Annotated in this window: 50 protein-coding genes (1 of these 50 running past the window's edge); 30 read left to right on the forward strand and 20 right to left on the reverse strand. The window is 72.9% G+C overall.

The window, feature by feature from the left end:
* Positions 1 to 22 precede the first annotated feature (22 nt).
* The gene (locus tag H958_RS0117530) at positions 23 to 1,489 is read left to right on the forward strand and encodes an aminotransferase class I/II-fold pyridoxal phosphate-dependent enzyme (protein WP_051324439.1); all 1,467 of its coding nucleotides are present in this window, start codon (positions 23 to 25) and stop codon (positions 1,487 to 1,489) included.
* Positions 1,490 to 2,062: 573 nt separating this feature from the next.
* Here H958_RS0117530 and speB read toward each other — a convergent pair.
* Entirely contained in the window at positions 2,063 to 3,037 is a 975-nt protein-coding gene (gene speB / locus H958_RS0117535) for an agmatinase (RefSeq protein ID WP_051324440.1), read from the reverse strand.
* Between the two features lie 43 nt (positions 3,038 to 3,080).
* On the opposite strand from speB, the gene H958_RS0117540 reads away from it, so the two are divergent.
* Together H958_RS0117540 and H958_RS43580 are read left to right on the forward strand one after the other, a co-directional pair.
* Positions 3,081 to 4,190 (forward strand): hypothetical protein, encoded by a 1,110-nt coding sequence (locus tag H958_RS0117540; protein WP_028059624.1) that lies wholly within the window; start codon positions 3,081 to 3,083, stop codon positions 4,188 to 4,190.
* Between the two features lie 246 nt (positions 4,191 to 4,436).
* Entirely contained in the window at positions 4,437 to 5,480 is a 1,044-nt protein-coding gene (locus H958_RS43580; protein WP_156028041.1) for a L,D-transpeptidase family protein, read from the forward strand.
* Here H958_RS43580 and H958_RS0117550 read toward each other — a convergent pair.
* Complete coding sequence (locus H958_RS0117550; RefSeq protein WP_028059625.1) at positions 5,477 to 6,451, reverse strand: magnesium and cobalt transport protein CorA; 975 nt, start codon at positions 6,449 to 6,451, stop codon at positions 5,477 to 5,479. The genes H958_RS43580 and H958_RS0117550 overlap by 4 nt on opposite strands.
* Before the next feature lie 64 nt (positions 6,452 to 6,515).
* Here H958_RS0117550 and H958_RS38200 point away from each other — a divergent pair, with 64 nt between their 5' ends.
* A complete protein-coding gene (locus H958_RS38200) occupies positions 6,516 to 8,378 on the forward strand; it encodes an acyl-CoA dehydrogenase family protein (RefSeq protein WP_051324442.1) in 1,863 nt (620 codons plus the stop codon).
* Here the strand turns inward: H958_RS38200 and H958_RS38205 are convergent.
* The 7 genes from H958_RS38205 to H958_RS0117590 all read right to left on the reverse strand — a co-directional run bounded on the left by H958_RS38205 (position 8,365) and on the right by H958_RS0117590 (position 17,254).
* Entirely contained in the window at positions 8,365 to 9,921 is a 1,557-nt protein-coding gene (locus tag H958_RS38205; protein WP_051324443.1) for a S8 family serine peptidase, read from the reverse strand. The genes H958_RS38200 and H958_RS38205 overlap by 14 nt on opposite strands.
* Positions 9,922 to 9,963: 42 nt before the next feature.
* A complete protein-coding gene (locus tag H958_RS47625) occupies positions 9,964 to 11,184 on the reverse strand; it encodes an ArgE/DapE family deacylase (RefSeq protein ID WP_051324444.1) in 1,221 nt (406 codons plus the stop codon).
* Positions 11,185 to 11,186: 2 nt separating this feature from the next.
* The gene (locus tag H958_RS47630) at positions 11,187 to 12,425 is read right to left on the reverse strand and encodes a hypothetical protein (RefSeq protein ID WP_028059627.1); all 1,239 of its coding nucleotides are present in this window, start codon (positions 12,423 to 12,425) and stop codon (positions 11,187 to 11,189) included.
* An 80-nt stretch (positions 12,426 to 12,505) separates the two neighbouring features.
* On the reverse strand, positions 12,506 to 13,873 hold the full coding sequence (locus H958_RS0117575) for an aldehyde dehydrogenase family protein (RefSeq protein ID WP_028059628.1): 1,368 nt from the start codon (positions 13,871 to 13,873) through the stop codon (positions 12,506 to 12,508).
* Positions 13,873 to 14,607, reverse strand: a complete 735-nt coding sequence (locus tag H958_RS0117580) for an SDR family NAD(P)-dependent oxidoreductase (RefSeq protein WP_028059629.1) — start codon at positions 14,605 to 14,607, stop codon at positions 13,873 to 13,875. The genes H958_RS0117575 and H958_RS0117580 overlap by 1 nt, the downstream gene beginning before the upstream one ends.
* The gene (locus tag H958_RS38210; protein WP_081685997.1) at positions 14,604 to 16,589 is read right to left on the reverse strand and encodes a hydantoinase B/oxoprolinase family protein; all 1,986 of its coding nucleotides are present in this window, start codon (positions 16,587 to 16,589) and stop codon (positions 14,604 to 14,606) included. Before H958_RS38210 ends, H958_RS0117580 begins: the two co-directional genes overlap by 4 nt.
* Positions 16,586 to 17,254: a GntR family transcriptional regulator gene (locus tag H958_RS0117590; protein ID WP_028059630.1), complete on the reverse strand. Its 669-nt coding sequence runs from the start codon at positions 17,252 to 17,254 to the stop codon at positions 16,586 to 16,588. Before H958_RS0117590 ends, H958_RS38210 begins: the two co-directional genes overlap by 4 nt.
* A 43-nt stretch (positions 17,255 to 17,297) precedes the next feature.
* On the opposite strand from H958_RS0117590, the gene H958_RS0117595 reads away from it, so the two are divergent.
* From H958_RS0117595 to H958_RS38220, 3 genes are read left to right on the forward strand one after another with little or no spacing between them, the layout of a single operon-like run.
* Positions 17,298 to 18,626, forward strand: coding sequence for a cytochrome ubiquinol oxidase subunit I (locus tag H958_RS0117595; RefSeq protein ID WP_028059631.1), 1,329 nt, complete (start codon positions 17,298 to 17,300; stop codon positions 18,624 to 18,626).
* Entirely contained in the window at positions 18,626 to 19,819 is a 1,194-nt protein-coding gene (locus H958_RS38215; protein ID WP_231379283.1) for a cytochrome d ubiquinol oxidase subunit II, read from the forward strand. Before H958_RS0117595 ends, H958_RS38215 begins: the two co-directional genes overlap by 1 nt.
* A gap of 12 nt (positions 19,820 to 19,831) precedes the next feature.
* Positions 19,832 to 20,899 (forward strand): proline racemase family protein, encoded by a 1,068-nt coding sequence (locus H958_RS38220; RefSeq protein WP_051324445.1) that lies wholly within the window; start codon positions 19,832 to 19,834, stop codon positions 20,897 to 20,899.
* Between the two features lie 15 nt (positions 20,900 to 20,914).
* Here the strand turns inward: H958_RS38220 and H958_RS0117610 are convergent, their stop codons facing one another.
* Entirely contained in the window at positions 20,915 to 21,529 is a 615-nt protein-coding gene (locus H958_RS0117610; RefSeq protein WP_028059632.1) for a cytidylate kinase-like family protein, read from the reverse strand.
* Between the two features lie 27 nt (positions 21,530 to 21,556).
* Between H958_RS0117610 and H958_RS38225 the strand changes: the two genes are divergently transcribed.
* Positions 21,557 to 21,919 (forward strand): MarR family winged helix-turn-helix transcriptional regulator, encoded by a 363-nt coding sequence (locus H958_RS38225; protein ID WP_081686000.1) that lies wholly within the window; start codon positions 21,557 to 21,559, stop codon positions 21,917 to 21,919.
* Between the two features lie 1,199 nt (positions 21,920 to 23,118).
* Here H958_RS38225 and H958_RS38230 read toward each other — a convergent pair.
* Positions 23,119 to 24,414 (reverse strand): SAM-dependent methyltransferase, encoded by a 1,296-nt coding sequence (locus H958_RS38230; RefSeq protein ID WP_196807411.1) that lies wholly within the window; start codon positions 24,412 to 24,414, stop codon positions 23,119 to 23,121.
* Between the two features lie 190 nt (positions 24,415 to 24,604).
* On the opposite strand from H958_RS38230, the gene H958_RS38235 reads away from it, so the two are divergent.
* From H958_RS38235 to H958_RS0117645, 5 genes are all read left to right on the forward strand, one after another.
* Complete coding sequence (locus H958_RS38235; RefSeq protein ID WP_037410528.1) at positions 24,605 to 26,071, forward strand: WS/DGAT/MGAT family O-acyltransferase; 1,467 nt, start codon at positions 24,605 to 24,607, stop codon at positions 26,069 to 26,071.
* 93 nt (positions 26,072 to 26,164) lie between these two features.
* Positions 26,165 to 27,307: a sugar ABC transporter substrate-binding protein gene (locus H958_RS38240; protein ID WP_081686002.1), complete on the forward strand. Its 1,143-nt coding sequence runs from the start codon at positions 26,165 to 26,167 to the stop codon at positions 27,305 to 27,307.
* A gap of 4 nt (positions 27,308 to 27,311) precedes the next feature.
* Complete coding sequence (locus H958_RS0117635) at positions 27,312 to 28,424, forward strand: ABC transporter permease (RefSeq protein ID WP_028059633.1); 1,113 nt, start codon at positions 27,312 to 27,314, stop codon at positions 28,422 to 28,424.
* Positions 28,417 to 29,187 (forward strand): ATP-binding cassette domain-containing protein, encoded by a 771-nt coding sequence (locus H958_RS0117640; protein ID WP_028059634.1) that lies wholly within the window; start codon positions 28,417 to 28,419, stop codon positions 29,185 to 29,187. The genes H958_RS0117635 and H958_RS0117640 overlap by 8 nt, the downstream gene beginning before the upstream one ends.
* A gap of 14 nt (positions 29,188 to 29,201) precedes the next feature.
* A complete protein-coding gene (locus H958_RS0117645) occupies positions 29,202 to 30,410 on the forward strand; it encodes an aldose epimerase family protein (protein ID WP_028059635.1) in 1,209 nt (402 codons plus the stop codon).
* A gap of 78 nt (positions 30,411 to 30,488) precedes the next feature.
* On the opposite strand, the gene H958_RS0117650 is transcribed toward H958_RS0117645, so the two are convergent.
* The gene (locus tag H958_RS0117650; protein ID WP_028059636.1) at positions 30,489 to 32,768 is read right to left on the reverse strand and encodes a xanthine dehydrogenase family protein molybdopterin-binding subunit; all 2,280 of its coding nucleotides are present in this window, start codon (positions 32,766 to 32,768) and stop codon (positions 30,489 to 30,491) included.
* Positions 32,740 to 33,099 carry a hypothetical protein gene (locus tag H958_RS47635; protein ID WP_028059637.1) on the reverse strand — a complete coding sequence of 120 codons (360 nt, stop codon included), beginning with the start codon at positions 33,097 to 33,099 and terminating at the stop codon, positions 32,740 to 32,742. Before H958_RS47635 ends, H958_RS0117650 begins: the two co-directional genes overlap by 29 nt.
* Positions 33,100 to 33,231: 132 nt before the next feature.
* On the opposite strand from H958_RS47635, the gene H958_RS38250 reads away from it, so the two are divergent.
* Positions 33,232 to 34,314 carry an FUSC family protein gene (locus H958_RS38250; protein WP_051324448.1) on the forward strand — a complete coding sequence of 361 codons (1,083 nt, stop codon included), beginning with the start codon at positions 33,232 to 33,234 and terminating at the stop codon, positions 34,312 to 34,314.
* Between the two features lie 42 nt (positions 34,315 to 34,356).
* Here the strand turns inward: H958_RS38250 and H958_RS38255 are convergent, their stop codons facing one another.
* Positions 34,357 to 36,348, reverse strand: a complete 1,992-nt coding sequence (locus H958_RS38255; protein ID WP_051324449.1) for an LVIVD repeat-containing protein — start codon at positions 36,346 to 36,348, stop codon at positions 34,357 to 34,359.
* 101 nt (positions 36,349 to 36,449) lie between these two features.
* On the opposite strand from H958_RS38255, the gene H958_RS0117670 reads away from it, so the two are divergent.
* Positions 36,450 to 37,097 (forward strand): DUF305 domain-containing protein, encoded by a 648-nt coding sequence (locus H958_RS0117670; protein WP_196807412.1) that lies wholly within the window; start codon positions 36,450 to 36,452, stop codon positions 37,095 to 37,097.
* Between the two features lie 326 nt (positions 37,098 to 37,423).
* Entirely contained in the window at positions 37,424 to 37,732 is a 309-nt protein-coding gene (locus tag H958_RS48740) for a M24 family metallopeptidase (protein ID WP_196807413.1), read from the forward strand.
* Here the strand turns inward: H958_RS48740 and H958_RS0117680 are convergent.
* Positions 37,716 to 38,741, reverse strand: a complete 1,026-nt coding sequence (locus H958_RS0117680; RefSeq protein ID WP_028059639.1) for a histidine kinase — start codon at positions 38,739 to 38,741, stop codon at positions 37,716 to 37,718. The two genes, H958_RS48740 and H958_RS0117680, sit on opposite strands and share 17 nt — an antisense overlap.
* Before the next feature lie 59 nt (positions 38,742 to 38,800).
* Between H958_RS0117680 and H958_RS0117685 the strand changes: the two genes are divergently transcribed.
* Complete coding sequence (locus tag H958_RS0117685; protein ID WP_028059640.1) at positions 38,801 to 39,469, forward strand: response regulator transcription factor; 669 nt, start codon at positions 38,801 to 38,803, stop codon at positions 39,467 to 39,469.
* On the opposite strand, the gene H958_RS0117690 is transcribed toward H958_RS0117685, so the two are convergent.
* From H958_RS0117690 to H958_RS0117700, 3 genes are read right to left on the reverse strand one after another with little or no spacing between them, the layout of a single operon-like run.
* Positions 39,466 to 40,473: an LLM class flavin-dependent oxidoreductase gene (locus H958_RS0117690; protein WP_028059641.1), complete on the reverse strand. Its 1,008-nt coding sequence runs from the start codon at positions 40,471 to 40,473 to the stop codon at positions 39,466 to 39,468. The genes H958_RS0117685 and H958_RS0117690 overlap by 4 nt on opposite strands.
* Positions 40,473 to 41,048 carry an NADPH-dependent FMN reductase gene (locus tag H958_RS0117695; RefSeq protein ID WP_028059642.1) on the reverse strand — a complete coding sequence of 192 codons (576 nt, stop codon included), beginning with the start codon at positions 41,046 to 41,048 and terminating at the stop codon, positions 40,473 to 40,475. The genes H958_RS0117690 and H958_RS0117695 overlap by 1 nt, the downstream gene beginning before the upstream one ends.
* The gene (locus H958_RS0117700) at positions 41,000 to 41,380 is read right to left on the reverse strand and encodes a winged helix-turn-helix transcriptional regulator (protein ID WP_028059643.1); all 381 of its coding nucleotides are present in this window, start codon (positions 41,378 to 41,380) and stop codon (positions 41,000 to 41,002) included. The genes H958_RS0117695 and H958_RS0117700 overlap by 49 nt, the downstream gene beginning before the upstream one ends.
* A 173-nt stretch (positions 41,381 to 41,553) precedes the next feature.
* Between H958_RS0117700 and kdpF the strand changes: the two genes are divergently transcribed.
* Genes kdpF through H958_RS38270 form a run of 12 tightly spaced genes read left to right on the forward strand, consistent with a single transcriptional unit; the run spans position 41,554 to position 53,627 of the window.
* Positions 41,554 to 41,643 (forward strand): K(+)-transporting ATPase subunit F, encoded by a 90-nt coding sequence (gene kdpF, locus H958_RS45195; RefSeq protein WP_081686004.1) that lies wholly within the window; start codon positions 41,554 to 41,556, stop codon positions 41,641 to 41,643.
* A 4-nt stretch (positions 41,644 to 41,647) separates the two neighbouring features.
* Complete coding sequence (gene kdpA, locus H958_RS0117715; RefSeq protein ID WP_028059644.1) at positions 41,648 to 43,333, forward strand: potassium-transporting ATPase subunit KdpA; 1,686 nt, start codon at positions 41,648 to 41,650, stop codon at positions 43,331 to 43,333.
* Positions 43,333 to 43,980 (forward strand): potassium-transporting ATPase subunit C, encoded by a 648-nt coding sequence (locus H958_RS0117720; RefSeq protein ID WP_028059645.1) that lies wholly within the window; start codon positions 43,333 to 43,335, stop codon positions 43,978 to 43,980. Before kdpA ends, H958_RS0117720 begins: the two co-directional genes overlap by 1 nt.
* Complete coding sequence (kdpB, locus tag H958_RS0117725; RefSeq protein WP_028059646.1) at positions 43,977 to 46,049, forward strand: potassium-transporting ATPase subunit KdpB; 2,073 nt, start codon at positions 43,977 to 43,979, stop codon at positions 46,047 to 46,049. The genes H958_RS0117720 and kdpB overlap by 4 nt, the downstream gene beginning before the upstream one ends.
* A 1-nt stretch (position 46,050) precedes the next feature.
* Positions 46,051 to 46,494, forward strand: a complete 444-nt coding sequence (locus H958_RS0117730) for a hypothetical protein (protein WP_028059647.1) — start codon at positions 46,051 to 46,053, stop codon at positions 46,492 to 46,494.
* Positions 46,494 to 47,564: a histidine kinase gene (locus H958_RS38260; RefSeq protein WP_037410534.1), complete on the forward strand. Its 1,071-nt coding sequence runs from the start codon at positions 46,494 to 46,496 to the stop codon at positions 47,562 to 47,564. Before H958_RS0117730 ends, H958_RS38260 begins: the two co-directional genes overlap by 1 nt.
* A complete protein-coding gene (locus H958_RS0117740; protein WP_028059648.1) occupies positions 47,561 to 48,124 on the forward strand; it encodes a hypothetical protein in 564 nt (187 codons plus the stop codon). Before H958_RS38260 ends, H958_RS0117740 begins: the two co-directional genes overlap by 4 nt.
* A gap of 49 nt (positions 48,125 to 48,173) precedes the next feature.
* Positions 48,174 to 48,656, forward strand: a complete 483-nt coding sequence (locus H958_RS0117745; RefSeq protein ID WP_028059649.1) for a GbsR/MarR family transcriptional regulator — start codon at positions 48,174 to 48,176, stop codon at positions 48,654 to 48,656.
* Positions 48,653 to 49,630, forward strand: a complete 978-nt coding sequence (locus H958_RS0117750) for a daunorubicin resistance protein DrrA family ABC transporter ATP-binding protein (RefSeq protein ID WP_028059650.1) — start codon at positions 48,653 to 48,655, stop codon at positions 49,628 to 49,630. The genes H958_RS0117745 and H958_RS0117750 overlap by 4 nt, the downstream gene beginning before the upstream one ends.
* Positions 49,627 to 50,427: an ABC transporter permease gene (locus tag H958_RS0117755; protein WP_028059651.1), complete on the forward strand. Its 801-nt coding sequence runs from the start codon at positions 49,627 to 49,629 to the stop codon at positions 50,425 to 50,427. Before H958_RS0117750 ends, H958_RS0117755 begins: the two co-directional genes overlap by 4 nt.
* A 53-nt stretch (positions 50,428 to 50,480) precedes the next feature.
* On the forward strand, positions 50,481 to 53,078 hold the full coding sequence (locus tag H958_RS38265) for an ATP-binding protein (RefSeq protein WP_037410536.1): 2,598 nt from the start codon (positions 50,481 to 50,483) through the stop codon (positions 53,076 to 53,078).
* Between the two features lie 45 nt (positions 53,079 to 53,123).
* Complete coding sequence (locus H958_RS38270; protein WP_051324450.1) at positions 53,124 to 53,627, forward strand: RNA polymerase sigma factor; 504 nt, start codon at positions 53,124 to 53,126, stop codon at positions 53,625 to 53,627.
* Here the strand turns inward: H958_RS38270 and H958_RS0117770 are convergent.
* The gene (locus H958_RS0117770) at positions 53,563 to 54,996 is read right to left on the reverse strand and encodes a sensor histidine kinase (protein WP_196807414.1); all 1,434 of its coding nucleotides are present in this window, start codon (positions 54,994 to 54,996) and stop codon (positions 53,563 to 53,565) included. The genes H958_RS38270 and H958_RS0117770 overlap by 65 nt on opposite strands.
* A 37-nt stretch (positions 54,997 to 55,033) precedes the next feature.
* On the opposite strand from H958_RS0117770, the gene H958_RS0117775 reads away from it, so the two are divergent.
* Positions 55,034 to 55,939 (forward strand): cytochrome c oxidase assembly protein, encoded by a 906-nt coding sequence (locus tag H958_RS0117775; RefSeq protein WP_028059653.1) that lies wholly within the window; start codon positions 55,034 to 55,036, stop codon positions 55,937 to 55,939.
* Here H958_RS0117775 and H958_RS0117780 read toward each other — a convergent pair.
* Positions 55,899 to 56,362: the 3' portion of an alpha/beta fold hydrolase gene (locus tag H958_RS0117780; protein ID WP_028059654.1), read on the reverse strand. It continues 211 nt past the right edge of the window; 464 of the gene's 675 nt are visible here — the last part of the coding sequence; the start codon falls outside the window, past its right edge — the gene reads right to left on this strand; the stop codon is at positions 55,899 to 55,901. The two genes, H958_RS0117775 and H958_RS0117780, sit on opposite strands and share 41 nt — an antisense overlap.

The raw sequence follows: 56,362 nt of genomic DNA on the forward strand, positions 1-56,362 counted from the left end.
GCAGCGTACCCTAATCGCCCGCATGGCCTCGCCCGATCAGCCCACCGCCCCGTATCTCGACGCCGTCGTGGCGTACGGCTTCCGCGGCTCCACCCGTTTCCACGTCCCCGGCCACAAGGCCGGGACGGGGGCCGACCTCGGCGTCCGCACCGCCATCGGCTGGCAGACGCTCAAGCTCGACATCCCGCAGGACATCCACGGCGTCGACCTCGGCCCCGAGCCGACGCCGTTCCAGCGCGCCGAGCAGCTCGCCGCCGAGGCGTACGGCGCGGCGCGCAGCTGGTTCCTCACCAACGGCGCCTCCCAGGGCAACCACGCGCTCTGCCTCGCGCTCGCCCCGCTCGGCACCCCGGTGGTCGCCCAGCGCAACGCGCACGCGTCGGTGGTCGACGGCCTCGTGCTCTCCGGCGGGCTGCCGACCTGGGTCGCGCCCGAATACGAGCCGGAGCTGGGCATGGCGCACGGAATCACGCCGGAGTCGCTGGACCGGGCGCTGGGGAAGACGCCCGGGGCGCGCGCCGCGTTCATGGTCTCCCCCACCTACTACGGCATGGCCGCCGACGTGGCGGGCTGCGCCGAGGTCGCGCACGCGCACGGCGTCGCGCTCGTGGTCGACCAGGCCTGGGGCCCGCACTTCGGCTTCCACGACGCGCTGCCGCCGGACGGGCTCTCGCAGGGCGCCGACGCGGTGCTCACCTCGACGCACAAGATCGCCGGCTCGCTGACGCAGTCCGCCCTGCTGCACGTGAGCGGCTCCGGGCGCGTCGATCCCGACGCGGTCGCGCGCACGCTGCGGCTGATGCGCACCACCTCCCCCTCGAGCCTGCTGATGCTCTCGCTCGACGGCGCCCGCCGCCAGCTCGTCCTGCACGGCGAGGCGCTGCTCGAGAACACGATCAAGGTCTCGCGCAGGACCGCCGAGGCGATCGAAGCGATCCCCGGCTGCCGCATCGTCGGCGACGAGGAGATGGGCCGCGCGGGCGTCGCCCACCGCGATCCGCTGCGGCTGGTGATCGACGTGCGCGGCACCGGCGCGACCGGCTACGAGGTCGCCGCCGCGCTGCGCTCGAACTTCGACACGCAGGTCGAGCTCGCGACGCAGGCGACGATCGTGCTCGTCCTGGGCATCGACGAGCTCCCGCGCGAGCTCGAGCGCTTCGTCCACGACCTCACGAGCATCGTGCGCCGGATGGAGCGCCCGGGCAAGACCGAGGAGGTCACGCTCTCGACCGGCACGTTCGAGAACGAGGTCGTCTGCCCGCCGCGCGACGCGTTCCTCGGCGAGAACGAGAAGGTCGCCGTCGACGACGCGTCCGGGCGCGTGAGCGCCGAGGCGATCGCCGGCTACCCGCCCGGCATTCCCGTCCTGCTGCCGGGCGAGCGCATCACGGACGAGGTCATCGCCTACCTGCGCGAGCTCAAGAGCGTGGGCGCCCGGCTCCACGGAGCAAGCGACCCGGCGTTCCGAACCATCTGCGTGATGCGGTAGCGCGCGGAAGCGCGTCGGCCGGCGGGCCGCCGTCCTTCTCGTTCATGTCGTCCGGGCCGCGTTCGGGCGACAGGGGCGCCTCGGGCTCGGCCCGCGGTCCGACCCTGGCGCGCGGATTCAGTCGCCGGGGTCGCGCCGGGTCCGGAACCGCGCATTCGAAGGGCGAGCCCGCGGCTGACGCACCGGGTTCACGTGTCCTCATATGCCGAGCGAGCGCCTCGGTCACCTAGACGGTCACGCTCGATCAAGGGGCGAGGCGGCTTCTCGCGCGAGACCGATCATCGCTGCGCCCCCCGCGCAGTTCGCCGATCCCGGCACGCGCGCCGCGACATGGCGCGCGCGCCGCGACATGGCGGACGCGCCGCGACACGGCGGACGCGCCGCGACATGGACAGCTGAGACGCCGCAGGGCCGGCAACGAAATCCGGCACCCCGCCACGGCGTGCCGCGCCGCGGCCACGCGCCCCGCCAGGGCGTGCCGCGCCGCGGCCGCGCGACCCGTCACGGCGTGCCGCGCCGCGGGCCGCCGGGCGGGCATCCGGCGTGGCAGCCCGCCCGCCCGACCTTCACCCTCTACGCCCCCACCGCGGCGCGCCGGCGCACCGCGACGCCGGTGAGCGCCTCGCGCACGACGCGGTCGGCGACGAGCGACGTGATGTCGGCGCTCCCCACGAGCGTCGGCAGCACCTCGACGACGTCGGCGCCCACGAGCTCCACGCGCGAGGCCAGCGTGCGCACCGCCCACAGCAGCTCGCGCGAGGTGAGGCCGCCCGGCTCGGGCGTCCCCGTGCCGGGTGCGAACGCGGGATCGAGCACGTCGACGTCGACGCTCATGTACACCGGGCCGTCGCCGACCGCCGCGAGCGCCTCCTCGACCACCGCGCCGATCCCGCGATGCATCACGTCGTGCGCGAACAGGCTGGTGATCCCCTGCTCGGCCTGCCAGCCGAACTCCTTCTCCCCGGGCCAATATCCGCGCAGCCCGATCTGGACGTAGCGGCGCGGGGCGACGTTGCCGGCCTCCACGACCCGCCGCATCAGCGTGCCGTGCGAGAGCGTCGCGCCGAACACCTCCTCGCCGGTGTCGGTGTGGGTGTCGAAGTGCAGCAGCCCGACCGGGCCGTGGACGGCGGAGACGGCGCGCAGGCACGGCTCGGTGATCGAGTGGTCGCCACCGAGGATCACCGGCAGCGCGCCGGCGCGCAGGACCTCGCCGACCGTCGCCTCGATCGCCGCGTGCGCGACCTCTGGTTGCGCGGGGACGACCGGCGCGTCGCCGTAGTCGACCACGCGCAGGTCGGCGAACGCGTCGACGCCGGCCTCGAGGTGCGGGCCGGGCGGGCAGCTGGCGGCGCGGATCGAGCGCGGGGCGAAGCGGGTGCCCGGGCGGTCGGAGACGAGGTCGTCGAACGGCGCGCCCACGATCGCCGCGTCCGCCCCCGCGAGCTCGGCGGGATCCTGCGTGTACGGGACGCCGGAGAACGTCAGCAGTCCCAGGTAGTCCGGCTTCTCGCCGTACGCGCGCCAGCGCTCCTGCGGATCGATCATGCCCGCAGCTTCCCACGGCGCGCCGATCGCATCCGGCTCTCACGTGCTGCACAGCGATAACCCGTTCCTGACCGGGCGGCCGGCGACGGCCGTCCCCGGCGCTCCCGGGACCGCGGGCGCCCCCGCGGTCTACGACGTCTTCGCCCCGAACGCGACCAACACCGGCGCGGGCGCCGCCCCCGTCACCGACAAGCCGGCCGACACGGTGCCGCCGCCCAGCTCCGTGGCGGGCGCGACGACGTCGGCGATCGAGGACTCTACGGGCAACTCAGGCTCCCCGGCTTCGACGGGATGGAGGCCAACAACGCGCTCGGCTACACGGCCGCGATGCAGGAGGCGGCGTCCCGGTCACCTACACGTACCTGTCCGACGTCCACGACGACCACTACAAGACCAACCACGGCAACGCGTTCGGGTCCGGCGAGGCCGGCATGCAGGCGCAGCTGCGCCAGTACGACGCCGCCTTCCAGGCGTTCTTCACATCACCACCGCCGGCGCGCCCGCCGGCGTCACGGCGCTCGCCGCCGCCTACAAGCAGATCGACGCGCCGTTCGGGCGCTTCGGCGTCGCCACGCTGCACTACGACACGCGGGCGATCGCGACCGACACGTCCGGCGACGCCGCCTACCAGGGCGCCGTCGACAAGCTGGCGGCCCTGCTCGCGCGCCGCGACGCGCTGCTCCCGCAGATCCAGGCCGCGCTGGACGCCGGCCACGGCGACCCGGCGCTGCTGGCGCAGACGAACCAGCTCGCGGCCGACGCCGAGACGCTGGCGGACTCGACGCCGCCGATGCCTGGCGACGTCAGCGGGACCGTCCCGGCGACACTGTCGCTGACGCTCGGCGCGCCCGCCGCCTTCGGCGCCTTCGCGCCGGGCCTCGCGCACGACTACACAGCTTCGACGACGGCCGACGTGGTCTCGACGGCGGGCGACGCGACGCTGTCGGCGTCGGATCCGGGGCACCTGACCAACGGGTCGTTCTCGCTGCCCGACCCGCTGCAGGTGACGCTGACGCCGTCCTCCTGGAGCGCGCCGGTCTCGCACGGGGCGGTCGCGATCGGCTTCACCCAGCACATCGGGGCCACCGACGCCCTGCGGACCGGCAGCTACTCCAAGACGCTGACGTTCACGCTGTCGACGACTGCGCCGTAGCGCATCGGCGGGGGCGGGACGTCAGTCCTCTGTACGGGTCGAACCTATCCGCCCCCGCCATCGCATCGTCGGCGGCGCCGCCGCGCAACTCGGCCCGCGGCGGATGCTCGCCCGGTGCCGTGGTTCGAGCTTCGAGGCAAACCTCGCGGTCAAGCCTCGCAAAGCGCTCGCAAGATTTCGCCCGAGATGGCGCGCGAAGACCGGTTCTCAGGCGATCTTCGCGTTCGAGCGGGCAGAATGTTCCCCGTGCGGAGGGCAATCTGGATTCCCGCGGCCGCGATCGTGGTGCTGGCCGCCGCTGCTTTTGCGGCGATCAACGTCTATGACCACAAGCAGCGCGACAAGATCGCGCCGGGCATCTCGATCGGCAGCGTACCGGTCGGCAAGCTGACGGCCGCCGAGGCGCAGGCCAAGGTCCAGGCCTCGCTCACCGAGCACCTCAACCAGGACGTCCACGTCCGCGCCGGAGACCACTCCTTCAAGCTGGAGGGGGCGAAGCTCGAGCGCCACGTCGACGTGAGGGCGCTCGTGGACCGGGCCGTCGGGATGAGCCACCGCGGCGGGATCCTCACCCGCACGCTGCACAGCCTCAAGGACAAGCCCGTGCACGCCGCCCTTCCCATCACGGTCGACTTCTCGAAGGCCGCCGTGAAGTCGTTCGCCGCCCACGTCGGGGCGAAGGTCGACGAGGATCCGGTCGACGCGAGCGTCACGCCGCGCCCGTCCGGCCTCGAGCAGAAGCCGAGCCGCGACGGCGTCAAGGTCGCCCAGGGCACGCTGCGCTCCCGCCTCTACAAGGCGCTCGCCACGCCGGCGGGCATCACGAGCCTGCGCGCGCACCTCCAGACCGTCAAGCCGAAGGTCTCCACCACCGACCTCGCCAAGAAGTACCCGAGCTACATCATCGTCGACCGCTCGCACTTCAAGCTGCGCCTGTACGAAGGCCTCAAGCTCGAGCACACCTACGACGTGGCGATCGGGCAGCAGGGGCTGGAGACGCCCGCCGGCCTCTACGACGTCCAGTGGCGCGAGACCAACCCCTCATGGCACGTGCCGAACTCCGACTGGGCGGGCGACCTCGCCGGCAAGACGATCCCGCCGGGCCCCGACGACCCGATCAAGGCGCGCTGGATGGCGTTCGACGGCGCCGCGGGCATCCACGGCGTGGACCCCTCCGAGTACGGCAGCATCGGCCACCAGGCGTCTCACGGCTGCGTGCGCATGCGCATCCCCGACGTGATCGACGTCTACGACAAGACCCAGGTCGGCACGCCCGTCTACATCGCCTAGAGCCAGCGGGCGCGTTTGAAGGACGCGAACAGCACGACCGCGGAGAGCAGCATCAGCACGACGACCGCCGGATACCCCCAGCCCTGGCGCAACTCGGGCATCTGGTGGAAGTTCATCCCGTAGAAGGACGCGATGAACGTCGGGACGGTGATGATCGCCGCCCAAGCCGAGATCTTGCGCACGACGTCGTTCTGCGCGACCGACAGGACCGCCATGTTGGCCTGCAGGATCGTGCTGAGCAGGTCGCGCTGCGCCATCACCTCCTCGTTGACGAGCTTGAGGTGGTCGTCGACGTCGCGGAAGTAGTTGCGCAGGCCGTCGCCGATCGGCAGGACGCCGCCCTGCGTGATCGCCGCCGCCGGGCCGAGCAGCGGGTGCACGGCGCGGTAGAAGTCGCTCACCTCGCGGCGCAGCAGGTAGATCCGCCGCGTCGGCGCGTGGGCGCCCGAGAAGACGAGCTGCTCGACCTCCTCGATGTCGCGCTCCAGTCCCTCCACCACCGGCGCGTAGTCGTCGACGATCTGGTCGGCGATCGCCCACAGCACCGAGGCCGGGCCCTCCTCGAGCAGCTCGGGGCGCTTCTCCAGCCGCAGGCGCGCCGGGTGCAGCTCCGAGCCGGCGCCCTGGCGCACGGTGATGACGAAGCCGGGCCCGACGAAGATCGAGATCTCGCCGAACTCGACCTCCTCGGTAGCGTCCACGTAGCGCGCCGTGCGCAGCACGACGAACGTGACGCCGCCCTCGTACTGCTCGACCTTCGGGCGCAGGTGGAAGCTCTGGGCGTCCTCGACCGCCAGCTCGTGCAGCCCGAAGATCGTCTGAACGCCGGCCAGCTCCTCCGGCGTCGGCTCGACCATCCCGAGCCACACGAAGCCCGGGTCGTCATGGCAGATCGCCGCGGCCTCGCGCGGATCCATCCTGCCCTCATGCTGGCGGCGACCGTCGCGGTAATGCGCGCAGTCCACGATCATGCGCGCATTCTCCCGCGGCCGTGAAGCGGTGGGTACCGGTGGCCATCTCAGGTAGAACCTGTGGATGGCCACCGTCACCGAACGTGAAGCTCGCCAGGTCGCGGAAGCCGCCCGCGAGCAGGAATGGACGCTTCCGAGCTTCGGCAAGGAGCTCTTCCTCGGGAACTTCCGCCTCGACCTGATCCACCCGCAGCCGCGGCTCGACGCCGAGGCCATCCGGAAAGGCGAGCGTTTTCTCGCCACGTTGCGGGAGTTCCTCGTCAGCGAGGTCGACCCGCTGCGGATCGAGCGCGAGGCGAAGATCCCCGATGAGGTGGTCGAAGGCCTCAAGCGCATCGGCGCCATGGGGATGAAGGTGAGCGAGGAGTACGGCGGCCTCGGCCTCTCGCAGGTCTACTACAACCGCGCGCTGGCGATGGCCGGCGTCTGGCACGCCTCGATCTCGACGCTGCTGTCGGCCCACCAGTCGATCGGCGTCGCCGAGCCGCTGCGGATGTTCGGCACCGAGGAGCAGAAGCGCGAATGGCTGCCGCGCGTGGCGCGCACCGACATCTCGGCGTTCCTGCTGACCGAGCCGGACGTCGGCTCAGACCCCGCGCGCGTCGCCACCATCGCCGAGCCGGTCGAGGGCGGCTACCGCCTCACCGGCACCAAGCTGTGGGCGACCAACGGCGCAGTCGCCGACGTCGTCGTGGTGATGGCCAAGGTGCCGAAGTCCGAGGACCACCGGGGCGGCATCAGCGCGTTCATCCTCCCCTACCGGACCGAGGGCGTGACCGTCCTGCACCGCAACGCGTTCATGGGCCTGAGGGGCATCGAGAACTCGGTCACCAGACTGGAGAACGTCTTCGTGCCGCAGGAGAACCTGATCGGGCGCGAGGGCATGGGGCTCAAGATCGCGCTCTCGACGCTCAACACCGGCCGGCTCGCGCTGCCGGCGATCTGCGTCGGGCAGTCCAAGTGGGCGACCAAGGTCGCGCGCGAGTGGTCGTGCGAGCGCGTCCAGTGGGGCCGGCCGGTCGGCAAGCACGACGCCGTCGCGCAGAAGGTCGCGTTCATCGCCGGGAGCGCGTTCGGGCTGGAGGCGATGCTCGACGTCGCGAGCCGGCTGGCCGACGACAAGTCCAACGACATCCGGATCGAGGCGGCGATCGCGAAGCTCTACGGCTCAGAGCTCGGCTGGCAGGTGCTGGACGAGCTCGTGCAGGTGCGCGGCGGGCGCGGCTACGAGACGGCCGAGTCGCTGAAGGCGCGCGGCGAGAAGCCCGTGCCGGCCGAGCAGGCGCTGCGCGACATGCGCATCAACCGCATCTTCGAGGGCTCCACGGAGATCATGCACCTGCTGATCGCGCGCGAGGCGGTCGACCAGCACCTACAGGTCGCCGGCGACGTGCTGGAGGCCGACACGCCGCTGCAGGCCAAGGCCAAGGGCGCGGTCGGCGCCGGGGCGTTCTACGCGAAGTGGCTGCCCAAGCTCGCCGTCGGCGAGGGCCACAAGCCCGGCTCGTTCGCCGAGTTCGGCGAGCTCGCGGGCCAACTGCGCTACGTCGAGCGCAGCTCGCGCCGGCTCGCGCGCTCGACGTTCTACGCGATGGCGCGCTGGCAGGCCAAGCTCGAGCAGCGCCAGGCGTTCCTGGGCCGCATCGTGGACATCGGCGCCGAGCTGTTCGCGATCTCGGCAGCGGTCGTCTACGCGCAGACGGTCGCCGCCGAGGAGCCGTCGCGGGCGGGCTCCGCGCGCGAGCTGGCGCAGCTCTTCTGCCACCAGGCGCGGCGCCGCGCGGACCGGCTGTTCCACGAGCTGTGGGCCAACGACGACACCGAGGGCTACGAGGCCGCGCAGGCCGTGCTCGCGGGCAGCCACCGCTGGATCGAGGAGGGCGTGGCGGACCCGGCCGGCGACGGCCCGATGCTCAGCGAACGCTGAAGGGGGCGGACTTGGCGCTGCCCGGCGCCGCGACCGTGAGCGTGTGGCGGCCGCGCTTGAGCGTGCGGCCGCGCACACGGCGCGCGATCCGCAGCGTGTTCGCGCCCGCGCGGGCGGTCAGCGACCACGTCGGACCGCCCGCGATGGTGATCCGCACCGGCGCCCCGCGCGTGACGGTGAAGGTCGCCTGCAGGCGCCCCGAGCCGCCGCGCAGGCGGCCCGAGAGCTTGAGGGCGCTGACCTGGGCGGCCGCGACCGGCGTGGGCGTGGGCGCGGGCGGATCGGTCCGCGGTACAGGCGTCGGGGTGGGCGCCGGGGGCTCGGGCGTCGGGGTCGGTGTGGGCGTGGCCTGCGGCGTGGGCGTCGGGGTGGGCTCCGGCACGCGGCCGATCTCCTCGACCGCGGCCGCCGCGTTCACGCGCCCGCCGGTGACCGCGAGGCCAGTGAGCCCGGGGCGGGCGTCGGCCGACGCGAGCACCGCCGCCTTCAGCTCCCCCGTGGTCGCCGCGGGATCGGCGGCCAGCGCCAGCGCCGCGATCCCGGCGACCTGCGGGCTCGCCATCGACGTGCCGTCCAGGAACCCGTACCCGCCGCCCATGAGGGTCGAGTCGATCAGCGTGCCGGGCGCGAACACGTCCACCGTCGTCGCGCCGTAGTTGGAGAACCAGGCGCGCGCGTCGCGGTTGTCGGAGGCGCCGACGCACAGCACGTTCGCCAGCGCCGACGTGCACGGGAAGACCGGCGCGGCGTCGTCGTCGGCATGGCTGTTGCCGGCGGCGACGACGTAGAGCGTGTCCGGGTGGGCTGCGATCGCGTCGTCGATCAGGCGCGAGGTCCCCGCGCCGCCGAGCGAGGCGTTGACGATCCGCGCGCCGGCGTCGCCGGCGTAGTCGAACGCCTCCGCGATCGTGCTGTCCGTGCCGTCGCCGGCGGCGTCGAGCGCGCGTACCGGGAGCACGTGCGCTCCAGGCGCGACGCCCGCGACGCCGACCCCGTTGCCCGCGAGCGCCGCGATCGTGCCGGTCACGTGGGTGCCGTGCCCGTTCTCGTCGGCCGGATCGTCGTCGTCGCCGATGAAGTCCCAGCCGCGAGCGTCGATCTGGCCCGCGAGGTCCGTGACGTCCGCGTCGACGCCCGTGTCGACCACCGCGACCGTCACGCCCGCGCCGGTGGAGCGCGTCCAGGCGTCGGGGACATCCATGTCGGCGCCCGCCAGCCCGCCGAACTGACCGGTGTTCTGGAGCGCCCACTGCTGGGTGAAGAGCGCGTCGTCGGAGAAGAGGTGGACCTGGCCGTCGAGCTCGGCGTAGTGCACGTCCGGATCGGCGTTGAGCGCCGCCAGCGCGGCCCGCGGGTCGCCCGCGCGGACGACCTCGGTGTCCGGGAGCGTGAGCGTGTCGACGAGCTTCACGCCCGCGTCGCGGCGGATGTCCGCGCGCTCGCTCCGGTCCAGGCCGGCGTCGCGCCTGACGATGATGTCCGCGGCGCTCGCCTGCGCCGGCAGCGAGGCGAGGGCGAGGACGACGAGGGCGAGGAACCGCACACTCTTCCCTCGGCACCGCGTGGGCGGACTTGAGGCGGGATGTCAGCGCGACAACAACTCGGCCAGGATCAGCGCCAGGCCCTTGGTCCCCAGTACGAGGTCGTCGACCGAGATGCGCTCGTCGGAGACGTGGCTGAGCGCGGTGGTGCCGGGGCCGTAGATGATCGAGTTGCTGATGCCGGCACGGTGCACGACGAAGCGCTGGTCGTCGCTGCCGGCCGAGATCAGCAGGCGCGGCTCGAGCCCGAGCGCGCGGACCGCGCGGCACGCCGCCTGCACGACGGGCTCGTCCTCGCCCACGAGCGTCGGCTCGGTCGCGTACAGCTCGCGGTACTCGTAGCGCTGGCCCTCGAGCGGCGCGAGCAGCTCGGCGCGCGCGGTCTCGAGGTCCTCGCCCGGCAGCAGCCGGCGGTTGAAGGTGACCGTGCAGCGGTCGGGGACGATGTTCGTCGCGGCGCCGCCGGCGATCGTGTCGAACGAGAGCGTCGAGCGCGGCTCGGGCGGCGTGACGCCGAGCTCGGTCACGCGGGTCTCGAGCCGCGGGCGCAGATCGGCGTCGATCCGCGCGAGGTAGCGCGCCATGTGCTCGACCGCGTTGACGCCCAGCCGCGGCGAGGAGCCGTGCGCCTGCTTGCCGTGCAGCGTGATCTCGCCCCAGATGGCGCCCTTGTGCCCGATGCCGACGCCATCGGGCCCGAACGGCTCGGTGATGATCACCGCGTCCGCGCGCAGCCGGCCCTGATCGACCAGGTAGCCCGTGCCGGCGTTGTCGACGCCGACGGTCTCCTCGTCGGGCACCGCGCTGTGGACGATGCGCCCCGCCCAGCCGGCCCGCCGCAGCGCCTCGACCGCGATCACCTGCGCGGCGAGGCCGCTCTTCATGTCCGCGGCTCCGCGCCCGTAGATCCAGCCGTCCTCGAGCACGCCGCCGAACGGGTCGCGCGTCCAGTCGTTGCCGACCGGCACGACGTCGTAGTGGCCGTTGAGATGGACGGTGGGGCCTGGCGCCTGGCCGTCGAGCGTGGCCAGCAGGCTCGGGCGCGGGCGGCCGCCGCCGAACGGCGCGAGCTCCGCCAGCCGCTCCACCGGCACGCGCACGATCTCCGTCGCGTATCCCAGCCCGTCGAACGTCGCCTTCAGGGCGGCGCAGAAGTCCTCGTAGCCGTCGCCGGGCGGGTTGACGGTCGGGATCCGGATCAGCTCCTGCAGCAGCTCGACGAGCCGCGGAGCCAGCTCGTCGACCGCCGCCAGGATCGTGTCCACGCTCAGAAGCGTCGCATGCTCACGCGCACGGTGCCCGCCCGCGCCCAGGCCGCGATCGCGTACCAGCCCGCGCTCGCGAAGTCGCGGTTGGTCGCATTGGTGTGGAACGGGCTCGGTGGCGGCCCGGGCGGCCCGGCCACGCGATGGAAGCGCCCGCCGGCGGCGCTCGCCTTGGCGGCGCCGAAGCCGGTCCTCGTCGCCCACAGGACCAGCGTGTTGGCGAGCAGCTTCAGCGCGTAGGGCTCCGTCGACGGCTCGCGCGTGAGCCGCTGGACCGCGCCGCCGCCGAAGGCGGACACGCCGGCCTCGCGGGAGAACGGCTTCGGGGCGTCCTTGAGCAGGAACGCGAGCGTCCCGGGACCGGCCGCCGGCTCGAACGCGCGGTTGGGGTGCGCGAGCGCGGGGCCGGCTGGAGCGTTCGCCGTGCCGTCGGGGGCGATCGTGCTCACGACCGGCGCGCCGGCGCAGCCCGCATCGCCGCACGAGGCCGCCTGCACGGCGGCGACGAAGGCGTGGTTGCCGCTCGCGGTCACGGCGGGGTCGGCCAGCTCGCCGGCGATCTCGGCCGGCGGGCTGAACGTCCCCCCGCGCGGGCGGGTGGAGAGCAGGACGGCATTGCGGCCCTCGGCCTGGTAGGCCAGCACCGCGCGCCCGTTGCGGAGCACGACGAGCTGCTTCGCCGCACGCGCCTGGATGCCGAAGTGGCCCTCGCCGAGGTCCTGCACCGGGCCGGTGGGACGGCCGCCGTCGCCGAGCGTGACGACCCGCACCCGGTAGGGCACGCCGCTGCCCTCGCGCGGGAACTGCCGCTCGGCCACGACCCAGCCGGTGGAGGGGTCCGCCGCGATCTGCACGCCGTTGATCTCCGATCCGGTGGACGCGATCGCGTGGTCGCTGAAGCCGCGGCCCTGGCGGACGGCCACGTGCAGGCCGTCGCGCGCCTCGTATGCGACCGCCGCGCGCTCATGCGTGTCCGCCGCGACGGCGAACGACGACGTGACGCGGCGCGTCACGACGAGCGGCGCCGCAAGCCGTCCGTGCCGCTCGCCGGCGGCGGCGACGAGCGCCCCGTCGTCGCGCCGCCAGACCGTCATGCTCGTCCCGTCGGCGGCGATCGCGGTGCGCGGCGCGGGCTCGGAGGCGCCGCCGGAGAAGCGGGCGGGGCCGCTCCAGCCGGCGGCGTGGGCGGCGGGGGCGACCGCGACGAGGGCGGCGGCGGTCGCGAGGGCGATGCGGCGCATGCCGCAAGCTTCGCGCGCGCCCGCCCGGGCGCAAGCCACCAACGGGGGACGCCGGCCTACCCCTAGGGCCGCTAGCTAAGCTAGAGCGCGACGCAGACGTTCTTGACCTGCGAGTACGCGAGCAGCGCCTCGATCCCCTTGCCGCGGCCGTAGCCGGAGCGCTTCATGCCGCCGAACGGCAGCTCGACGCCGCCGCCGACGCCGTAGGTGTTGACGAACACCTGGCCGGCCTGGATCGCGCCGGCGACGCGGTGGGCGCGGCCGAGGTCGCGCGTCCAGACGCCGGCGACGAGCCCGTAGGCGGTCGCGTTGGCCAACTCGATCGCCTCGCGTTCGTCGCCGAACGGCACGGCACAGAGGACCGGTCCGAAGACCTCCTCGCGGAAGAGCTCGGATGCCGGGTCGACGTTCGTCACCAGCGTCGGCTGCAGGAACAGCCCCTCCACGTGCTCGCCGCCGGTGACGACGCCGGCACCCTGCTCGCGCGCGCCGGCCAGCATCCGCTTGGCGTTCTCGAGCTGGCGCTCGGAGATCAGCGGGCCGAGGTCGGGATCCTCGATGCCCGGACCGATGGTCAGCGCCTCGAACGCGGCGGCGACGAGGTGTACGACGTCGACGTGGATCGAGCGCTCGATCAGCAGGCGCGAGCCGGCCGAGCAGCTCTGACCCGCGTTCTGGATCAGCGCGCGCACGATCGCCGGCACCGCCTTGTCGAGGTCGGCGTCGGCGAACACGAGGTTGGGCGACTTGCCGCCGAGCTCGAGCTCGAGCGGCGCCAGGCGGCGCGCACAGGCCTCGGCGACGCGCGCGCCGTTGGCCGCCGAGCCCACGAAGGTGACGTGCGCGACGCGCTCGTGGGCCACCAGCGCGGCGCCCACGGCGCCATCGCCGGTCGCGACCTGCAGCAGCCCGCGCGGGACGCCCGCGCCGAGCGCGAGGTCGGCGAGGCGCAGCGGCGTCAGCGACGCGAGCTCGGACGGCTTGAGGATGACCGCGTTGCCGGCCGCGAGCGCGGGCGCGGCGGTGCGGGTCGCCACCTGGAGCGGATAGTTCCACGGGATGATCTGGGCGCACACGCCCCACGGCTCGCGCACCGTGTAGTCGAGTACGCCCGGGCCGAGCGGGATCTGGCGTCCCTCCAGGCGCTCGAGCGAGCCGGCGTAGTACTCGAGGTAACGGACCGTGGCGGCGACGTCGGCGCGCGCCTGCGACAACGGCTTGCCGGTGTCGCGGCACTCCAGCTCGGCAAGCGGCTCGGCCTCGTCCTCGACCGCGCGGGCGAGCCGCATCAGCGCCCGCGCGCGCGTCTCCGGGACGCGCCACTCCTGCTCGACCGCGAGCGCGCGCTGCGCGTCCGCGACCATCGCCGCGATCTCCTCCTCGGTCGTGTCCGGCACCTCGGCGAACGGCTTCAGCGTCGACGGATCGACTGCGTAAAAGGTGGCCATTACGTCAAATCCCTCCCGGCATCGACGTTCAGGACGGTTCCGGTCACCGCCGCGGCCGCGTCGGAGGCGAGGTACGTGGCGGCCTGCGCGATGTCATGGGGCTCGACCAGGCGCCCCAGGGGGAGCCGTTCGCCGATCGCGTCGTCCTCCGCCCCGAGCCCGAACGCGCGAAGCATCGGCGTGCGCGACGGGCCGGGGTTGATCACGTTCACGCGAATGCGCTCCGGCGCGAGCTCGAGCGCGAGCGCGCGGGCGAGGCCGGTGACGCCGGTCTTCGCCGCGATGTACGCGGACAGCCCGGGTCGCGGACGGCGGGCGATGATCGACGCGGTCACGAGGATGCTCCCGCCGCCGCGCTCGCGCATGGGCGGGACGACCGCCTGGGCGGCGAGGAAGAACGCGGTGAGGTTGACCGCGAGCACCCGGTCCCACTCGTCGCGCGTGATCTCCGCGAGCGGCTTGACCGACTCCGGGATCCCGGCGTTGTTGTGGAAGACGTCGAGCCCGCCGTAGGCCTCGACCGCCGTGCGGACCATGCGCGCGACGTCGCCGGGATCGCACACGTCGGCGGCGACGGGCGTCGCCTCGATGCCGTCGCAGGTCTCGGCGGCGCGCGCGAGGTCGAGGTCGGCGGCGACGACCTTCGCGCCGGCGCTCGCGAACGCGCGGGCGGTCGCCCGGCCGATGCCCGAGCCGGCGCCCGTGACGAGCGCGACCTTTCCCTCGAGGCTCATAGCGTGAAGTCGCTCCAGCCCTTTCCGGCCCGCGGCACGATCTCGACCCACGGCGAGGCGGGGCACCGCGGGCAGATCGACTGCTCGGCGACGAGGTCGGCGTGCACCTCGATCAGCGGCCCGACGTCGTCGAGCGCAAGCGTCCCGGTCAGGTCGCGCCAGTCCGCCCCGATCGCGCCCAGCTCCGCGTCGCAGCGCCCGCAGTGCGCGATCCCGCCGCGGATCGCGAGCGCGTCGCCCCAGTGGCCGTCGGGGACGTGCGCGCGAGCGCCGCGCGTTCCGGCGGGCGGCCGCATGGCGTCCAGGCGCGCGCGGCGCATCGCGTCGCGGCGCGCGGAGGTGGCCGCCTCGTCGCCGGCCACCACTCCGTAGACGCGCTCCGCCTCGCCGCGCGAGACCGCGCCGTTCGCCACGTCCGCCGCCACCGCCGCCGGGTCGCGCTCGATCGGGTCGCCGTAACCGCCGCCGTTCTGCAGCCGCACGTTGACGACCTCGCCGGCGTTGATCGCCGCGCCCGCGCTGACGCTCGGCAGCAGCGCGTACTCGCCCTCGACGTCGCGCAGCGAGGAGATCGCGGCGCCGCGGCCCATCTGCGCGAGCACGTCTCCCCCGCGCACGAGCTCGAACGACGCGCACGAGCCCGGCATGCCGCCGAAGATCCCCGTCCGGTTCGGCAGCGCGACGCCGTGCGTGGCGATCACGCCGGAGACCTCATCGGTGTCGATCGGCGTCATCGCGAACTCGATCCCGACGCCGCCGCGGTGGCGGCCCGCGCCACCGGAGTCCGGGACCTCGCGCCGCCGCAGGTACAGCAGCGGCTGGCCGACCTCCTGCTGCTCGACGTCCTCGGTGCCGCCGCCGAGGATCACCATCGCCCCGCCGGAGTCCACGCCGTCGCGATCGATGAACGCCGGGCCGCCCCACAGCAGCGAGTCCAGGTACATCGCGGCGAACGGCTCGCCGTACTGGTTCAGCCCGCCGAACTGGGCGAGCTGCCACGAGCCGTCGCCCGGCCCGAACGCGAGGTCGCGGTGCTCGTCCGAGAACGAGACCATCTTCTCGATGCACCCGGCCGCCGCGTTCATCGCCACCCAGTTCGCGCCCGCGGCGCCGCCCGAGACCGGCGTCGGCGGGATCGCCGTGACGCACAGGCCGTCCTCCATCACGACCTCGACGGGCCGCATCAGCCCATGGTTCCACGGCAGCTTGGAGCCGAACAGGCACAGCATCAGCGTCGCGACCGCGCCGACCGTTCCCGCGCGCGTCGCCATCCCGTAGGCCGGCGACTGCTCGTCCGAGCCGTTGTAGTCGAACACGAGCCGGTCGCCGCTCTTGGTCATCCGGCAATGCACGCGGACGAGCTCCGAGCCGCCTCCCTCGGCCGGCCGGTCGAGGTAGCTCTCGCGCTCGAACTCGCCGTCCGGCAGGCCGGTCAGCAGGTCGCGCAGGCCGGCCTCGGAGGTCTCGATCGACTGCCCCATCACCGCGCGCACTGTGTCCGCGCCGTAGCGGTCGCACAGCTCGCCCATCCGCTCGCCCGCGACCTTCGGGCCCGCGAGGAACGCGGTGAAGTCGTTGGAGACCGGGAACGGCATGCGCGAGTTCGCGATCACGATGTCCCACAGCTCGCGATTGACCTCGCGGCGCCGCACGATCCGCCCGGGCGGGATCCGCAGGCCCTTCTGGTAGACGTCGGTCGCCGTCGGGCACCACGAGCCGGCGTCCTGGCCGCCGAGGTCGACCTGGTGGGCCATGCAGCCGATCCACGCGATCAGCTCGCCGGCGTGGAAGAACGGCGCGCAGAACTGGACGTCGTTCTGGTGCTCGGCCGCCAGGTACGGGTCGTTGATGATGAAGACGTCGCCGGCGGGATCGTCGGGGACCGTCGGCGCCTTGTAGCGGCCCACCGCGCCGTCGCCGCCGATGGTGACCGTGTCCGTGAACGTGCCGCCGATGTCGCCGGCGACGAGCAGTGACGTCATCGCTCTCCCCCCTGGAGCCGCGTGATCGTGGATCGGATGTGCGCGCGCGCCCGACGCTCCGCCTCGGGCCCGTCGGCGGCGGCGATCGCCTGGACGATCTCCGCGTGCTGGTCGACCGCGAAGCGCGCATGACGCTCGCCGATCAGGTCGACCGGCGTGAACACCTGCGAGGTCAGCCGCATCAGCGGCAGCTCGCCCTTGAGGAACGCGTTGCCGGCGACCTCGGTCACCGCCGCGTGGAACTCGACGTTGCTGAGCGTGTAGGCGCCGGCGTCGAACGGCTCGAGCGTCGCGCGCTGGCGCTCGACCAGCTCGCGCAGCCGCGCGATGTCGCGCTCGCCCGCGTTCTCGGCCGCCAGCCGGGCGGCGAGCCCGTCGACGACCTCGCGCAGCGCGTAGGCGTCGAGCAGCGTGACCAGGTCGGCGGTGACCACCCGCACCCCGCGTCCCGGCTCGGAGTGCAGCAGGCCTTCGCGCTCGAGCACGCGGATCGCCTCGCGCAGCGGCGTGCGGCTGACGCGCAGGTCCGCCGCCAGATGCTCCTGACGCAGCGGCTCGCCGGCGGTGTAGCGGCCGGCGTAGATGCGCTCGCGCAGAACTTGCGCGACCTCGTCGACCAGCCGCGTGCGGCTGCGGTACTCGAGCGTCTCCTCCTCGCTCCGCATCCTGGATACAGAGCATGCCAAACGCGGATGGGAGAATGCGGAGGTGACGCTTGCAGCGCTTCAGCAGGTCCAGCAGGAGTACCTGCTCGAGGCGCGGCAGATGCAGGCGCTCTCCTTCGCCGTGCACATCCCGCTCGTGTGCTTCGGCATCGCGTTCCCGGCGATGGTCCTGTTCGTCGAGTGGCTCTACCGGCGCACCGGCGACCAGGTCTACCTGACGATCGCGCGGCGCTGGACGCGCGTGATGGTCGCCCTGTTCGCCGTCGGCGTCATCACCGGCACGATCCTCTCGTTCGAGATGGGCCTGCTGTGGCCGCAGTTCACCGCGACCTTCGGGAGCGTGTTCGGCCTCGGCTTCGCGATCGAGGGCTTCTCGTTCTTCATGGAGGCGATCTTCATCGGGATCTATGTCTACGGCTGGGACCGCCTCTCGCCGCGGGCGCACTTCCTGAGCGGGATCCCGATCCTGATCACCGGGTTCACGGGCTCGTGGATGGTGATCTCCGTCAACTCGTGGATGAACCATCCCGGCGGCTTCGGGCTGGCCGGCGGGCGGGTCGTCGAGGTGCATCCGTGGAAGGCGCTGTTCGGCAACTCCTACCTGTGGCACGAGCTGATCCACATGTACCTGGCGGGCTACATCGTCATGGGCTTCGTGGTCGCCGCCGCGTACGCGGTCGGGCGGCTGCGCGGACGCTGGAGTCGCTACGAGCGCGTCGCGCTGGCGATCCCGCTCACGATCGCGGCGCTCGCCGCGCCGGTGCAGGTGCTGGTCGGCGACTGGGCGGCGCGCGAGGTGGCCGACAAGCAGCCGGTCAAGCTCGCGGCGCTCGAGGGCCTGCCGCGGACCCAGCGCGGCGCGCCGATCCACGTCCTCGGCTGGTACACGAACGACGAGATCAAGTACGGGATCCGGATCCCGAAGGCGCTGTCGTTCCTCGCGTTCCACGACTTCAACGCCCGCGTGCAGGGGCTGGACTCCGTCGCGCCGGGCGACCGCCCGCCCGTGAACGTCGTGCGCGTCGCGTTCCAGACGATGGTGGGCATCGGGACGCTGCTGGCACTGCTCGGCGTCGTGTTCCTGCTCGTGCGCTGGCGGCGCGGGCGATTGCCGGAGTCGCCGTGGTTCTATCGCGCGGTCGCGCTCGCCGGGCCGCTGTCGCTGGTCGCGCTGATCGCCGGCTGGGTGACGACCGAGGTCGGCCGCCAGCCGTGGGTCGTCTACCGCGTGATGCGGACCGATGAGGCGGTCACCGGCGCGAGCGGCATCCCGGTCGGCTACGGCGTGCTCGCGCTCGTCTACCTGTTCGTCGCCGCCGGCGTGGTCTGGATCCTCCGGCGCCTTGCCGCGATGCCGCTGAAGGCCCACTGATGCTGCAGACGATCCCGCTCGTGTTCGTGCTGATCGGCCTCACGCTGTACGTCGTCCTCGGCGGCGCGGACTTCGGCGCCGCCGCCTGGCAGGCGACCACGCGCGACGAGCGGCTGCGCGCGCACGCCCACGACTCGATGGCGCCGGTGTGGGAGGCCAACCACGTCTGGCTGATCTTCGTGCTGACCGTGCTGTGGACGGCGTATCCGGAGGTGTTCGGCTCGATCGCCTCGACGCTCAGCGTCGCGCTGTTCCTGGCCGGGATCGGGATCATCGTGCGCGGGTTCGCGTACGCCGTGCGCTCGGGCGCGAGCACGCCGCGGCAGGTGCGGGGCGTCGACACCGCGTCTGCGATCTCGTCGGTGCTGACGCCGTTCGCGCTGGGCGCCGCCGCCGGCGGGATCGCCTCCGGACGGGTACCGGTCGGCAACGCCGCGGGCGACCTGTGGTCGAGTTGGCTGAACCCGACCTCGATCGTCGTCGGCGCCCTCGCGGTGGCGTTCTCGGTCTATCTGGCCGCGGTGTTCCTGGCCGCCGACGCGGCGCGGGCGGACGAGCCGGAGCTGGTCGCCGCCTGCCGCACGCGGGCGCTCGCCGCCGGGTCGGTGGCCGGCGTGCTGGCCGTCGTGGGCCTGGTCGTGCTGCGCGGGGACGCGCGGCCGCTGTTCGACGACCTGGTCTCCGGCGGCGGGCTGGCGGCGATCATCGTGTCCGCGCTGTTCGGCGTGGGCGCGCTGGCGCTGGTGGCCCGCGGCCGCTACGAGCCTTCGCGCTACGTCGCGGCGGTCGCCGTCGCGGCGACGATCGCCGGCTGGGCGCTCGCGCAGCAGCCCGACATCCTGCCGGGACTGACGATCCAGCGGGCCGCCGCGCCCGACGACACGCTCGTCGCGGTGATCGTCGCGGTCCTGGGCGGCGGCGCGATCCTCTTCCCGTCGCTGGTGCTGCTGTTCCGGCTCACGCTCGGCGGGATGCTCGGCCACGGCGAGCCGGCCGACCTCGCGCCGGGCCGCGGAGTCGCCGTCGCGTTTCGCGAGGGCCTGCTGGCGCGCGCGGCCGTCGCGCTGCTGATCGCCGGCTTCGGCCTGCTGACCGTCGCCGGCGGCGCCGTCCCACACGCGCTCGGCGTGGCCTCGCTGCTCGCGTTCGTGGTCACGGGCTTCCTCGCCGCCGCTCCGGCGCTGGCCCGCTAGCGTTCGCGCGCGATGCGGGTCGCCAAGGTCATCCACTGCGTCGACGCCCATGCGGAGGGCGAGCCGAGCCGGATCGTCGTCGGCGGCGTGCTCGACGTCCCCGGGCGGACGATGCTCGAGAAGATGCGCCACCTGGAGCGCGAGGGCGACTGGCTGCGCCGGCTGATCCTGCACGAGCCGCGCGGGATGGCGCCGCTCTCGGGCGACCTCGTCCTGCCCTCCGCGCACCCGGAGGCCGACGCCGGCTTCATCATCATGGAGTCCTCGTCCTACGAGGGGATGTCAGGGACGAACACGATCAACACGGCCGCCGTGCTGCTCGAGACGGGGCTGGTGGAGGCGGTCGAGCCGGTCACCGAGCTCGTGCTCGAGGCGCCGGCGGGGCTCGTGCGCGTACGCGCGGAGGTGAGCGACGGGCGCGTCGGCATGATCACGTTCGAGAACGTCGCCTCCTTCGCCACGCACCTCGGCGCCGCGGTCGAGGTGCCCGGACTCGGCTCGCTGGAGGTCGACATCTCCTACGGCGGCGCGTTCTGCGCGTTCGTCGACGCCACGGCGCTCGGGTTCTCGATCGTCCCCGACGAGGCGCGCGAGCTGGGTGAGCTCGGCGAGCGGATCCGCCCGCACGTCGTCGAGCAGCTCGAGATCGCGCATCCGGTCGAGCCCGCCCTGGCACATCTCTCGTTCGTCGTCTTCGTCGCGCCGCCGCTGTCGGGCGGCGACGCGCGCCACGCGACGATCGTCTCCCCCGGCCGCCTGGACCGCTCGCCGACCGGCACCGCGACGTCGGCGAGAATGGCCGCCCTGGCCGCGCGCGGGCGGCTCGGCGAGAAGGACGCCTACGTGGCCGAGAGCGTGCTCGGCACGCGCTTCAGCGGCCGGATCGCGCGCCGCACGGTCGTGGGCGGCAAGCCCGCGATCGTCCCCGCGATCTCGGGCCGCGCCTGGATCACCGGGTTCCACCAGCTCGTCGTCGACCCGTCCGATCCGCTCGCCGGCGGGTTCACCCTGCCCGACACGTGGGGCAGCGGGCAGCGCGAGGGGACGCTCAACGCGTCAGCCGGCGCGCAGGGCGCCTGACCGCTTCGGGCGCCGCTACCCGGAGCGGCCGTACGCGGCGAGGATGATCGTCTCGATCACGGTCTCGAGCGGCAGCGCGGTGGTGTCGATCGTCAGGTGGTAGAGGGCGCAGTCGCGCGGGTCGGCGCGGTAGAAGTGGCGCACGTAGGCCTCGCGCGCGCGGTCGGTCTCGGCCTGTTCTCGCTCGGCGGTCTCCCGGTCGATCTCGCGCACGAGCATCGCCTGCTCGACGCGCGCCTTGCGGGCGCCGTGGAGGCGGACGTGCAGCGCGCGCGGGTCGCCGGCGAGCACCAGCGCGGCGGCGCGGCCGAGGATCACGCCGTCGCCGGTCGCCGCCTGCTCGCGGATGATCGTCTCCGTGGCGCGGCGGTAGGCGTCCTCGTCCAAGGGCTCGCCGGGATCGGCGCCGAACGCCTGTCCGAGCGGCGCGAGCCGCAGGGCGACGCGCGCGAGCAGCGACCCGACCGACTGGTCATGCGCCTGCACGTCCTCGAGCGGGACGGCCAGGCGCTGGGCCACCGCGGTAGGGATCGCACGGTCCAAGAACGGCACGCCGAGCCGCTCGGCCAGCTCCGGGCCGATCCGGCTCCCGCCCGCGCCGTACGCCGCCGAGAGGGTGACCAAGGGCATGCTCGGGTTCTTCCCCGTCTCGGCGGAGTGCCCTGCAATCGGGCCAGTTGCCTAGAGGCCGCCGCCGCGCACGTACTCCGCCTCGAGGAGGTGCTGGCCGCGCTGTCGTCCGGCGGCCCGGCGTCGCAGCGCGAGCTGGGCGAGCGGCTGCGGAAGGATCCGGCGGACATGGTCCGCCTGCTCGACGCAGCGTCGGCGCGCGGGCTGGTCCGCCGCGACGCCGATCCCGCGGACCGGCGCCGGCGCCGCGTCGTCTTGACGCGCGCCGGCGAGGCGGAGCTGGAGGCCGCCATGACGGCCGCACGCGAGGTCGAGCGCGAGTTGCTGGCCGGGCTCGAGGAATCCGAGCGGCGGACGCTGCACGAGCTGCTCTCCCGGCTCCCGCGGTGACCGGGTGGACGGGCGCCGCGTCATGCCTCCCGGCTTCGGAGGTGCTCCGCGAGCGCGTCGTGGCCGGCGTACGCGGCCCAGCCCGCCACGTCAGGCAGTCCTCCGCGTTCTCCCGCGGACTCGCATGCGCGGGAGCGAGGCGCGCGTCCCAGGGACCGCCGTCGCCGCGGCCGTACCCGAACGCGAGCAGCAGCTCGAGCCACTCGTCCCCGGGCGTCCAGCTCAGGTTGTAGGTGGCCTGCGTGTCGTTCGGGTCCGCGCCGGCGTCGAGCAGCAGCCGCGCGAGCGCGAGGCCGTCGCGGTGCGGCGGCGGGTCGCCCTCGCCGCGGCCGAACGCGCCGGTGAGGGCGGTGAACGGGGATGGCAGCCCTTCCCAGAGGTAGCCGGCGTTCGGGTCCGCACCGGCCGCGAGCAGCAGGCGCGCGACTTCCAGCGAGCGGTCGCCGGCCGCCCGCGAGTAGGCGAGATAGAGCAGCGGCTCCCAGCGGTGCGGACCGCCGTGCGCGTTCGCGCGCCCCGGTGCCGCGCCGAGCAGCTCACGCGCCGCTTCGGCGTCCCCGGCGGCAGCGGCGGCGTGCAGCGAGGAGCGGCCGAGCTCCGGCCGCTCGGCGAGCATCGCCGCCGCGGCGGCCCAGCGCGACGGGTCGTCGCTCGAGTACGTCAGGGACGCGAGCCGCATGAGCTCCTCGGCGGGATCGGCTGTCGCGGCCGCCCGGTGCGGCGAGCGGGTGTACGCGCCGACCACGTCCAGGTGAGCCCGGAGCTTCGGCCAGCTCGGGAAGCCGTAGGCCCGTGCGACCGTGAGCTGGGCGTCCGCGAGCCGCAGCGCGGCTTGGGCCGGCGGCGGGTCCGGGTGGTACTCCCGCAGCCACCCGAGCGCCTGCTCGTCCCGCGCCCTGGCTCGCTCGAGCAGCGTCTTGGCCTGGCCCTTGAGGTGCTCGAGGCTGGGATTCTCGGGAAGCCGAGGCACTGGTCTCCTCTCCATCCGCGCCTGCCGTCCGCTGACCAGGCCGAGAGAGTCGACCGGAAGATAGGTGTACTGCGTCAGGCGGGCTGCGCCCTTCCCGCGGACCGGAGGCGCCCTGAGCGCCTGCGCGGAAGGTAGCCGAAGCCGCCGCTGCGCGCGAGCGGGACATGGGGCGGCGCCAGGCCGCGCCGATCAGCGAGCCGTCCCCGACCCAGCTCCGCCGGCGCGGGCGTCACTCGGCCCTGAACCTCGACGACCCGGACCGGGCGGACCGGCTGAGGCCTCCGCTCGCGGCGGGCTCGGAGACGTCGCGCGCCGAAGCGGGATGCGCGGGGGCGTCCGCGACCGCGACGCGCCCGCGCCAGCCGGGCTTCGCCAGCACGATCTGGACGTCGGCGATCCGCCGCTCCGAGAACCCGGCCTCGCAGAAGCTCAGGTACATGCGCCACATCCGCTGGAACCGCTCGTCGTAGCCGAGCTCGCGCAGCCGCCCCGCGGCCGTGTCGAAGTTCGCGCGCCAGCGCCGCAGCGTCTCCGCGTAGTGGGGCGTGATGTCCTCCAGATCCACCATCCGCAGATCGGAGCGCCGGGCGATCGACCGCGCGATCACCTCCAGCGAGGGCAGGCACCCGTTGGGGAAGATGTAGGTGCGGATGAACGTCCGCGACGTCTTCTCGACCTCGTACAGCCGGTCGTCGATCGTGATCGCCTGCAGCGCCATCGCGCCGTGCGGTCGCAGCAGCTCGCCGCAGCGCTCGAAGAAGGTCCCGAAGTCCTTCCACCCCACGGCCTCGATCATCTCGATCGAGACGAGCTTGTCGTAGCTGCCGCGCAGCTCGCGGTAGTCGTCGCCGAGCACGGTCACGCGGTCGTGGAGGCCGGCGGCGCGCACGCGGGCGCGGGCGTACTCTCCCTGCTCGCGCGAGATCGTCGTCGTCGTGACGCGGCAGCCGCGCGTCGCCGCGGCGTGCAGCGCGAACCCGCCCCACCCCGTGCCGATCTCGAGTACGTGATCCGACGTCCGCAGGTCGAGCTTCGCGCACAGCCGCTCGAGCTTCGCCCGCGACGCCTGCTCCAGCGACATCTCGCGCCGAGAGAAGATCGCGCTCGAGTACATCATCGTCTCGTCGAGCATCAGCTCGAAGAGCTCGTTGCCGAGGTCGTAGTGGCGGGAGATGTCGTCCCGGCTGCGCGCCGGGGTGTTGCGCACCCACAGCGCGCGCCCGCGCTGGTAGGGCTCGAGCAGCGGCGACAGGCGCCGGCGCCACTCGTCGATCCCCGCGAGGTTGCGCACCCCCACCTCGAAGACCGCGGTCAGGTCCGGTGAGTCCCACCAGCCCGCGACGTAGCCCTCGGCGAGCCCCCGGCCTCCGCGCGCGAGCGTGGACCACAGCCGTGGGGACCGTACGACCACCGTCGCCTGCGGGCAGCCGCGCCCGAACACGTGCCGGCGCCCTTCGTCGACCACCGTCAGCTGCCCGGACTCGATCCGGCGCAGCAGCGCGAAAACGATCGAGCGGGCGATCAAGGCGCCGGGCTGGGATGAAGGCGCGTATCGACGTCGCCGCACAGCACCCGGCCACTACCCGGGCTGCGCTTGACGTACGCGTGCCGCTGACCCTACGGCGTGTCGGTCGCCTCGGCGACGCTCCGAAGCCGCCCGCTCGAGTCATGGCGATCGGGGTCTACGAGTGCGCCGAGGTGGGAAGCTGCCCTTCATGCGGCAGCTGAGCTCCCTCGACGCGCAGTTCCTCGCGGTCGAGTCGGCGCGCGTGTATGGGCACGTCGCCTTCCTCGGCATCTACGACCCGTCGACCGCGCCCGGCGGCCGGCTCGACATGGAGGCGGTGACGGACCTCCTGCGCGAGCGGCTGCACCTGCTGCCGCCGCTACGCTGGCGGCTCATCGAGGTCCCGCTGGGCATCGACCTCCCGTACTGGGCCGAGGACCCCGACTTCGACCTCGACTTCCACGTGCGCGAGACCGCGCTGCCGGCGCCGGGCGACGACCGCCAGCTCGCCGAGACGGTGGCGCGGGTGTTCGGCCGCCCGCTCGATCGCAGCCGGCCGCTGTGGGAGCTGTACGTGATCCACGGCCTGCCCGAGGGACGGGTGGCGCTGCTGACGAAGATCCATCACTCGGTCGTCGACGGGATCTCCGGCAACGAGATCATGACGACGTTGCTGGACCCCGAGCCGGCGGGCCGCCTCGTGCCGCCGCCGGCGCAGGACGGGACGACCGCGGCGCCGATCCCGCACGACGGCGCGATGCTCGTGCGCGGCCTGCGCGGCCTCCCCCGCCAGCCGCTGCGCGCCCTGCGCTCGCTGCCGACGACGGTCGCCGGCTTCACCGACCTGCCGGGCGCGAACGCGCTGCCCGGGGTGCCGACGCTCTCGCACGTGTACGCGCGGGCCCGCCGGATCCTGGGCTCCGACGAGGGCGCGGGCGTGCTCGAGGTCACCACCGCCCGGCCGCCGCGCACGATCTTCAACGGCCCGGTCTCGGCCCACCGCCGCTTCGCCTTCGGCTCGCTCTCGCTGGACTCGGTGCGCGCGATCCGGCGCGAGTTCGGGACCACGGTCAACGACGTCGTCGTCTCGATCTGCGCCGGCGCCGTTCGCGACTGGCTGATCGACCGCAACGCGCTGCCGGACGACCCGCTCGTCGCGATGATCCCCATGTCGGTCCGCAAGCGCGACGAGCGCGGCACGTGGGGCAACCGGATCTCGATGATGATCGTCCCGATCCCGACCGACGAGCCCGATCCGCGCCGCCGCCTGCAGCGCACGCACGAGTTGCTGCGCAGCGCCAAGGAGCGCCACTCGGCGTTGCCCGCCAATCTGCTCACGGACGCGACGGCGTTCATCCCGCCGTCCGTCGCCGCCCTCGCCGCGCGCAACACGGTCGACATCCTGAGCCGCACGCGGCCGCCGCTGAACCTCGTGATCTCCAACGTCCCCGGGCCGCGTACGTCGCTCTACTGCGCGGGCGCCGAGTTGCAGGCGAACTTCCCCGTGTCGGTGATCGTCGACGGCGTGGGGCTCAACATCACCGTCGTCAGCTACAAGAACCGCGTCGACTTCGGCATCGTCGGCGACCGCGAGCAGATCGACGACGCCTGGGCGTTCCTCGACGGTGCCGCGCACGCGCTCAAGGAGCTCGAGGACAGCCGCGCTCCCGCCTGACCACTCGCGGTCAGGGTTCCATGGGACACGCTTGACTGGGTGTGAATGTGATCGCTAACATCGCGCCCGTCGAGCTTTGGAGGAGGAGAATCCATGTCGGACCTCGACCCTGTCCACGATGCGCTCGAGCGCCTCGAATGGGCTGACGGCAAGGCAGGCGACGATTCGCCTGCGACGCGCTGGCGAGCGGTCACCCGCCGCACCGCGCTGACAGGGGGTGCCGCCGGCATCGCGGCGGCGATGCTCTCCGCCTGCGGGTCGAGCAAGTCCAACGGCACGCCGACGGCGACGGCGGCCGCAGGCGGCGGCAGCGGCGTGTTCGCGCAGGAGGGCAGGCCGAAGTTCGTGCTGGTCAATCACGTGACGACCAACCCGTTCTTCGTGCCGACCAAGTACGGCGCCGAGGACGCCTGCAAGCTGCTCGGCTGCTCCTACCAGTGGACCGGCTCCGAGAACTCCAACGTCTCGGAGATGGTCAACGCGATGAACACGGCGATCACGGGCGGCGCGGACGGCATCGGCGTCTGCCTGGTCGACAAGAAGGCCTTCAACGCGCCGACCGACGCCGCGATGAAGGCCAGGATCCCGGTGGTCGCCTACAACGCCGATGAGCCGTCGAACCACCGCCTCGCCTACATCGGCCAGGACCTGTTCCTGTCCGGCCAGGAGATGGGCCGGCGGATCGTCGACCTCGTGCCGTCCGGCGACGTCGCGCTGTTCATCGCCACCCCGGGCTCGGCGAACATCCAGCCGCGCATCGACGGCGCGCGGGACACGATCAAGAAGTCGGGCAAGGGCATCACGGCGCATGTGATCGCGACCGGCGCCGCCGTCCCGGCCGAGCTGTCGGTGATCGACTCCTACGCGACGGGCCATCCCGGCACCAAGGGCTACTTCGCGGTCGACGCCGGTAGCACGCAGGGCCTCGCGCAGACGATCCAGAAGCACGGCCTGCGCCAGAAGGGCGTCAAGGGCGGCGGGTACGACCTCACGCCGGTCACCCAGAAGCTGCTCGCGGGCGATCAGATCGATTTCACGATCGACCAGCAGCCGTACCTGCAGGGGTTCCTGCCGATCCTGCAGCTGTTCATGTACAAGGCGTCCGGCGGCCTGAGCGGCATCGCCGACACCAACACCGGCCTGAAGTTCCTCGACAAGACGACCGTCCGCACCTACAACACCACCAAGAGCCGGTACGAGGGGACGTCGTCCTCGGCGGGCGTCGCGAAGGCCTAGTCGGATGAGCGCGCCCGCCCCGGCGACCGCGCCGCCAGATCGCAGGAGCGCGGAGCTCCGGGCCGCGAGGCCCGGAGCGCGCGAGCTCGCACGCCGCTTCCTGACGCTGCGCGAAGGCAGCATCATCGTCGTCACGATCCTCGCGGCGCTGTACTTCACGCTGAAGACGGATCGCTTCGCGACGCACGCCAACTTCGTCACGCTCCTCCCCTACTTCGCCCCGTTCGCGATCCTGGCGGTGGGCGAGGTCCTGCTGATGGTCGCGGGCGAGATCGACCTCTCGATCGGATCGGTCTACCTGTTCTGCCCGTTCATGTTCTACGAGTTCAACCAGGCCGGGTTCGGACTGCTCCTGTGCCTGATCCTCTCGCTCGCGTGCTGTGCCGTCGTCGGCCTGATCAACGGCGTGGTGACCGAGGTGTTCGGCGTCTCGTCGTTCATCACCACGCTCGGCATGCTGCTCGGCCTCGGCGGCCTGACCCTGATCATCTCCCACGCCGCGCCGGTCGCGATGCCGGGGGCCGAGGTGACCTCGCACACCGTCAACGTCACGCACGTGGTCAACGGGCAGACGATCACGCTGCCCGAGCAGGTCAACGAGGTCGGCACGTTCGCGAGGATCTTCGGGGCCGGCACGTACTCGGAGCTGATCTGGGCGCTGCTGGTCGTCGCGCTCGTTCAGGTCATGCTCACGCGCACCCGCTGGGGCATGTACACGATCGCCGTCGGCGGGAACAAGCTCGGCGCGGCCGAGGCGGGCGTGAAGGTCCGCGCCGTCGTGATCCGCAACTTCATCGTCTGCAGCCTGTTCGCGGGGCTCGTCGGGATCCTCGAGGCGATGCGGTCGAGCTCGGTCACGCCGGACACGGCGGGAGCGTCGGAGACGATGTTCCGCGCGGTCTCGGCGGCGGTGATCGGCGGCACGCTGCTCGCCGGCGGCGAGGGGACCGCGATCGGCGCGCTGATCGGCGCGCTGTTCCTCGGCATCCTGCGCGACGGCCTGACGCTCGAGGGCGTCAACGCCGACTACCTCGACTTCATCCTCGGCGTGGCGATCCTCGTCGCGATGATGATCAACGTCTACGTCGGCCGCGTGCGAAGGGGAAGCGGTGTCTGAGTCCGAGGACGTCCTGCGTGTCGAGCACGTCGGCAAGCGCTTCGGCCCCGTCACGGCGCTGCGCGACGTCAACCTGCACCTGCGCAAGGGCGAGGTGCTGGGCCTGCTCGGTGACAACGGCGCCGGCAAGTCGACGCTGATCAAGATCATCTCGGGCTTCCAGAAGCCCGACGAGGGCCGGCTGTTCATCAAGGGCGACGAGACCGAGCTGCGCTCGGTCGACCACGCCCGCTCGCTCGGGATCGACTGCGTCTACCAGGACCTCGCCCTGGTCAACCAGCTCGACGTCGTGCAGAACATGTTCCTGCGGCGCGAGCGGCTCCACAGCCCGATGCCGTTCCTGGCGCGCAGCCGTATGCGCCAGGAGACCCGCGCGGCGCTCGACGAGATCGGCGTCAACGTGCCGCGCCTGAACGTGCCCGTCGCACGCCTCTCGGGCGGTCAGCGGCAGGCGATCGCCGTGGCCCGGACGGTCCACTCGGACGCCGAGATCATCCTGCTCGACGAGCCGCTGGCGGCGATGGGAGCCAAGGAGGGCGCGATGATCCTGGATCTGGTCGCGCGCCTGCGGGCGGAGGGACGCGTATCGATCGTGATGATCGCGCATAACTACGTGCACGTGCTGGAGTCCTGCGACCGCGTCAACCTGATCCAGGACGGCGAGATCACGTTCGACAAGCCGACCGCGGACACGTCGGTCGAGGAGCTCAACGAGATCGTCGTCGAGGAGTATCGCCGCGCTCGCGCGCAGGCCACGCAGTAGCGAAGGGAGGACGTATGCGAGTACTCAGATGGTGCCTGGCCCTGTCGTCGATCGCGGGGGTGCTCGCGTTACCGGCGGCGGCGTCGGCCCAAGGTGGGCTCAGCATCAAGAAGACCGGCTTCGGGGCGGTCAACGACCAGGCGGTCGCAAAGTACACGCTCTCGAACCGCCATCACGTCTCCGCCTCGATCATCACGTACGGCGGGATCCTGCAGTCGGTGCGCGTCCCGGACCGGCGCGGCAAGCTCGCCAACGTGACGCTCGGCTTCTCCGACATCCGCGGCTACACGAGTCCCGCCTACGTCAAGAGCAACCCGTACTTCGGCGCGATCATCGGCCGCTACGGCAACCGCATCGCCAAGGGGCGGTTCGCGCTCGACGGCAACCAGTACTCGCTCGACATCAACAACGATCCGAACAGCCTGCACGGCGGGTACGGCGGGTTCAACACCAAGCTCTGGGCCGCGACGCAGGTCCGGACCAGCAAGACCGTCGGGCTCAAGCTGACGTACACGAGTCCGGCCGGCGAGGGCTGCATGACGAACCTGGCGAGCACGCCCCCGTGCACGACCGGCTTCCCGGGCACGGTGCCCGTCACGGTCGTCTACACGCTGGACAACAACGACAACCTGCGCATCGGGTACACGGCGACGACCAACGCGCCCACGGTGCTCAACCTCACCAACCACGCGTACTGGAACCTCGCGGGCGAGGGCTCGGGGACGATCTACGACCAGCAGCTCAAGCTCAACGCCGACCGCTACACGCCGGTCGACAGCACGCTGATCCCCACCGGGACGCTGGCTCGCGTGTCGGGCACGCCGATGGACTTCCGCAAGTTCCACTCGATCGGCGCGCGCATCCGCGACAACTTCCAGCAGCTCGTCTTCGGCCGCGGCTATGACCACAACTGGGTGCTCAACCGCAAGGGCAACTCGACCGGCCTCGTCCAGGCCGCGGTCCTCCGCGACCCGGGCAGCGGGCGCGTCCTGACGATGTCGACCGACCAGCCGGGAATCCAGTTCTACTCCGGCAACTTCCTCGACGGCACGCTGTACGGCGCCCGCGGGCGCCAGTACCGGGAGGGCGACGGGCTCGCGCTCGAGACCCAGCACTTCCCCGACTCGCCGAACCATTCCAACTTCCCGTCGACGGTTCTCCGTCCCGGGCAGATCTACCGCACGGCGACGGTCCTGAAGTTCTCCGTCGAGCACGGCCACTGAGCGAGCCGGCCGGGCGCCCGGGGTGAGCCCGGGCGCCCGCCGCAACGCGGTGAGCGGCGGCAAGGACCAGCGTCGACGCTAGGCGCTCCCGACGCCCGCGAGGTCGCGACCGCGTAGCGCCTCCCAGACCCGCATCGGCGTCATCGGGAGCTCGCGCATGCGGACTCCCGACGCCGCCGCGATCGCGTTCGCCACGGCGGGCGGGACGGCCACGACCGGCGGCTCGCCGACGCCCTTGGCGCCGAACGGCCCGTCGGGCGCCGGCACCTCGACGATCAGCGTGTCGATCGGCGGGACGAGCTCGGCGGACGGCAGCGTGTACTCGGCGAAGGAGCCCGAGCGCAGCTGGCCGTTCTCGTCGTAGGCGAGCTCCTCGAGCAGCGCCCAGCCGAGGCCCTGCGCCGTGCCGCCGTGCATCTGGCCCTCGACCAGCGCCGGATTCAGCGCGCGGCCGACGTCCTGCGCGATCGCGTGCGCGAGCACCGTCACGCCGCCGGTCTCCGGGTCCACGCGGACGTGGCTCAGGTGCGCCGCGGCGCCCGGAGCGCGGCTGATCTGAGCGGTCGATCCGTAGCCCTCGATCGGCTCATGCGGGCTGCCGAAGCTGAGCGTCCTGGACGCCAGCTCCGAGATCCGGATCGCCCGCTGGGGCGCGCCGACCGGCCGCACCTCGCCGCCGGCCACCTCGAGGTCCTCCGGCGCGATCTCGAGCTCGGCCGAGGCGACGTTCAGGAGCCGCTCGCGCGCTTCGCGGGCCGCACGCTCGACGGCGCGGCCGAACGTGTAGGTGACCTTCGAGCCGCCGCTGACCCCGCCGAACGGCGCACTCGCCGTGTCGCCCGTCGTCACGCGCACCGCGTCCTCCCCCACGCCGAACGTCTCGGCGGCGATCGTCGCGAACGCGTTGTCGATCCCGCTCATGTCGGCCGCCGCGGTGACGATCGTGAGCTTGCCGTCGGCGTCCAGCCGGCAGATCGCGGCCGCGGGCTCGAGCCCGCCCGGCCAGAAGCCGAGCGCGAGGCCGACGCCCTCACCCTCCGGCAGCGACCCGCGCCGCTGCCACAGCGGGTGCTCCCGCACCGCCTCCAGGCACTCGCGCGCGCCGAAGCTCTTGAACTCCTGCCCGTCGAGGCTCCTGTCGCCCGCCTCGGCGACGTTCGCGAGGCGCAGCTCGAGCGGGTCGAGCCCGAGGCGATCCGCCAGCTGGTCGAGCAGCGACTCGAGCGCGAACGCCGCCGGCGGCGCGCCGGGCGCGCGGTAGGCGCCGCAGCCGACGCGGTTGGTGAACACGCCGATCGCCGTCAGGTCGTGCGCCTGCCAGTTGTACGGGCCCGCGCACAGCATCGCCGAGATCGTCTCGACGCCCATGTCGGTCATCGCGCCGCGGTCGGCGACGATCGTGCCGCGCACCGCGGTGAGCTTGCCGTCGCGCGTGGCGCCGACCTCGAGGTCGATGATCTGCCCGGGCGCCGGGTTCGCCGCCGCGAAGTCCTCCGAGCGCCCGTAGGCGAGCCGCACCGGGCGGCGCAGCTTGAGCGCGGCGGCGGCGGCCAGCGGCTCGGGGACCATCAGCTTGCCGCCGAACGCGCCGCCGATCGGCGCCGGGCGGACGCGGATCCGGTCCAGCGGGAGCCCGAGGATGCCTGCGAGGCTCTGGCGCGCGCTGAACGCGCCCTGCGTGCTGGACGTGACGACGAGCTCGCCGTCGGGCTCGGTCCAGGCGAGCGCCGCCTGCGTCTCCAGGTAGCCCTGGTGCACCCAGCTCGTGCGGAAGCGGCCCGAGACGACGACGTCGGCGGCGTCCAGCCCGGCAGCCGCATCGCCTTGCGCCATCCGCTGGCGCGCGGCGACGTTCGGCGACGCGGGCGAGTCCGCCTCCTGCACGCCCGCCGCGCCGCCGTGGGCGCCGGCCTCGCTCTCGCCCTCGGCGATCGTGGTCAGCCGCGCGGCGGGGGCGTCGTCGGCCATCGCCGCCTCGAGGTCGAGCACGGCCTCGAGCGGCTCGGTCTCGACGTCGACGAGGTCGGCGCCGTCCTCGGCGGCCGCCTCGGTCTCGGCGAGGACCAGCGCGACCGGCTGACCCGACCAGAGGATCTCGCCGCGCGCGAGCGGCGTGCCCGCGCGGCCGGCGGCGCCGGGCGCCAGGGGGAGGTCGTCCGCCGTCAGGACGGCCACCACGCCCGGGACGTCCAGCGCGGCGCCGGCGTCGACGCCGGTCAATCGCGCATGTGCCTCGGCCGCAAGCACGAGCCGCGCGTGGAGGAGGCCGTGCATCGGCATGTCGCCCGTGTAGCGGGTCGCCCCGCGGACCTTGGGATCACCGTCGCGCCTACGGCGCGTCTGCCCGATTGCGCTCATCGCCGAGGCACGTTACTCCGGCGCCCTCGCGGTGAACGGGACCTGACGGCGCGGTGAGGATGCCCCGCGCGTGCTGCCGGCCCGGGCCGGGCTGCGGCAGACCAGGCGCGCCGGGCTCGGCCGCGCACCGGAAGTTCGCCTCCGGCGGTCGGGCGAGCGGCGAGGTCGCGAGGGCGAGCCGCAGCGCCTCATGGATCTCGGCGGATGTGAAGACTGGCCAGCGGAGCGCGCTCATCGGGTGTCCTTCCTTGGCATCTGTGCGGTGCGCTCCGGCGGTTTCCGCGCCGGATGGCATGAGCCGGAACGTCGAGCGGCGCAGGAACTTGCGCATCCCGTCCTGCCTCGGTGTCAGGCAGGACACATCTCACAGTTCCGGAGACGCGATTTGCACCGCACGGCTGGGAGACGCCCCGAGAGCGCCGATGCGGAGGCCGAGGCGCTTGCTAGCTTCGGAATCAGACGCATGAGCCCGCTTCGCCGCCACACCGCCATCGCCCGCCACCGCCTGCGCAGCCGGGCGCTCGCGATCGTGCAGACCGCGATCGCCGCGCTCGCCGCGTGGGAGCTCGCCACGCTGCTGGTCCCCGACACCCGCCCGGCGTTCGCCTCGATCGCGGCGATCATCTCGCTCGGCGCGACGCACGGCCACCACCGCCAGCGCGCGCTGCAGCTCGCCGGCGGCGTCGTGCTCGGCCTGTCGCTCTCGGCGCTGATCATCGGCGTGATCGGCCAGGGCGCGCCGCAGATCGCCGTGATGGTGGCGCTGGCGATGTCGGTCGCGGTCCTGCTCGGCGGCGGTGAGATCCTGATCGGCGAGGCTGCCGTGTCCGCGGTCCTGCTGCTGGCGCTGGACCCGCTGTCGGGTGCCGGCTTCTCCCCCAACCGCGTCTTCGAGGCGCTGATCGGCGGCGGCGTCGCCTTCGTCGTCGGCGCGCTGCTGTTCCCGCCCGACCCATTGCTGCACGTCGGGCGCGCCGCGCAGGCCGTGTTCGGCGAGCTCGGCCGCTCGCTCGAGAGCCTCGCCGGCGCGCTGCGCGCCGGCGACGCCGGCGCCGCCGAGCGCTCGCTGGCCCAGGCTCGCGCGATCGACGAGCTGATCGACCAGCTCGAGGACGCGCTCGCGACGGGGCAGGAGACCGCCCGGACCGCGCCGCAGCGCTTCGCGGCGCGCGCCGCGCTCGAGCGCTACGACCGCAGCGCCGCGCAGCTGGATCTCGCCGTCCGCAACACGCGCGTGCTCGCGCGCCATGCGCTGCGCGCCGTGCGCGCCGGCCGCGAGGTCCCGCCGCGCCTGCCCGAGGCGGTCAGCGAGCTCGCGCAGTCGGTGTGGGAGCTGGCCGCGGCCTACGACGAGCCGCAGCGCGCCGAGCGCGCGCGCGCGCTGGCGCAGGACGCGGCGGCCCGCGCCGCCGGCGTCGACGGCCTCCCGGACGTGACCGTCCAGGTCCGCTCGACGGCGGTCGACCTGATGCGGGCCGCCGAGCAGGTCCAGGGCTCGCCCGGCGACCTCCCGCCCACCGAAGAGCTGCTCACCGTCCCGGCGTAGCGGCCGGGCGGCCGGGCGGCCCGCAGGCCGCCCGGAGCACGGTTACGGCTGCGTCGTGGACAGCGTGAACGTGAGCGTCTTGCTGTACGTGCCCGTCCGCAGCGCGTCGTTCCGGCCGATCCGCTGCGAGAACCTGATCAGCACCGGATCGTTGGTGATCGGGCCCGTCCAGCTCGCCAGCGAGGTCGGCGCCGCCGTGCCGCCGACGTCCGTCAGCGCGCCGGCCGCGCCGGCCGCCGGGCTCGACGCCTGCGCCTGCAGCGCGCTCGGCAGGGCGAACGCGCCGTTGACGAGACGGCCCGTCGCCGTCGACGACGGGTCGCTGACCGTCAGCGCGGCATTGCCGGCGGTGCTGATGACGTTGGCGCTCGTCTCGGCCGTGTAAGTGCTCAGGACGCCGGCCTGGAAGGCGCCGAAGCTCGCCGCCGGGCCGAGCGAGAGCGTCAACGTGGCCGGGACGGTGCCGCCGGCCGTGCCGTCCGCGTACGCCACCGGGAACGGATCCTGGCTCTGCACGTTCAGCCGCCCGGTCTTGACCGCCTTGGCCTGCGCGATCTCGTTCGCCGTCAGCTTGTCGGTCGGCGTGAGCGCCAAGCCGTCGAGGCCGCGGGCGATCTCCGAGCCCCAGATCGTGCCGTTGTACCAGTAGGTCGACCAGAAGCCGCCCGTGACGAGCGACGTGGCGCTGATCGGGCCGCGATCGAAGTAGCCGATCTCGACGGGATTCGTCGAGTCGGTGAAGTCGACCAGCGAAGCGCCGCCCTGATACCAGGCCTGGACGAACACGTCACGCCCGCGGACCGGGACGATCGACGGGATATGGCTGACGCAGTTCTCCGTGGTCGTCTGGGCCGCCGGGAGCTTGTAGTAGCTGCGGAACACGAGCTTGCGGTCGACGATGTCGTAGATCGCGTCGCCGCCCCAGCTCCTCTGATCGGTCGCTCGGCAGCGCGCGCCGGTGCCCCCGCCCCACTCGTCGGTGAAGACCACCGTCTTGCCGTCGTTGGCGAAGGTCGCGCCGTGCCAGTACGCCCACAGCGGGTCCGACACCGCGTGGATGCGCTTCGGGTTGGCCGGATCGGAGATGTCGATCAGCAACCCGTTGCCGGCGCACGCGCCCGCCGCGAGGTCGAGCTCCTCGTAGACGGTGATGTCGTGGCAGTGGTTGGTGTTCGGGTTGGGACTCCAGTTAGTCCCCGACGGGTGCTGCGGCGTCTGCGGGCCGTTCTGGAGCCCGTTGACCGCGCCCGTGTCGTCGTTCTTGAACAGCCTCGGCTCATTGACGACCGCCGCGTGCTCGGGATCCGCGAGCGGCACCTTGATGACCTCGATCCGCCACATCGACGGGTTCGGGTTCGTCTCGGACGGGTTGCCGGATGCGCATCCGGCGAGCTCGGTCGCCGATCGCACGCCGGCCGTGCCCTGGACGTAGATGTAGACCGAGTCGGGACTGTCCTTGCCCTTCACCAGCGTGTGGGTGTGCGAGCCCCGGCACGTCTGCACGCCGCCCACCTGGACCGGCGCGGAGATGGTGCTGATGTCGAAGATGCGGACGCCGCGGAACCGCGTCGTGGCGTCGGCCGCCGGCGTGAGCGTGCAGTCCTTCTTGGCGCGCGTCTCCTCCACCGACATGAACAGCAGGTTCCCGTAGACCGAGAGGTCGCCCTGGCCCCCGGGGCAGACCACCGACGTCTTCAGCGCCGGCGCCGCCGGGTCGGAGATGTCGTAGATGTTGAAGCCGTTGAAGTTGCCGACGAACGCGTAGTTGCCCTGGAAGGCCATGTCCGAGTTCGCGTAGGACAGGTTCCCGAGGTTTCCGCCCGGGTCCGTGAAGCCGGTCGGCTTGCCCAGGTGCGACAGCAGATCCAGCCCCTTCTGCGCGACGCCGGCGTTGTCGAACCCCGCCGCGAGACCGGCGCGCGGGTCATCGGTCGCCGGCAGTTGCGCGGACGCCGTCGCAGCACCTGCGCCGGCCAGCGCGGCAGCACCGATCGACGCGACGACGAATCGTCGCGACAGCAGAGATCGCCACATTCCCAACCCCTCCGATATGACGCGGCCGAGCCCGGTCTGCGAGACCGGCGCCCAGCTTCATTGGACTCCTCAGTTCCTAACTATATTCTCATGAGATGCGAATGAGCAAGCCTGTCTCGTGGCTCGCGGTCGCGCTGACCGCCTGCGTACTCGCGGGCTGCGGCTCGGGCGACAAGCAGGAGGCCTCGCCGGAGCAGGCCGTGCACATCGTGCAGCCCGGCGCGCCCGGGAAGCCGGCTCGCGAGCTCACGCGCGCCGAGGCGAAGGAGGCCGAGACGGTCAAGCCGATCGCCCAGGACGTCGGCTTCATGCGCGACATGATCCATCACCACCGGCAGGCGATCCTGATGACCGGCTGGGTGCCCGATCGCACGCAGAGCCGCGACGTCGCGCTGATGGCGCAGCGGATGGCGAGCTCGCAGGAGAGCGAGATCGAGCAGAGCGAGCGCTGGCTCGGCGACCGCGGCTTCGACGCCGGGCACGACCACCACGCGGCGAGCGACTCGATGCCGGGCATGCTGTCGCCGGCACAGCTGGAGCGGCTGAAGGCCGCCAAGGGCCGCGCGTTCGACCGCCTGTTCCTGCGCTACATGACGATCCACCACCAGGGCGCGCTGACGATGGCCCGCGAGCTGGTCGACGCCGGCGGCGGCGCGGAGACCGAGATCGGCAATTTCGTGCGCCACGTCGAGGCCGACCAGCAGATCGAGATCGAGCGCATGCAGCAGGTGCTCGCGAAGCTCCACTAGCCTCGGGGCGCCCGGCCTGCAGCTGCTCGACACCTTCGCGGATCTCGGCCTGGCCGAGCTGTTCGCCTCCGGCGCCGGTCGCGACGCGGCCCTGCTGGAGGTGCGACTGCACGCGTGCCGCGAGATGGGCGTGCGCGAGGCCGCCGTCCCGGCGGGCTTCCCGCTCGCGACCGCGGACCACCTGCGCGCCGGAGGCGTCGAGGTGCGCGCCGACCGCGAGCGTTTCGCCCAGCGCCGGCGGGCGAAGTCGCCTGCCGAGCTGGCCGGCATCCGGCGCGCCGCCGCCGCCGCCGAGGCGGGGCTCGCCGCGGCCGCGGAGGTGCTCGGTGCCCCCGCGTCCTGCGAGGACGTGGCCGCCGCGGTGCGCGCGGCGGTGGAGGCGCGCGGCGCCGTGCTCGGCGAGTTCATCGTCTCCGCCGGGCCCGACAGAGGGCTTCCCCGTCGCGCTCGGCCACGGCGTCGGGCTCGAGGTGCACGAGGATCCTGGGCTGGGGCGCACGGGCGGCGAGCTGCGCGCGGGCGACGTGATCACGGTCGAGCCGTTCCTCTGCCGCCCCGGCTTCGGCGGCGTGCAGGTGGAGGACATGGTGCTCGTGACCGAGGACGGCTGCGAGCGGCTCAGCCACGCTCCCTGACGACCCGCACGTCGACGTGCGGGAGCGCGTGCAGGATGCGCATCACCAGCGGCTCGCGGAACCGGCGGCGCTCCGGCTCCGCGAGCAGGACGTAGGTCGTGCCGCGCTCGCGCGCGATCCGCTCGAGCACCGGCAGCGGGTCGCCGCCCTCCTCGACGATCAGGTGCGCGCCGAGCACCGACGTGAGCCTCCGCAGCGCCTCCAGCCGCGTGCGCTCGGACGCCGACGGCATGCCCGATCGCACGACGAGCACGTCGAGCTCGCCGCCGAGCCGCTGCGCGCTGCGCCACGCGCGGCGCACGACGCGCTCGTCATCGAGTCCCACCAGCGCGAGCAGGCGCTCCCCGATCGCCGGCTCCGTACCCTCGCGCACGAGCCGGCGCGACTCGACGTTCTCCGCCACCTGGCGCAGCGCCACCTCGCGCAGCGCGCGCAGGTTCTCGACCCGGAAGAAGCCCTCCAGCGCGGCCGGGACGCGGTTGAGCGGATAGACCTTGCCGTCGCGCAGGCGCGCAATCAAATCGGCGGGCGGGAGGTCCACGAGCACGACCTCGTCGGCGCGCGAGAGCACGTCGTCGGGGACGGTCTCGCGCACGCGCACGCCCGTGAGCTCGGCGACCTGGTCGTTGAGCGACTCGAGATGCTGGACGTTGACGGTCGAGAAGACGTCGATGCCCGCCGCGAGCACGTCGGCGATGTCCTCGTAGCGCTTCGGGTGCTCGAGGCCGGGCACGTTGGTGTGCGCCAGCTCGTCGATCAGGCACAGCTCGGGCGCGCGGCGCAGGATGGCCGGGAGGTCGAGCTCCTCGAGCGTCACGCCGCGATAGGCGACGCGCCGGCGCGGCACGATCTCGAGCCCCGCGGCCAGCGCCTCGGTCTCGGCGCGCGCGTGCGTCTCCAGCAGGCCGGCCACGACGTCGCGGCCGGCCTCGGCCTCGGCCTGCGCCTCGGCCAGCATGCGGTACGTCTTGCCGACGCCCGCCGCCATGCCGAGGAAGACCTTGTACACGCGCCAGAGCCTTTCACGCGGCCCAAGCGGCCGACCCGTGAGCTCGTAGTCTCACCCGGGTGACCGAGCAGACGCGTGTCCTGGTCGTCGACGACGAGCCGCAGATCCTGCGCGCGCTTCGGATCATCCTGCGCGACGCCGGCTTCGAGGTGCTGCAGGCCGGCAGCGTCGAGGAGGCGCTCGACGCCGCCGCGCTGCGCCCTCCGGCGGCCGCGATCGTCGACCTGGTGCTCCCCGACGGCGACGGGATCGAGGTCACGCGCTCGCTGCGGACATGGTCGAAGATGCCGATCATCGTCCTCTCGGCGGTCGGCGAGGAGGAGGAGAAGGTGCGCGCGCTGGAGGCGGGCGCCGACGACTACGTGACCAAGCCGTTCGGGCCGCGCGAGCTGGTCGCCCGCCTGCAGGCGGCGCTGCGGCGGGCCGACCCGGGCGCGTCGGAGCCGGTCATCGCCGCCGACGGGCTCGCGATCGACCTCGCCGCCCACACCGTGACCGTGGACGGCGAGGAGGTGCACCTCACGCCGATCGAGTACAACCTGCTGCGCGCGCTGGCGCTCAACCGCGGCCGGCTGCTGACCCACCGCTCGCTGCTGATCGACGTGTGGGGGCCCGAGTACGCCGACGACGTGCAGGTGCTGCGCGTCCATATCGCCAACCTGCGCCGCAAGATCGGGCCGAGCTACATCCGCACCGACCCGGGCGTCGGCTACCGGTTCGCCGCCTAGAGTCCGGCTCGAGCCGCCGGACTCTCGAGTCGGGCTCCTGGCTCCAAGGCGGCGCGGACCGCCGGCGCGACCTCGGTTCCCAGCAGCTCGATCGATCGCATCACGTCGGCGTGCGGGAGCGTGCCGACGCTCATCTGCAGCAGGAAGCGGTCGTGATCGAAGAGCTCGTGCTGGAAGAGGATCTTCTCGACGACCTCCTGCGGGCTGCCGACGAAGTTCGCGCCGCGGATCGTGCGCGCGGCCTCGAACTGCTCGTGCGTCATCGGCGGCCAGCCGCGCTCGCGGCCGATCCGGTCCATCATCGCCTTGAAGGCGGGGAACGCGACCTTGGAGGCCCGCTGCGAGCTGTCGCCGACGAAGCCGTGCGAGTTGATCGAGAGCGGGAGCCGCTCATGGCCGGCGCGGCGCGCTGCCTCTCGGTGGATCTCGGCGAACGGCGCGAAGCGCTCCGGCAGGCCCCCGATGATCGCGAGCGCCATCGGCAGCCCGAGCAGGCCCGCGCGGGCCGCCGACTGCGGGTTGCCGCCGACCGCGATCCACACCGGCAGCGGCTCCTGCACCGGCCGCGGGTAGACGCCGAGCGCCTCGGACGAGCGCACCTCCAGCAGCCGCTCGAGCTTCGTCGCGAACAGCTCGTCGTACTGGTCGAGGTCGTAGCCGAAGAGCGCGAAGGACTCGGTGAACGAGCCGCGGCCGGCCATGACCTCCGCGCGGCCGTTCGAGATCAAGTCGAGCGTCGCGAAGTCCTGGAAGACGCGGATCGGATCGTCGGAGCTGATCACCGACACCGCGCTCGTGAGGCGGATGCGCTCGGTCCGCGAGGCGGCGGCGGCGAGCACGACGGCGGGCGCGCTGACCACGAAGTCCGGGCGGTGGTGCTCGCCGACGCCGAAGACGTCGAGCCCCACCTGGTCGGCCAGCTCGATCTCCTCGAGCAGGTCGCGGACGCGCTCGCGCGGGCTGCCGGCGGTCAGCTCGCCGAAGGTGTAGATGCCGATCTCCATCAGACCGCCACCGGCGTCCGCAGCGGCCGCAGCGCACTTTCGACGCGCTCGAGCTCGTCGAGCATCGCGTCGGCGGCCTGCTCGAGCACCTCGTTGGGCCGGAACTGCTCGTCGTCGTCGATGAATTGCCGCACGAACGGGACGTTCACCGCCTCCACCACGGGCGTCATCTTCAGCGCCACCAGGACCGGCTTGAGCATCTGCATCGCCCGCGTCCCGGCCGCGATGCCGCCGTAGGAGACGAAGCCGACCGGCTTGTACTGCCACTCGTGGTGCAGGTAGTCGAGGGCGTTCTTGAGCGGCGCCGTGAAGCCGTGGTTGTACTCGGGCGTGACGAGCACGAATGCGTCGGCGGCGCCCACCTGCGCGCTCCAGGCCTTCGTGTGCTCGTTGGTGTACCGGCGCAGGCGCGGGTGGTTGGGCTCGTCCATCAGCGGAAGCCGGAGCTGCGCGAGGTCCACGACCTCGGTCTCGAAGCCGCCGTGCGCGCGGGCGCGCTCGGCGAACCACTCCCCGACGGGGAGCCCTACCCGACCTGGGCGCGTGCTGGCGATGACGATGATGAGCTTCGGCATTCGGTGTCCTCGATGTCTTCCGGAACCCAGGCGTGCGCCCAGGCTTTCAGGGCCTCCACCACCGGCGCCAGCGCGGCGCCCTTCGGTGTGAGGCGGTACTCGACGCGAACGGGTGAGCTGTCCACCACGCTGCGTTCCAGGACTCCTTCCGCCTGCAGCCAGCGCAGGCGCTGGCTGAGCATCGTGTCGCTGACGCCGGGAATCGCCGCCTTGATCTCCGCGTACCGGCGGCAGCCGTCCATGACGGCCCGCAGGATCGCCCCGCACCAGCGCGCGCCGATCAGCTCCACGGCGTAGTGGTAGCGCGGGCAGATGCTCGCTACGGAATCCATAGTTGCTCAGATTACCGCAGGGTCTTCACGGAATCTGTATACGGCGCTTGTGGATCTGTACGAGCGCTTGACGGCGGCAGGCGCAGCATGCCAACCATGGATCTCGTCGCCGTCGCACTGGCCGTCCTGGCCTTCCTCGCGCTCTACGGCCTGATCGAGCTGGTGGACCGCATATGAGCGCCTCCGACTTGATCGGCCTGATCGTCTCCTGCCTGCTGGTCGTCTACCTGCTCTACGCGCTCGTACGCGGGGAGCGGTTCTAGCGCCATGCAGGGCTGGCTGCAGATCATCGTCTTCTGCCTCGTCTTCACGGCGATCGTGCCGCTGCTCGGCGGCTACATGGCGCGCGTGTTCACCGGCGAGCGCGTGTTCCTCTCCCCCGTCGTCGGACCGCTCGAGCGGCTCACGTACCGCGTGCTGCGAGTCGACACCACGGTGTCGCAGGGCTGGAAGGCCTACGCGGGCTCCCTGCTGGTCTTCAGTGGTCTTTTCTGGTTGTTCCTCTACCTCGTCCTGCGAACACAGACGCTGCATCCCTGGAACCACCAGGACTTCCACTCGGGCACCTGGGATGTCACGTTCAACACCGTCTCGTCGTTCATCACGAACACGAACTGGCAGTACTACGGCGGCGAGACGACGATGTCGTTCTTCAGCCAGATGGCCGGACTGGCGGTGCAGAACTTCGTCTCGGCGGCCGTCGGCATCGTCGTGGCGATCGCGCTGATCCGCGGCATCGCCAACCGCCGCCAGGGCGCGGCGGGGCTCGGCAACTTCTGGCAGGACCTCACGCGCGCGCTGCTCTACGTGCTGCTGCCGATCTCGATCGTCGGCTCGATCGTCCTCGTGTCACAGGGCGTCGTGCAGGACCTCGGCGGCTGGGGCCCCGTCGCCTCGCAGGAGATCATCAAGGAGCTCGGCACCAACGGCGGCGGCTTCTTCAACGTCAACTCCGCGATGCCGTTCGAGAACGGCAGCGGGCTATCGAACTTCGTCGAGATGCTGGCGATCATCTGCATCCCGGCGTCGCTGACGTACACGTACGGCCGCATGGTCGGCAGCCGCCGCCAGGGCTGGACCATCTTCGGCGCGATGTTCGCGCTGTTCGCCGTCTCGACGATCGTCGTGTACCTCGGCGAGATGCACGGAACCGCCGCGCAGCACGCCGCCGGCGTCGCCGGCGCGAACCTCGAGGGCAAGGAGGTGCGGTTCGGCACCGCCGGCTCGGCGCTCTGGACCGCGGTCACGACGGTCACCTCGACCGGCGCCGTCAACGCCGCGTTCGAGTCGCTGACGTCGGTCGGCAGCATCGTCCCGTTCGCGAACCTCGCCTACGGCGAGAGCGTGTTCGGCGGCGTCGGCACCGGCCTGTACACGATGCTGCTCTATGTCCTGCTCGCCGTGTTCATCGGCGGCCTGATGGTCGGGCGCACGCCGGAGTACCTGGGCAAGAAGCTCGAGGCGCGCGAAGTCAAGCTCATCGTGCTCGGGTTGCTCGCCACGCCGCTGACGGTGTTGATAGCCGGCGCCTTGGCGACCGGAACCAAGTACGGCGCGCCGTCGGTCTACGCGAGCGGCCCGCAGGGCTTCTCCGAATCGCTGTACGCGTACCTCTCGCAGGCCAACAACAACGGCTCGGCGTTCGCCGGCTACACGGGCTACTTCCAGCCCACCGCCGGCAACCTCGGGGCGCACGGCATCACGTTCGCCGACCTGCTCGGCGGCCTCAGCATGATGTTCGCCCGCTTCACGCCGATGGTCTTCACGCTCGCCGTCGCCGGCGTGATGTTGAAGAAGCGGGTCGCACCCGCCGGCCTGGGGACGATGCGGACCGATACGCCGACGTTCGGCGGCCTGCTGGTCGGCACGGTCGTGCTGATCGGCGCCCTGACGTTCTTCCCCGCCATCCTGCTCGGCCCCGCGGTCCAGAGCCTGACCTCCCATCTGTTCTGATGAAGAAGAACCTGATCACCTCCGCCATCGCCGTGATCGCGTTCACGGTGCTGCTCGGTCTCGCCTATCCGCTCGCGATGACAGGAATCGCGCAGGTCGCGTTCCCGAACCGCGCCGACGGGTCGCCGATCACGGTCGACGGCAAGGTCGTCGGCTCGCGGCTGCTCGCGCAGGCCTACCAGCTGCCCGTGCTCGACGCCGACGGCAAGCCTAAGAAGGACGCCGACGGCAACGCGGTCACCGAGCCGGACCCGAAGTACTTCCAGCCGCGGCCGTCGCAGACGGACTACAACCCGAACGGGACGTTCTTCTCCAACCGCGGGCCCAACCAGGCCAGCGCGAAGTTCTTCTACCGCGACCAGCTCAAGGCGTACCTGGACCTCAACGGGCCGTATGACCGCGGGCTCACCAACGCGCAGGTGCCGCAGGACGCCGTGACGACGTCCGGCTCGGGCGTGGACCCGCACATCTCCAAGGACAACGCGGCCATCCAGGCCAAGCGCATCGCCGCCGTCCGCAAGCTCCCGCTCGCGACCGTCGCGAGGCTGATCAAGGCCAACACCGACGGGCGCTCGCTCGGGTTGCTCGGCGAGCCCGGCATCAACGTGACCGAACTCAACCTCGCCCTCGATCGAGAGGCCCGATGACAGCCATCGCAACTCCGCCGGCGCCGCCGCGGACCCCGCAGCGCGACTCGAAGTCGCTCTTCACCCCGGACATCCTCTGGCCCTCGGTGTGGGGCGCGGTGAAGAAGCTCGACCCGCGCGTGCAGGTCCGCAACCCGGTGATGTTCGTGGTCGAGATCGGCGCCGTGATCAGCACGATCGCGTGGATCCTCGGCGGCTCGGACCCTGGATGGTTCACGTTCACGATCGCGATCTGGCTGTGGCTGACCGTGATCTTCGCGAACCTCGCGGAGGCGCTGGCCGAGGGCCGCGGGCGCGCGCAGGCCGCCACGCTGCGGGCGATGCGCTCCGAGACCACCGCGCGGCTGCAGGACGGCGGCGCGCGCGCCGCCTCCGAGCTGCGGCGCGGCGACGTCGTGGAGGTCGAGGCGGGCGAGGTGATCCCGGGCGACGGCACCGTGATCGACGGCATCGCCTCGGTCGACGAGTCGGCCATCACCGGCGAGTCGGCGCCCGTCATCCGCGAGTCCGGCGGCGACCGCAGCGCGGTCACCGGCGGCACGCGCGTGCTCTCGGACCGCATCGTGGTCGAGATCACGCAGGAGCCCGGCAAGTCCTTCCTGGACCGCATGATCGCGCTCGTGGAGGGCGCCGCGCGGCGCAAGACGCCGAACGAGATCGCGCTGAACATCCTGCTCGCCGGCCTGACGTTGATCTTCGTGATCGTGATCGTCTCGCTGCGGCCGTTCGCGGAGTTCTCCAACACGACGATCTCGATCACGACGCTGATCGCGCTGCTCGTCGCGCTGATCCCGACGACGATCGGCGCGCTGCTGAGCGCGATCGGCATCGCCGGGATGGATCGTCTCGTGCGCCGCAACGTGCTCGCCCTGTCGGGCCGCGCGGTCGAGGCGTCCGGCGACGTCGACGTGCTGCTGCTCGACAAGACCGGCACGATCACGCTCGGCAACCGCCAGGCGGCCGAGTTCGTCCCGATGCCCGGCGTCGAGGAGCTCGAGCTCGCCGAGGCGGCGCAGCTCGCCTCGCTCGCCGACGAGACGCCCGAGGGGCGCTCGATCGTCGTGCTGGCCAAGGGCTACGGCATCCGGGAGCGCGAGATCGCGGCGCACGAGGCGGAGTTCGTCTCGTTCACGGCGCAGACGCGCATGAGCGGCATCGACTACGACGGCACGCGCCTGCGCAAGGGCGCCGGCGACGCGATCATCCGCTGGGTCGAGGACGAGGGCGGCCAGGCGCCGTCCGAGCTGACGCCTGTGCTCGATCGCATCGCCCGCGAGGGCGGCACACCGCTGGCCGTCGCCCGCGACGCCCAGGTACTCGGCGTCGTCTATCTCAAGGACACCGTCAAAGACGGCATGCGCCACCGCTTCGAGCAGCTGCGCGCGATGGGCATCCGGACGGTCATGGTCACGGGCGACAACCGGCTGACGGCGGCGAAGATCGCCGAGGAGGCGGGCGTCGACGACTTCCTCGCGGAGGCGACGCCTGAGCGCAAGCTCGAGCTGATCCGCGAAGAGCAGGCCAACGGCCGGCTCGTGGCGATGACCGGCGACGGCACCAACGACGCGCCCGCGCTCGCGCAAGCCGACGTCGGCGTGGCGATGAACACCGGCACCCAGGCCGCCCGCGAGGCGGGCAACATGGTCGACCTCGACTCCAACCCGACCAAGCTGATCGAGATCGTCGAGGTCGGCAAGCAGCTCCTGATCACGCGCGGGGCGCTGACGACGTTCTCGATCGCCAACGACGTCGCCAAGTACTTCGCGATCCTGCCCGCGATCTTCGTCGCGACATACGCGAGCGGCGGCTCCGCCGAAGGCCCGCTCTCCAAGCTCAACGTGATGAGCCTGGGAACGCCGCAGTCGGCGATCATCTCGGCGATCGTCTTCAACGCGATCGTGATCCCGCTGCTGGTCCCGATCGCGCTGCGCGGCGTCCGCTACCGCGCGGTCGGCGCCACCGCGCTGCTGCGGCGCAACCTGCTGATCTACGGCGTCGGCGGCCTGATCGCCCCGTTCATCGGGATCAAGCTGATCGACCTGATCGTCCACAACCTGCTGGGGGCGTAACGTGGTCGCGCACGCGTTCGAGCCGGTGCCCCGTCTGGGGCTGCTGCGCCTGCGTGTCGCGCTGATCGCGCCGCGGCTGGACTCCGCTCTGGCGGCCGGGATCGACCCGGTCGCCAGCTCGGAGCTCGCGCTTCGCGCCGGGCAGCTGGTCTCACCGCGGCGACGCGCGGGCTTCGCGCGCTCCCTCGTCCGAGCGGTGCAGAGCGCGCAGACGCCGCGCCTCCCTATGCGCGGTGCGTCCGTCCCGGTCAACCGGGCCGCCGTGCGGGAGGCGCGGCCCGCGCTGCTCGCGCTGGCCGACGACCTCGTGGAGGTCCTGCACCCGTGCCCCCGCGGCGTCGCGCTGGCGGTCGAGCTGCTGCGCGACGGCGCCGGCCCGCTCTACCGGCCGCACGCGCCCGCCGAGCTGCACACCGCCGCCGAGCGCGCACGCCACGCGCTCTGATGCCCCGTGGACGGCACAAGGTCTTTCTCGGAATGGCCGCCGGCGTCGGCAAGACCTACCGGATGCTCCAGGAGGGGCGCACCGACGGGCGCGACGTCGCGATCGGGCTGCTGGAGACCCACGGCCGCGCCGAGACCGAGGAGCAGGCGCGGGGCCTGGAGGTCATCCCGCGGCGGGTCGTGATGTACCGCGGCGCGGCGCTGCTGGAGATGGACCTGCCGGCGATCATCGCCCGGACGCCCGATCTGTGCCTGATCGACGAGCTCGCGCACACCAACGCGCCCGGGCTCGAGCACGTCAAGCGCTACGAGGACGTCGAGGACGTGCTCGCGGCCGGCATCGACGTCTACTCGACGTTGAACGTCCAGCATCTGGACTCGCTCAACGACCAGCTAGCCGAGAACAGCGGCGTGCGCGTGCGCGAGACGGTGCCCGACACGGCGCTGCAGCGGGCCGACGAGATCGTCGTGGTCGACGTCACGCCGGAGACGCTGCTCGACCGCCTGCGCGCCGGCAAGGTCTATCCGGCGCCGCGCATCGACGCCGCCCTGAACGGCTTCTTCCGGATCGAGAACCTCGTCGCGCTGCGCGAGACCGCGCTGCGGCAGGTCGCCGAGGAGACGGTCACGCCGCAGCGCGTGACGGTCGGAGAGCGGCTGCTGGCGCTCGTTCGTCCGCAGCCGAGCGCGCAGCGGCTCGTGCGCCGGGCGTGGCGCTCGGCGCAGCGGCTCGGCGCGGACCTCGACGTCCTCTGGGTGCAGCCGCCGGGACACGCCCCGAGCGACGAGCAGGCGCGCGCGCTCTCGGCGCTGAGGCAGCTCACGTCGGTGCTCGGCGCGCATCTGATCGTCGTCGAGTCCGACGACATCGTGGCCGCGGCCGCCGAGCAGATCCGCGAGCGCGGCACGACGTACGTGCTGGTCGGCGAGTCGGGCCCGCGGCGGTGGCTCGGGCGCCTGCGCGAGCCGCTCCCGCAACGGATCATGGCCGCGGCGCCGCGAGGCGTCGACGTCCGCATCGTGGCCTCGCGGCGCCTGCGCGAGACCGAGGGCAAGGAGGCACCCGCATGAGCGCCGATCTCCTGATCGCCGTCCTCGCGCTCGCCGTCGGCGCCGGCGGCGGCTGGGCGCTGGCGCGCCGGCGGCGGGCGCGCTCGCGCCACGGCGCGGGGCGCGTCCGCCGGATCATGCTCCCGTTCACGGGCGCGACGATCCCCCGCCGCGCGCTCGACGCCGCGCTGCGGCTCGCGCGCGCGGAGAACGCGGTGCTCGTGCCCGCGTTCCTCGCCACCGTCCCGCGCCACCTGCCGCTCGACGCGGCGATCCCCGCGCAGTGCAGCCTCGGCATGCCGGTGCTCGAGGCGATCGAGCAGGTCGCCGCGGGATCGGACGTGGAGGTCGATGCGCGCGTCGCCCGCGGGCGCACCTACCGGCACGCGCTCGAGCAGCTGCTCGCCGAGGAGCCGGTCGATCGGGTGATCGTCCCCACCTCCGGCAACCTACGCGGCGGCCTCACCGGCGACGACCTCGTCTGGCTCCTGCAGCGCGTGCCGGCCGAGATCCTGATCCTGCGGCCGAACGCCGCGGACGGCAAGCGCGTCACGGAGGCGGCCGTCCATGGGCACTTCTGACAACTGAACTTGCTGAAATGTCTGAGATCTGTGTAATCTCAGAGATCAGATGCCAAGCAGCGGCGAGCTCTCCTTCGTCGACCAGGTCGGTCGGCACTACCAGCGCCACTACGCCGTGCCGCCGATGGTCGGTCGCGTCATCGGCTGGCTCTCGATCTGCGACCCGCCGGAGCAGACGATCGCCGAGATCGCCGACGCCCTCCAGGCGAGCCGCAGCGCGGTCGGCACCGCGTTGTCCATGCTCGAGACATGGGGGTCGGTGCAGCGCATGCGCGTCCCGGGCGAGCGCGCGGACCACGTGAAGCTGAACCTGGTCGCGACGCAGAGCCTCGATTCGCCGGCGGAGTACGGCGCCCTCGCGGCGCTGGCGCGCCACGGGCTCGACGTCCTGCGCGACGCACCGGCCGCACGCCGCGCCCGGCTGCTCGAGCTGGCCGCGTTCTCGGAGTTCCTGCTCGAGCGTCTCCCCACCCTTGCCGACGAATGGCGCGCACGCCGGGACGAGCTGCGCACCTCAGGAGAACTGCCATGACACATGAACCCGCGATCCGCGCCGAGGGCGTACGCCACAGCTTCGGCGACGTCGTCGCGCTCGACGGCCTCGATCTGGCGGTCGAGGCCGGCACCGTCTTCGGCCTGCTGGGCCCGAACGGAGCCGGCAAGACGACGCTCGTCCGCGTGCTGTCGACGCTGTTGCGCCCGACCGCGGGCCGCGCCAGCGTGCTCGGGCACGACGTCGTCACCGAGCCGCTCGCCGTCCGCCGCCGGATCGGACTGGCCGGGCAGTTCGCCGCCGTCGACGCGGAGCTGACCGGCCGCGAGAACGTCGAGATGGTCGGGCGGCTCTACCGCCTCACCGCCGCGGAGGCGCGCGCCCGCGCCGCCGAGGTGCTCGAGCGCTTTGGCCTGACCGACGCCGCCGACCGCCGCGTGGCGACCTACTCGGGCGGCATGCGCCGCCGGCTGGACCTGGGCGCGAGCCTGATCGGCCGCCCGCCGGTGATCCTGCTCGACGAGCCGACGACCGGCCTGGACCCGCGCACGCGGCAGGAGCTGTGGAACACGGTCGACGAGCTGCGCCGCGAGGGCACGACGGTCCTGCTTACGACGCAGTACCTCGAGGAGGCCGACCGGCTCGCGCAGCGGATCGCCGTCGTCGACCACGGGCGCATCGCGGCCGAGGGCACCGCCGGCGAGCTCAAGGCGACCGTCGGGACCGAGATGCTGGTCGTGCGGGTCGACCCGCCGAACGCGGCGGACGCCGCGGCGGCCCTGGCCGGCCTGGCCACGCGCGACGAGCCGATCGTCGAGGCCGCCGCGGGCGAGATCCGGCTCGCGGTCGCCGACTCGAGCGCGTCGGTCGAGGCGATCCGCCGCTTGGACGCGATGCGGCTGCCGATCGCCTCGCTCGAGCTCGTCCAGCCGAGCCTCGACGACGTCTTCCTCACCCTGACCGGACACCCCGCGGAGACCAAGCCCGCCGAGCTCGAGGAGCAGCCCGTATGAGCGCCGCCACCCAGGTACCCGAGCGCTCGCACCTGACGCTCGCGGAGGCGTTCGCCGACAGCCGCGTGATGGCCGGCCGGCAGCTGCGCAAGACGATCCGCCGGCCGGTCTACGTCATCTTCGCGTTCGTGCAGCCCGTGATGTTCGTGCTGCTGTTCCGCTACGTCTTCGGCGGCGCGATCAACACCGGCGACGTCGATTACGTCGACTTCCTGATGCCGGGGATCATCGTCCAGACCGCGATCTTCGGCGCGCTGCTGACCGGCATCGGTCTCACCGAGGATCTCAAGGCGGGCGTCGTGGACCGGTTCCGCTCGCTCCCGATCGCCCGCTCGGCGGTGCTCGTCGGGCGCACGGCGGCGGACGTCGTGATGAACGTGATGACGCTGATCGTGATGGTGCTCGTCGGCGTCATCGTCGGCTTCCGCCCGAGCGAGCCGGTGTACGAGCTCCTGCTCGCGTTCGTCCTGGTGCTCGCGTTCGCCTACGTGTTCTCGTGGATCAGCGCGTTCGTCGGGCTGTCGGTGAAGGACCCCGAGACGGCCCAGTCGGCCGGGTTCATCTGGGTCTTCCCGCTCACGTTCGTCTCCTCCGCGTTCGTGCCCACCGACTCGATGCCCGGCGCGCTGCAGGCGTTCGCCGAGGTCAATCCCGTCACGCTCGCCGTCGACGCCGCCCGCGCTCTGACGATCGGCGTCGGAGACGTGAAGGGACCGCTGCTCGGCACGCTCGCCTGGCTCGTGGGGCTGCTGATCGTGTTCGTCCCGCTCGCCGTCCGCGCGTTCCGCCGGGCATAGGCGCCGCCGCCCGCATGTAGATTCCGTCGACTTCGCCGTGGGACGATGTCGCCATGGCCGACCAGGTGCTCGAGCGAGAGGCGGCGCTCGAGGCCCTTGGCGCGGCGGTCGCGGACGCCGGCGCCGGCCGCGGCTCGGTCGTGCTCGTGAGCGGCGAGGCGGGGATCGGCAAGACGAGCCTGATGCGCGCGTTCGCCGCCGGCATCCCGGACGGAGTGCGGCTGCTCGCCGCGGCGTGCGACGACCTCGCGACCCCACGCGCGCTCGGGCCGCTGCGCGACGCGGCGGCCGGCGGCGACGGGCCGCTCGCCCGGGCGCTGAGCGGCGACCGGCCGGGCGACGACGTGTTCGCCGCCGCGCTCGACGAGCTCGCCTGCGGCGCGACCGTGCTGCTGATCGAGGACGCGCACTGGGCCGACGACGCCACCGTCGACGTGCTCGGCTACCTGGCGCGCCGCATCGAGGCGCTCGGCGCCGTGCTCGTCGTGACCTTCCGCGACGACGAGCTCGGCCCGGGCCACGCGCTGCTGCGGATGCTCGGCGCGCTCGCCGGCGCTCCGGTCGAGCGCGTGCGCCTGCAGCCGCTCTCGCTCGCGGCGGTGCGGCGGCTCGCCGCCGGCCTGGGGGCCGACCCCGTGGCGGTGCACCGGAGCACCGGCGGCAACCCGTTCTTCGTCACCGAGGTGCTCGCCTCGCCTGACGCCGGCGTGCCGGCGAGCGTCGTGGACGCGGTCCTGGCCCGCGCCGGCCGGCTCGGGCCTGCGTGCCGCGACGCGCTGGAGCGGATCTCGGTCGTGCCTTCGCACGTGAGCACGGATCTGGCGGAGCGGTTGCTCGGCGACGGCGTCGCGGCGCTCGCCGAGGCGGAGGCGGCGGGCGTGCTCGAGGCAGGCCCGCGCGGCGTCGCGTTCCGCCATGAGCTCGCACGGCGCGCGGTCGAGCTGAGCCTGCCGGCCCTGCGCCGCGCGGCGCTGCACGGCGACGTGGTCGCCGCGCTGCTCGAGCGGCGCCCGCTCGACCGCGACCACGTCATGCACCACGCCGTCGCGGCCGCCGACGCGGGCACGATCGTCGCCGTGGGGCCTGCGGCGGCGCGCGATGCGGCGAGGGCCGGGTCGCACCGGCAGGCGCTCGCGCACCTCGAGGCGGTGCGGCCGCACCTCGACCGCCTGCCGGAGGCCGAGCGCGCGGACGTGCTCGACGACCTCGGATGGGAGCGCTACAACGCGCACCGCTTCCACGCCGCGGTCGAGGCCGGGCGCGACGCGGTCGAGCTCTACCGGCGGCTCGGCGACCAGGTCGCGGCGGCGTGCGGGCTCGTCCGGCTCTCGCGCCACCTGTTCATGGCCGGCGAGACCGGCGAGGCGCAGGAGAGCGTCTCGGTCGCGGTGGCCATGCTCGAGCGCGACGGGCCGAAGGCCGACCTCGCGCACGCGATGATCTACCGCGGCGCGATCATGGCGCTCACCGACGCGCCGGAGCAGGCGAGGGAGGTGCTCGCGCACGCGCGCCGGCTCGCGCACGCCGCGGGGCGCGAGGACCTCGCGGCGCTGACCTCCAACTACGAGGGGATGGCGCGGGCCGAGCTGGGCGATCCGGGCGCGGTGGCGCTCGTGCGCGGGAGCATCGAGGCGGCGATCGCGGCGCGCCAGTACGAGTACGCGGCGCGCGGCTACACCAACGTCGCCGAGCTGCTGCTGCGCGAGGAGCGGCTCGGCGAGCTCGAGGCGTTCGTCGACGAGGGACTGGCGTTCACGCAGGAGCGCGGGTTCTGGTCGCACGCGTACAACCTGTGGGTGCACCGCTGCGTGGCGCTGCTGCGGCGCGGCGACTGGGAGCGTGCGATCGAGGGGCTGCGAGGCACGCTCACCGGCGAGGACGATCCGGGCATGCTCCATGCGTACAGCGCGCCGTGGCTCGGGCGCCTGCTCGCGCGGCGCGGCGAGGAGTCGGCCGGCCCGCTGCTGGCGCAGGCATGGGAGCGCGCGCGGCGGCAGGGGCTGCAGCTCGGGCTCGCCTACACCGGCATCGCGTACGCGGAATGGGCGTGGCTGAGCTCGCGCCCTGACGCGGCGCGCGAGGTCGCGGCGGTGCTGCTGCCGCGGTTGCAGCGCGCCGGCGCGGACCGCTTCCGCGCCGAGCTGCTGCGCCAGCTCGCGCGCGCCGGCGTGGCGGCGGGACCGTTCGAGCGCGTGCCGGAGCCGTTCGCGTCCGGGCTGCGGGGCGACTGGCGGGCGGCGGCGGACGGCTGGGGCGCCGATCCCTACGAGCGGGCGCTGGAGCTGCTCGAGTCGGGCGAGGAGGCGCCGACGCTCGAGGCGCTGGGTCTGCTCGACCGGCTCGGCGCCGCGCCGGCCGCAGCGCTCGCCCGCGAGCGGCTGCGGGCGCTCGGCGCTCGCGTGCCGCGCGGGCCGCGGGCCGGCACGCGCGCGAACCCGCTCGGGCTCACGCCGCGCCAGCTCGCCGTGCTCGAGCTGGTGCGCGAGGGGCGCACCAACACGGAGATCGCGGAGCGGCTGGTCGTCTCGGTCCGCACCGTCGACCACCACGTCGCGGCGGTGCTGAGCAAGCTGGGCGTGCACTCTCGCCACGACGCCGGCGCGGCCGCCGAGGCCGCCGGCATAGGTAGCGCCGCCGGCAAAGATAGGTAGACCCCTGCCGATGCGCGCGACGGCAGGCGCCGGGAGAGTCGGCGGATGCCGTTCGCTCCCCCAGGATACCGAGCGCTCGATCCCCAGAGCGCCGCCCGTCACCTCCCCCAGCTGCACCGCTTCGCCCGCTCCCTGTGCGGTTGCAGCCAGCTCGCCGAGGACCTCACGCAGGAGACCTACGTGCGTGTGCTCGCGCGACCGCGCCGCGTGCGCGGCGAGAGCGACTACCCCTACCTCGCGCGCACCCTGCGCAACGTCTTCCTCGACCACTGGCGCAGCGAGCAGCGCCGGCCGGCGCCGGAGGGCCTCGACCACGACGTGCCGAGCGCGCACGGCGACCCCGAGCTCGCCGCCTACGCCGGCGAGCTCTACGACGCGGTCGCGGACCTGCCCGACGACTTCCGCCGCGTGATCGTCGCGGTCGACGTCGCGGGCCTGTCGTACCTGGAGGCCTCCGGCACGCTGCGGATCCCGATCGGGACGGTCATGAGCCGGCTCCACCGCGGCCGGGCCCGGCTGGCGGGCTCGCTGGCTCCGACTCCGGGCTAGCCGGTTCGATCGGCAGCTCGACCACGAAGGACGTCGCCTGATTGGGCAGTGACTCGACCCACACCCGGCCGCCGTTGGCCTCGACGAAGCCCCGCACGATGGCGAGGCCGAGTCCCGAGCCGCGGTGGCCGGTGCGGTCGGTGCCCGAGCGGTAGAACGGCTCGAAGATCCGGTCCCGCTGCGCCTGCGGGATGCCCGGGCCGCGGTCGACGACGCGGATGAGGATGCGGCCGCCGACGTCGCGCGCGCGGACCGACACCGGATGGCCGCCGGAGTGACGATGCGCGTTGTCGAGCAGGTTCGCGAACGCCCGCTCGAGCTGGGCGGCGTCGGCGCGGACCGGCGGCAGGCGGCCGTCGACGGCGAGCCGGAACGTGCCCTCGGGCAGGGCGAGATCGTCGATCGCGGCGCCGATCACCTCCTCAAGCGACGACCACTCCGGCCGCGGCTCGGCGGCGTCGGCCTCGAGGCGCGAGAGGTCGAGCAGGTTGTCGATCAGGCGCGAGAGGCGCGTCGCCTCCTCGATCACGGCCTGCGCGAGCTCGCGCCGCTCGTCCTCGGTGATGCTCGGGGAGCGCAGCGCCTCGGCCGCGGTGAGGACGGCGGTCAGCGGCGAGCGGAGGTCGTGCGAGACGGCCCGCAGCAACGCGGTCTTGATGACGTCCGAGCGCCGCAGCGCCGCGGTCTCGACGACCTCGGCCTGGAGCGCGTCGCGCTCGAGCGCGGCGGCGAGCAGCGCCTCCAGCGCGGGCGCGACGCGCAGCTGCACGCGCTTGAGTACGGCCTCCTCCTCGCCGGCCGAGAGCACGAGCGTGCCGATCTGGCGGCTGCCCTCCCGCAGCGGGAACACGACGGTGCGTCCCCCGGCGTCGACCGGGTTGAGCTCGATCGCCGCGCTGGAGAGGCCCAGCGCCGCCGCGAGCCGCTGCCCGACCGGCGGCAGCGCCTCCTCGAGGCGCCCGCCGCGTAGCAGCAGCCGCGCCATCTCCGCGGACAGGTCGGCCTCTTGGCGGCGCTGGTTGGCCTCGGCGGCGAGTGAGCGGGCGACCTGCGCGAGCCAGCTCGAGCTGACGGCGGCGAAGAAGAAGACCGCCAGGCCGACCCAGTCCTCCCCGGTCGCGATCGTGAGGCGCCCCGTCGGCGGAATGTGGAAGAAGTTGAACGCCAGCGCACTGGCGAGCGCCGTCGCGATGCCCAGCCACGCGCCCCACACGATCGCCACGAGCAGCACCGCGAGCAGATAGACGACGCCGAGCGAGAGCACAGGCGCCACGTCGTCGAGCGCGAACACCAGCAGCGTCGTGAGCGCGACGGCGACTGCGGCGACCGCGATCCCCGCGGCCAGCGGGGGCTTGCGCCCGGGGAGCATCATCAAAACGCTAGCTTGGCGAGGGTAACCTCGGGACATGTTCGCGCACGTCGCGTTCTCGTTCGCGCCGCTGCAGCTCTCGCCCACCATGGTGCTGGGGATCATGTACGGCGTCCGGGCGCGCACGCTGCGCGAGCGCGGGGCACCCGTGCCGGCGTGGCGGCAGTGGTGCTGGTACTCGGGCCTGGCCTTGATCGCCGCGACGCTGGTGTCACCGCTGGCGCACATCAGCGACGAGCTGTTCCTCGCGCACATGACCGAGCACCTGCTGATCGCGGACCTCGGGGCGCTGCTGCTCGTGGTCGGCCTGACGGGACCGCTGCTGCAGCCGATCCTGCACGTGCGCGAGCTGGCGTGGCTGAGGTGGCTCGCGCATCCCGTCGTCGCGCTGATCCTGTGGGCGGTCGACTTCTACGTGTGGCACCTGCCGGCGCTCTACCAGGGCGCGGTGCAGAACGATGCCGTGCACGCGCTCGAGCACCTGTTGTTCGTGGGCTGCGGGATGGCGATGTGGATGGCGCTGCTCGGACCGCTGCCGAAGCCGGCGTGGTTCGGGAACCTCGCGCGGCTGATCTACATCATCATCGTCCGCTTCACGGAGACGGTGCTGGCCAACGCGCTGCTGTGGTCGGGGACGGTGTTCTATCCGCGCTACGGGCCGACCGAGCGCGACTGGGGCATCTCCCCCATCAACGACCAGAGCGCCGCGGGCGCGATCATGATGATCGAGGGCTCGATCGTCACGATCTGCCTGTTCTGCTGGCTGTTCCTGCGCGCGGCGCGGGAGAGCGAGGAGCGCCAGGAGCTCGTCGAGCTGGCCGCCGCGCGCGGCGTCGAGCTCGACGAGCGGCGCGCGGCGCGCGCGGTGTCGGCCGGGCGCGGCGAGGCGCTCCGGCAGCGGATCAAGCAGTCAGCGCCGCCGCCAGCGCCTCCGGCGCAGTGAACATCGGCCAGTGGCCGGCGTCGAGCTCGGCGACGTCGTCCCACGCGGGCGCGGGACTCGGGCAGCGCGTGCAGTTCAGGTAGCGGCGGGGGACCTTCGGCGCGCCGATCGCGATCGCCTGCTCGAAGGTGCCGATCGGGTGGCCGGCGTCGTGCGCGCGGATCCAGGCGCGCTGCGCGGGCGTGAGGTCGTGGCGGCCGTAGTAGGCGTCGAGCTGCTCGTCGGTCATGAACGGGATCCGCCGACCTCCGTTCGCCGCCGCCTCCATCGCGGCGCGGTACTCGGGCCCGCCGGCGTCGAACAGCGAGACGCCGTCCTGCGGGACCAGGGCGTCGAGGTAGATCACGCGCGAGAGGCGCTCGGGCGCGCGGTCGGCGACGCCGCCGACGACGGCTCCCGCGTACGAGTGGCCGACGAGGACGA

This window comes from Candidatus Solirubrobacter pratensis (assembly GCF_000425945.1).
In the GTDB taxonomy this organism is placed as follows: domain Bacteria; phylum Actinomycetota; class Thermoleophilia; order Solirubrobacterales; family Solirubrobacteraceae; genus Solirubrobacter; species Solirubrobacter pratensis.

What these genes read in the sequence shown, in the direction of transcription:
- kdpF (WP_081686004.1), top strand. Translation starts at nt 41,554, where the DNA reads ATGAGCGCCTCCGACTTGATCGGCCTGATCGTCTCCTGCCTGCTGGTC.
- H958_RS38235 (WP_037410528.1), top strand. Translation starts at nt 24,605, where the DNA reads ATGCGGCAGCTGAGCTCCCTCGACGCGCAGTTCCTCGCGGTCGAGTCG.
- H958_RS38250 (WP_051324448.1), top strand. Translation starts at nt 33,232, where the DNA reads ATGAGCCCGCTTCGCCGCCACACCGCCATCGCCCGCCACCGCCTGCGC.
- kdpA (WP_028059644.1), top strand. Translation starts at nt 41,648, where the DNA reads ATGCAGGGCTGGCTGCAGATCATCGTCTTCTGCCTCGTCTTCACGGCG.
- H958_RS0117670 (WP_196807412.1), top strand. Translation starts at nt 36,450, where the DNA reads ATGAGCAAGCCTGTCTCGTGGCTCGCGGTCGCGCTGACCGCCTGCGTA.
- H958_RS0117580 (WP_028059629.1), bottom strand. Translation starts at nt 14,607, where the DNA reads ATGAGCCTCGAGGGAAAGGTCGCGCTCGTCACGGGCGCCGGCTCGGGC.
- kdpB (WP_028059646.1), top strand. Translation starts at nt 43,977, where the DNA reads ATGACAGCCATCGCAACTCCGCCGGCGCCGCCGCGGACCCCGCAGCGC.
- H958_RS38215 (WP_231379283.1), top strand. Translation starts at nt 18,626, where the DNA reads ATGCTGCAGACGATCCCGCTCGTGTTCGTGCTGATCGGCCTCACGCTG.
- H958_RS0117530 (WP_051324439.1), top strand. Translation starts at nt 23, where the DNA reads ATGGCCTCGCCCGATCAGCCCACCGCCCCGTATCTCGACGCCGTCGTG.
- H958_RS0117745 (WP_028059649.1), top strand. Translation starts at nt 48,174, where the DNA reads ATGCCAAGCAGCGGCGAGCTCTCCTTCGTCGACCAGGTCGGTCGGCAC.
- H958_RS38210 (WP_081685997.1), bottom strand. Translation starts at nt 16,589, where the DNA reads ATGACGTCACTGCTCGTCGCCGGCGACATCGGCGGCACGTTCACGGAC.
- H958_RS38240 (WP_081686002.1), top strand. Translation starts at nt 26,165, where the DNA reads ATGTCGGACCTCGACCCTGTCCACGATGCGCTCGAGCGCCTCGAATGG.
- H958_RS38255 (WP_051324449.1), bottom strand. Translation starts at nt 36,348, where the DNA reads ATGTGGCGATCTCTGCTGTCGCGACGATTCGTCGTCGCGTCGATCGGT.
- H958_RS38270 (WP_051324450.1), top strand. Translation starts at nt 53,124, where the DNA reads ATGCCGTTCGCTCCCCCAGGATACCGAGCGCTCGATCCCCAGAGCGCC.
- speB (WP_051324440.1), bottom strand. Translation starts at nt 3,037, where the DNA reads ATGATCGATCCGCAGGAGCGCTGGCGCGCGTACGGCGAGAAGCCGGAC.
- H958_RS0117550 (WP_028059625.1), bottom strand. Translation starts at nt 6,451, where the DNA reads ATGATCGTGGACTGCGCGCATTACCGCGACGGTCGCCGCCAGCATGAG.
- H958_RS0117635 (WP_028059633.1), top strand. Translation starts at nt 27,312, where the DNA reads ATGAGCGCGCCCGCCCCGGCGACCGCGCCGCCAGATCGCAGGAGCGCG.
- H958_RS0117690 (WP_028059641.1), bottom strand. Translation starts at nt 40,473, where the DNA reads ATGGAGATCGGCATCTACACCTTCGGCGAGCTGACCGCCGGCAGCCCG.
- H958_RS47635 (WP_028059637.1), bottom strand. Translation starts at nt 33,099, where the DNA reads ATGCGCAAGTTCCTGCGCCGCTCGACGTTCCGGCTCATGCCATCCGGC.
- H958_RS47630 (WP_028059627.1), bottom strand. Translation starts at nt 12,425, where the DNA reads ATGCGCCGCATCGCCCTCGCGACCGCCGCCGCCCTCGTCGCGGTCGCC.
- H958_RS0117610 (WP_028059632.1), bottom strand. Translation starts at nt 21,529, where the DNA reads ATGCCCTTGGTCACCCTCTCGGCGGCGTACGGCGCGGGCGGGAGCCGG.
- H958_RS38200 (WP_051324442.1), top strand. Translation starts at nt 6,516, where the DNA reads ATGGCCACCGTCACCGAACGTGAAGCTCGCCAGGTCGCGGAAGCCGCC.
- H958_RS0117770 (WP_196807414.1), bottom strand. Translation starts at nt 54,996, where the DNA reads ATGCTCCCCGGGCGCAAGCCCCCGCTGGCCGCGGGGATCGCGGTCGCC.
- H958_RS0117645 (WP_028059635.1), top strand. Translation starts at nt 29,202, where the DNA reads ATGCGAGTACTCAGATGGTGCCTGGCCCTGTCGTCGATCGCGGGGGTG.
- H958_RS0117590 (WP_028059630.1), bottom strand. Translation starts at nt 17,254, where the DNA reads ATGCGGAGCGAGGAGGAGACGCTCGAGTACCGCAGCCGCACGCGGCTG.
- H958_RS0117750 (WP_028059650.1), top strand. Translation starts at nt 48,653, where the DNA reads ATGACACATGAACCCGCGATCCGCGCCGAGGGCGTACGCCACAGCTTC.
- H958_RS0117720 (WP_028059645.1), top strand. Translation starts at nt 43,333, where the DNA reads ATGAAGAAGAACCTGATCACCTCCGCCATCGCCGTGATCGCGTTCACG.
- H958_RS0117775 (WP_028059653.1), top strand. Translation starts at nt 55,034, where the DNA reads ATGTTCGCGCACGTCGCGTTCTCGTTCGCGCCGCTGCAGCTCTCGCCC.
- H958_RS0117755 (WP_028059651.1), top strand. Translation starts at nt 49,627, where the DNA reads ATGAGCGCCGCCACCCAGGTACCCGAGCGCTCGCACCTGACGCTCGCG.
- H958_RS0117575 (WP_028059628.1), bottom strand. Translation starts at nt 13,873, where the DNA reads ATGGCCACCTTTTACGCAGTCGATCCGTCGACGCTGAAGCCGTTCGCC.
- H958_RS38260 (WP_037410534.1), top strand. Translation starts at nt 46,494, where the DNA reads ATGCCCCGTGGACGGCACAAGGTCTTTCTCGGAATGGCCGCCGGCGTC.
- H958_RS38220 (WP_051324445.1), top strand. Translation starts at nt 19,832, where the DNA reads ATGCGGGTCGCCAAGGTCATCCACTGCGTCGACGCCCATGCGGAGGGC.
- H958_RS0117700 (WP_028059643.1), bottom strand. Translation starts at nt 41,380, where the DNA reads ATGGATTCCGTAGCGAGCATCTGCCCGCGCTACCACTACGCCGTGGAG.
- H958_RS0117740 (WP_028059648.1), top strand. Translation starts at nt 47,561, where the DNA reads ATGAGCGCCGATCTCCTGATCGCCGTCCTCGCGCTCGCCGTCGGCGCC.
- H958_RS0117695 (WP_028059642.1), bottom strand. Translation starts at nt 41,048, where the DNA reads ATGCCGAAGCTCATCATCGTCATCGCCAGCACGCGCCCAGGTCGGGTA.
- H958_RS38265 (WP_037410536.1), top strand. Translation starts at nt 50,481, where the DNA reads ATGGCCGACCAGGTGCTCGAGCGAGAGGCGGCGCTCGAGGCCCTTGGC.
- H958_RS0117650 (WP_028059636.1), bottom strand. Translation starts at nt 32,768, where the DNA reads ATGAGCGCAATCGGGCAGACGCGCCGTAGGCGCGACGGTGATCCCAAG.